This is a genomic window from Pseudonocardia terrae, assembly GCF_021343995.1.
In the GTDB taxonomy this organism is placed as follows: domain Bacteria; phylum Actinomycetota; class Actinomycetes; order Mycobacteriales; family Pseudonocardiaceae; genus Pseudonocardia; species Pseudonocardia terrae.
This window is the reverse complement of record NZ_JAJTTE010000044.1, coordinates 1-57,671: the sequence shown is the minus strand read 5'-3', so window position 1 is coordinate 57,671 and position 57,671 is coordinate 1. Positions and strand designations below refer to the sequence as shown.

At 74.5% G+C, this 57,671-nt stretch carries 50 protein-coding genes and 2 pseudogenes (1 of these 52 running past the window's edge); 17 read left to right on the top strand and 35 right to left on the bottom strand.

Annotated elements, in window-relative coordinates:
- The 8 genes from LWC33_RS25415 to LWC33_RS25380 form a co-directional block, all read right to left on the bottom strand.
- On the bottom strand, positions 1 to 979 hold the 5' portion of the coding sequence (locus LWC33_RS25415) for a glycosyltransferase family 4 protein (protein ID WP_233307184.1). The gene continues 176 nt to the left of window position 1, outside the view; only the first 979 of its 1,155 coding nucleotides appear in the window; its start codon is at positions 977 to 979; its stop codon lies off the left edge, out of view.
- On the bottom strand, positions 976 to 1,857 hold the full coding sequence (locus LWC33_RS25410) for a phosphatidylinositol mannoside acyltransferase (RefSeq protein ID WP_233307182.1): 882 nt from the start codon (positions 1,855 to 1,857) through the stop codon (positions 976 to 978). The genes LWC33_RS25415 and LWC33_RS25410 overlap by 4 nt, the downstream gene beginning before the upstream one ends.
- Entirely contained in the window at positions 1,854 to 2,486 is a 633-nt protein-coding gene (pgsA, locus tag LWC33_RS25405; protein WP_233307181.1) for a phosphatidylinositol phosphate synthase, read from the bottom strand. The genes LWC33_RS25410 and pgsA overlap by 4 nt, the downstream gene beginning before the upstream one ends.
- Before the next feature lie 67 nt (positions 2,487 to 2,553).
- Positions 2,554 to 3,192 (bottom strand): HIT family protein, encoded by a 639-nt coding sequence (locus LWC33_RS25400; RefSeq protein WP_233307178.1) that lies wholly within the window; start codon positions 3,190 to 3,192, stop codon positions 2,554 to 2,556.
- Between the two features lie 60 nt (positions 3,193 to 3,252).
- A complete protein-coding gene (thrS, locus tag LWC33_RS25395) occupies positions 3,253 to 5,307 on the bottom strand; it encodes a threonine--tRNA ligase (protein ID WP_233307176.1) in 2,055 nt (684 codons plus the stop codon).
- A 117-nt stretch (positions 5,308 to 5,424) separates the two neighbouring features.
- A complete protein-coding gene (locus LWC33_RS25390; protein ID WP_233307174.1) occupies positions 5,425 to 6,861 on the bottom strand; it encodes a hypothetical protein in 1,437 nt (478 codons plus the stop codon).
- A 35-nt stretch (positions 6,862 to 6,896) separates the two neighbouring features.
- The gene (locus LWC33_RS25385) at positions 6,897 to 7,337 is read right to left on the bottom strand and encodes a hypothetical protein (RefSeq protein ID WP_232873194.1); all 441 of its coding nucleotides are present in this window, start codon (positions 7,335 to 7,337) and stop codon (positions 6,897 to 6,899) included.
- 180 nt (positions 7,338 to 7,517) lie between these two features.
- Entirely contained in the window at positions 7,518 to 9,140 is a 1,623-nt protein-coding gene (locus LWC33_RS25380; RefSeq protein WP_233307173.1) for a hypothetical protein, read from the bottom strand.
- 163 nt (positions 9,141 to 9,303) lie between these two features.
- Here LWC33_RS25380 and LWC33_RS25375 point away from each other — a divergent pair, with 163 nt between their 5' ends.
- Complete coding sequence (locus LWC33_RS25375) at positions 9,304 to 9,669, top strand: nuclear transport factor 2 family protein (protein ID WP_233307171.1); 366 nt, start codon at positions 9,304 to 9,306, stop codon at positions 9,667 to 9,669.
- Positions 9,670 to 9,691: 22 nt separating this feature from the next.
- Here LWC33_RS25375 and LWC33_RS25370 read toward each other — a convergent pair whose 3' ends face one another.
- Entirely contained in the window at positions 9,692 to 10,024 is a 333-nt protein-coding gene (locus LWC33_RS25370) for an alpha/beta hydrolase family protein (protein ID WP_308191004.1), read from the bottom strand.
- Positions 10,025 to 10,044: 20 nt separating this feature from the next.
- Positions 10,045 to 10,791: pseudogene (locus LWC33_RS36625) on the bottom strand (alpha/beta hydrolase fold domain-containing protein); the annotation flags it as partial.
- Positions 10,792 to 11,265: 474 nt separating this feature from the next.
- Between LWC33_RS36625 and LWC33_RS25365 the strand changes: the two are divergent.
- On the top strand, positions 11,266 to 13,884 hold the full coding sequence (locus LWC33_RS25365) for a transglycosylase domain-containing protein (RefSeq protein WP_233307169.1): 2,619 nt from the start codon (positions 11,266 to 11,268) through the stop codon (positions 13,882 to 13,884).
- 36 nt (positions 13,885 to 13,920) lie between these two features.
- Positions 13,921 to 14,139 carry a hypothetical protein gene (locus LWC33_RS25360; protein ID WP_233307168.1) on the top strand — a complete coding sequence of 73 codons (219 nt, stop codon included), beginning with the start codon at positions 13,921 to 13,923 and terminating at the stop codon, positions 14,137 to 14,139.
- A 54-nt stretch (positions 14,140 to 14,193) separates the two neighbouring features.
- Here LWC33_RS25360 and LWC33_RS25355 read toward each other — a convergent pair whose 3' ends face one another.
- Together LWC33_RS25355 and LWC33_RS35670 are read right to left on the bottom strand one after the other, a co-directional pair.
- On the bottom strand, positions 14,194 to 14,817 hold the full coding sequence (locus LWC33_RS25355) for a nucleoside/nucleotide kinase family protein (protein WP_233307167.1): 624 nt from the start codon (positions 14,815 to 14,817) through the stop codon (positions 14,194 to 14,196).
- Between the two features lie 40 nt (positions 14,818 to 14,857).
- Positions 14,858 to 17,272: a SpoIIE family protein phosphatase gene (locus LWC33_RS35670; RefSeq protein WP_305080892.1), complete on the bottom strand. Its 2,415-nt coding sequence runs from the start codon at positions 17,270 to 17,272 to the stop codon at positions 14,858 to 14,860.
- Between the two features lie 53 nt (positions 17,273 to 17,325).
- Between LWC33_RS35670 and LWC33_RS25335 the strand changes: the two genes are divergently transcribed.
- Genes LWC33_RS25335 through LWC33_RS25325 form a run of 3 tightly spaced genes read left to right on the top strand, consistent with a single transcriptional unit; the run spans position 17,326 to position 19,045 of the window.
- Positions 17,326 to 17,943 (top strand): helix-turn-helix domain-containing protein, encoded by a 618-nt coding sequence (locus LWC33_RS25335; protein WP_233307166.1) that lies wholly within the window; start codon positions 17,326 to 17,328, stop codon positions 17,941 to 17,943.
- The gene (locus tag LWC33_RS25330; RefSeq protein ID WP_233307165.1) at positions 17,940 to 18,305 is read left to right on the top strand and encodes an MmcQ/YjbR family DNA-binding protein; all 366 of its coding nucleotides are present in this window, start codon (positions 17,940 to 17,942) and stop codon (positions 18,303 to 18,305) included. Before LWC33_RS25335 ends, LWC33_RS25330 begins: the two co-directional genes overlap by 4 nt.
- Positions 18,302 to 19,045, top strand: coding sequence for an alpha/beta fold hydrolase (locus tag LWC33_RS25325; RefSeq protein WP_233307163.1), 744 nt, complete (start codon positions 18,302 to 18,304; stop codon positions 19,043 to 19,045). The genes LWC33_RS25330 and LWC33_RS25325 overlap by 4 nt, the downstream gene beginning before the upstream one ends.
- Positions 19,046 to 19,049: 4 nt before the next feature.
- On the opposite strand, the gene LWC33_RS25320 is transcribed toward LWC33_RS25325, so the two are convergent.
- The 3 genes from LWC33_RS25320 to LWC33_RS25310 are packed head-to-tail and all read right to left on the bottom strand — an operon-like array spanning position 19,050 to position 20,994.
- Positions 19,050 to 19,487 carry a TIGR03668 family PPOX class F420-dependent oxidoreductase gene (locus tag LWC33_RS25320; protein ID WP_233307161.1) on the bottom strand — a complete coding sequence of 146 codons (438 nt, stop codon included), beginning with the start codon at positions 19,485 to 19,487 and terminating at the stop codon, positions 19,050 to 19,052.
- Between the two features lie 11 nt (positions 19,488 to 19,498).
- The gene (locus LWC33_RS25315) at positions 19,499 to 20,386 is read right to left on the bottom strand and encodes an SMP-30/gluconolactonase/LRE family protein (protein ID WP_233307159.1); all 888 of its coding nucleotides are present in this window, start codon (positions 20,384 to 20,386) and stop codon (positions 19,499 to 19,501) included.
- Positions 20,387 to 20,433: 47 nt separating this feature from the next.
- The gene (locus LWC33_RS25310; protein WP_233307156.1) at positions 20,434 to 20,994 is read right to left on the bottom strand and encodes a GNAT family N-acetyltransferase; all 561 of its coding nucleotides are present in this window, start codon (positions 20,992 to 20,994) and stop codon (positions 20,434 to 20,436) included.
- A 90-nt stretch (positions 20,995 to 21,084) separates the two neighbouring features.
- On the opposite strand from LWC33_RS25310, the gene LWC33_RS25305 reads away from it, so the two are divergent.
- The 4 genes from LWC33_RS25305 to LWC33_RS25290 all read left to right on the top strand — a co-directional run bounded on the left by LWC33_RS25305 (position 21,085) and on the right by LWC33_RS25290 (position 26,546).
- Complete coding sequence (locus tag LWC33_RS25305) at positions 21,085 to 22,086, top strand: pirin family protein (protein ID WP_233307154.1); 1,002 nt, start codon at positions 21,085 to 21,087, stop codon at positions 22,084 to 22,086.
- Positions 22,083 to 22,391, top strand: a complete 309-nt coding sequence (locus LWC33_RS25300; RefSeq protein WP_233307152.1) for a GNAT family N-acetyltransferase — start codon at positions 22,083 to 22,085, stop codon at positions 22,389 to 22,391. The genes LWC33_RS25305 and LWC33_RS25300 overlap by 4 nt, the downstream gene beginning before the upstream one ends.
- A gap of 189 nt (positions 22,392 to 22,580) precedes the next feature.
- Positions 22,581 to 25,667, top strand: coding sequence for a DEAD/DEAH box helicase (locus LWC33_RS25295; protein ID WP_233307150.1), 3,087 nt, complete (start codon positions 22,581 to 22,583; stop codon positions 25,665 to 25,667).
- 54 nt (positions 25,668 to 25,721) lie between these two features.
- Positions 25,722 to 26,546, top strand: coding sequence for an SWIM zinc finger family protein (locus LWC33_RS25290; RefSeq protein WP_233307148.1), 825 nt, complete (start codon positions 25,722 to 25,724; stop codon positions 26,544 to 26,546).
- Positions 26,547 to 26,612: 66 nt separating this feature from the next.
- Here the strand turns inward: LWC33_RS25290 and uvrA are convergent, their stop codons facing one another.
- The 6 genes from uvrA to LWC33_RS25260 all read right to left on the bottom strand — a co-directional run bounded on the left by uvrA (position 26,613) and on the right by LWC33_RS25260 (position 33,659).
- Positions 26,613 to 29,543: an excinuclease ABC subunit UvrA gene (uvrA, locus tag LWC33_RS25285; protein WP_233307147.1), complete on the bottom strand. Its 2,931-nt coding sequence runs from the start codon at positions 29,541 to 29,543 to the stop codon at positions 26,613 to 26,615.
- Positions 29,544 to 29,942: 399 nt separating this feature from the next.
- A complete protein-coding gene (locus LWC33_RS25280) occupies positions 29,943 to 30,617 on the bottom strand; it encodes an MBL fold metallo-hydrolase (RefSeq protein WP_233307145.1) in 675 nt (224 codons plus the stop codon).
- A 51-nt stretch (positions 30,618 to 30,668) separates the two neighbouring features.
- The gene (locus LWC33_RS25275; RefSeq protein ID WP_233307143.1) at positions 30,669 to 31,025 is read right to left on the bottom strand and encodes a hypothetical protein; all 357 of its coding nucleotides are present in this window, start codon (positions 31,023 to 31,025) and stop codon (positions 30,669 to 30,671) included.
- A gap of 133 nt (positions 31,026 to 31,158) precedes the next feature.
- Positions 31,159 to 31,845 carry a GAP family protein gene (locus LWC33_RS25270; RefSeq protein WP_233307140.1) on the bottom strand — a complete coding sequence of 229 codons (687 nt, stop codon included), beginning with the start codon at positions 31,843 to 31,845 and terminating at the stop codon, positions 31,159 to 31,161.
- A 123-nt stretch (positions 31,846 to 31,968) separates the two neighbouring features.
- Positions 31,969 to 33,291, bottom strand: coding sequence for an AI-2E family transporter (locus LWC33_RS25265; protein ID WP_308191003.1), 1,323 nt, complete (start codon positions 33,289 to 33,291; stop codon positions 31,969 to 31,971).
- 83 nt (positions 33,292 to 33,374) lie between these two features.
- Entirely contained in the window at positions 33,375 to 33,659 is a 285-nt protein-coding gene (locus LWC33_RS25260; RefSeq protein ID WP_233307138.1) for a hypothetical protein, read from the bottom strand.
- Positions 33,660 to 33,895: 236 nt separating this feature from the next.
- Here LWC33_RS25260 and LWC33_RS25255 point away from each other — a divergent pair, with 236 nt between their 5' ends.
- Complete coding sequence (locus LWC33_RS25255) at positions 33,896 to 35,245, top strand: LCP family protein (protein WP_233307137.1); 1,350 nt, start codon at positions 33,896 to 33,898, stop codon at positions 35,243 to 35,245.
- A gap of 14 nt (positions 35,246 to 35,259) precedes the next feature.
- Here LWC33_RS25255 and LWC33_RS25250 read toward each other — a convergent pair whose 3' ends face one another.
- The 5 genes and pseudogenes from LWC33_RS25250 to LWC33_RS36620 form a co-directional block, all read right to left on the bottom strand.
- The gene (locus LWC33_RS25250; protein WP_233307135.1) at positions 35,260 to 35,448 is read right to left on the bottom strand and encodes a hypothetical protein; all 189 of its coding nucleotides are present in this window, start codon (positions 35,446 to 35,448) and stop codon (positions 35,260 to 35,262) included.
- A 97-nt stretch (positions 35,449 to 35,545) separates the two neighbouring features.
- Positions 35,546 to 35,929, bottom strand: a complete 384-nt coding sequence (locus LWC33_RS25245; protein WP_233307133.1) for an enoyl-CoA hydratase/isomerase family protein — start codon at positions 35,927 to 35,929, stop codon at positions 35,546 to 35,548.
- Positions 35,889 to 36,158 carry an enoyl-CoA hydratase/isomerase family protein gene (locus LWC33_RS25240; protein ID WP_233307131.1) on the bottom strand — a complete coding sequence of 90 codons (270 nt, stop codon included), beginning with the start codon at positions 36,156 to 36,158 and terminating at the stop codon, positions 35,889 to 35,891. The genes LWC33_RS25245 and LWC33_RS25240 overlap by 41 nt, the downstream gene beginning before the upstream one ends.
- Positions 36,158 to 36,313 carry a hypothetical protein gene (locus LWC33_RS25235; protein WP_233307129.1) on the bottom strand — a complete coding sequence of 52 codons (156 nt, stop codon included), beginning with the start codon at positions 36,311 to 36,313 and terminating at the stop codon, positions 36,158 to 36,160. Before LWC33_RS25235 ends, LWC33_RS25240 begins: the two co-directional genes overlap by 1 nt.
- A gap of 55 nt (positions 36,314 to 36,368) precedes the next feature.
- Positions 36,369 to 36,599, bottom strand: a pseudogene (locus LWC33_RS36620) (AMP-binding protein); the annotation flags it as partial.
- Positions 36,600 to 36,789: 190 nt separating this feature from the next.
- On the opposite strand from LWC33_RS36620, the gene LWC33_RS25230 reads away from it, so the two are divergent.
- Complete coding sequence (locus tag LWC33_RS25230; protein ID WP_233307127.1) at positions 36,790 to 38,925, top strand: S9 family peptidase; 2,136 nt, start codon at positions 36,790 to 36,792, stop codon at positions 38,923 to 38,925.
- Positions 38,926 to 38,958: 33 nt separating this feature from the next.
- Here the strand turns inward: LWC33_RS25230 and LWC33_RS25225 are convergent, their stop codons facing one another.
- Together LWC33_RS25225 and LWC33_RS25220 are read right to left on the bottom strand one after the other, a co-directional pair.
- Positions 38,959 to 40,149 (bottom strand): MFS transporter, encoded by a 1,191-nt coding sequence (locus LWC33_RS25225; RefSeq protein WP_233307125.1) that lies wholly within the window; start codon positions 40,147 to 40,149, stop codon positions 38,959 to 38,961.
- A gap of 93 nt (positions 40,150 to 40,242) precedes the next feature.
- The gene (locus LWC33_RS25220; protein WP_233307123.1) at positions 40,243 to 41,148 is read right to left on the bottom strand and encodes an MOSC domain-containing protein; all 906 of its coding nucleotides are present in this window, start codon (positions 41,146 to 41,148) and stop codon (positions 40,243 to 40,245) included.
- 102 nt (positions 41,149 to 41,250) lie between these two features.
- On the opposite strand from LWC33_RS25220, the gene LWC33_RS25215 reads away from it, so the two are divergent.
- Both LWC33_RS25215 and LWC33_RS25210 read left to right on the top strand, forming a co-directional pair.
- A complete protein-coding gene (locus LWC33_RS25215; protein WP_233307121.1) occupies positions 41,251 to 41,625 on the top strand; it encodes an FKBP-type peptidyl-prolyl cis-trans isomerase in 375 nt (124 codons plus the stop codon).
- Positions 41,622 to 42,134 carry a metallophosphoesterase family protein gene (locus tag LWC33_RS25210; protein ID WP_233307119.1) on the top strand — a complete coding sequence of 171 codons (513 nt, stop codon included), beginning with the start codon at positions 41,622 to 41,624 and terminating at the stop codon, positions 42,132 to 42,134. The genes LWC33_RS25215 and LWC33_RS25210 overlap by 4 nt, the downstream gene beginning before the upstream one ends.
- 52 nt (positions 42,135 to 42,186) lie before the next feature.
- Here the strand turns inward: LWC33_RS25210 and LWC33_RS25205 are convergent, their stop codons facing one another.
- Together LWC33_RS25205 and LWC33_RS25200 are read right to left on the bottom strand one after the other, a co-directional pair.
- Positions 42,187 to 43,290, bottom strand: coding sequence for a TerC family protein (locus tag LWC33_RS25205; RefSeq protein WP_233307116.1), 1,104 nt, complete (start codon positions 43,288 to 43,290; stop codon positions 42,187 to 42,189).
- 233 nt (positions 43,291 to 43,523) lie between these two features.
- Complete coding sequence (locus LWC33_RS25200) at positions 43,524 to 45,263, bottom strand: metallophosphoesterase (protein WP_233307115.1); 1,740 nt, start codon at positions 45,261 to 45,263, stop codon at positions 43,524 to 43,526.
- A 1,051-nt stretch (positions 45,264 to 46,314) separates the two neighbouring features.
- Between LWC33_RS25200 and LWC33_RS25195 the strand changes: the two genes are divergently transcribed.
- Entirely contained in the window at positions 46,315 to 49,641 is a 3,327-nt protein-coding gene (locus tag LWC33_RS25195; protein ID WP_308191002.1) for an alpha/beta fold hydrolase, read from the top strand.
- Complete coding sequence (locus LWC33_RS25190) at positions 49,638 to 50,588, top strand: ABC transporter permease (RefSeq protein WP_233307113.1); 951 nt, start codon at positions 49,638 to 49,640, stop codon at positions 50,586 to 50,588. The genes LWC33_RS25195 and LWC33_RS25190 overlap by 4 nt, the downstream gene beginning before the upstream one ends.
- On the opposite strand, the gene LWC33_RS25185 is transcribed toward LWC33_RS25190, so the two are convergent.
- The 4 genes from LWC33_RS25185 to uvrB all read right to left on the bottom strand — a co-directional run bounded on the left by LWC33_RS25185 (position 50,589) and on the right by uvrB (position 56,218).
- Positions 50,589 to 51,896 (bottom strand): GAF domain-containing protein, encoded by a 1,308-nt coding sequence (locus LWC33_RS25185; protein ID WP_233307111.1) that lies wholly within the window; start codon positions 51,894 to 51,896, stop codon positions 50,589 to 50,591. It lies immediately after the preceding gene.
- A 118-nt stretch (positions 51,897 to 52,014) separates the two neighbouring features.
- Entirely contained in the window at positions 52,015 to 52,437 is a 423-nt protein-coding gene (locus tag LWC33_RS25180) for an EamA family transporter (protein ID WP_255692799.1), read from the bottom strand.
- Positions 52,438 to 52,694: 257 nt separating this feature from the next.
- Entirely contained in the window at positions 52,695 to 53,933 is a 1,239-nt protein-coding gene (locus LWC33_RS25175) for a glycosyltransferase 87 family protein (protein WP_233307107.1), read from the bottom strand.
- A gap of 74 nt (positions 53,934 to 54,007) precedes the next feature.
- Positions 54,008 to 56,218, bottom strand: coding sequence for an excinuclease ABC subunit UvrB (gene uvrB / locus LWC33_RS25170; protein ID WP_372476690.1), 2,211 nt, complete (start codon positions 56,216 to 56,218; stop codon positions 54,008 to 54,010).
- A gap of 82 nt (positions 56,219 to 56,300) precedes the next feature.
- On the opposite strand from uvrB, the gene LWC33_RS25165 reads away from it, so the two are divergent.
- On the top strand, positions 56,301 to 56,831 hold the full coding sequence (locus LWC33_RS25165; RefSeq protein WP_372476689.1) for a ribonuclease FAU-1 family protein: 531 nt from the start codon (positions 56,301 to 56,303) through the stop codon (positions 56,829 to 56,831).
- A gap of 75 nt (positions 56,832 to 56,906) precedes the next feature.
- Here the strand turns inward: LWC33_RS25165 and LWC33_RS25160 are convergent, their stop codons facing one another.
- A complete protein-coding gene (locus LWC33_RS25160) occupies positions 56,907 to 57,578 on the bottom strand; it encodes a hypothetical protein (RefSeq protein ID WP_233307196.1) in 672 nt (223 codons plus the stop codon).
- Positions 57,579 to 57,671: the final 93 nt, after the last annotated feature.

The following is a 57,671-nucleotide window of genomic DNA, read 5'->3' as shown; positions in this document are numbered from 1 at the left end:
GCCCGCGCAGGGCCGTGGCGAGAGCCGTGGCGTCGCCGGTGGGCACCAGGACCCCGGCCGGGTCGGGCTCGCCCAGCACGCGCCGGAAGGACTCGAGGTCGCTGGCGACGACGGGCGCACCCGCGGCCATGGCCTCGGTGAGCACCATGCCGAAGCTCTCGCCGCCCAGGTTGGGGGCGCAGAAGACATCGACAGAGCGGAGCGCGGCGGCCTTGGTGTCCTCGTCGACGGTCCCGAGGACGTGGAGCCGGTCGGCGACCGGCCCGGCCTCGCGCCGCAGGTCGGCGGGGTCCCCCCGCCCGACGACGAGCAGCCGCGCATCCAGCGACCGCAGCGCCTCGAGCAGCACCGGCATTCCCTTGCGCGGCTCCGTGAACCGCCCCACGAACCCGATCGTCGGGGTCCGACGGCCCGGTCCCGGGAGGTCCCGGCCGGGCAGCGGGGGCCCGGAGGCGAACCGGGCGACGTCGACGCCGTTGGGGATCTCGATCGCGTCGCCGCCCAGGTGCTCCACCTGGACCCGCCGGGCCAGCGAGGACACGGCGATCCGCGCGGTGACCTTCTCCATGAGCGGCCGCAGCACGCCACCGAAGGCCTGCAGGGTGCGGGAGCGCTCGGTGGAGGTGTGGAACGTGGCGACGATCGGGCCCTCGGCGGCGAGCAGGGCCAGCACGGAGATCGAGAACGTGGTGGGTTCGTGCAGGTGGAGCACGTCGAACGCGTTCTTCTCCAGCCAGCGGCGGGCCCGGGCGTAGGTGACCGGGCCGAAGGTCACCCGCGCGACCGAGCCGTTGTAGGGGACGCCCAGCGCCTTGCCGGCGGAGGTGACGAAGTCCGGCACCGGCGTGTCCTCGTCGGCCGGCGCGAGGACCGAGACCGCGTGCCCCAGCGCGCGCAACGCCCGCGCCAGCTCGACGACGTGCGTCTGCACCCCGCCCGGTACGTCGAGCGAGTAGGGGCACACGATGCCGATCCTCACCGGCGGCTCCCCGGGGTCAGCTCCTGGAGCATGTGCCAGTCCTCGAGGTGCGCCGCGATGTGCTCCTCGAAGATGCGGGCCAGCTCCAGGGTGGCCTTCGGCACTGCGGCCCGGTCCGGGACCGGGATCGCCGGTGAGACCGTGGCGCCCCACCCGCCGGGCCGGAAGTAGGTCACCGCCGCGTGCAGCTGGGCCCCGGTGAGGGCGCAGAGCGAGGCCGGGCCCGACGGGAGGCGGATCGTGTCGCCGAAGAACGGCACGTCGATCCCGGTGCCGGCGAGGTCCCGGTCCGCGATCAGGCAGACCAGCCCGCCGGCCCGCAGCCGGCGGGTCAGCGCGAGGTGGGCGCGCCGGCCCTCGTCCTGCGCGACGATCTCGAACCCGAGCGACTCCCGGTACCCCACGAACCGCCGGAAGACGGCCTCCGGCTGCAGCCGCTCGACGACGGTGGTCATCTCGGCGCGGAGCCCGTGCCTGCGCAGCTCCTCCAGCACGTACACGCCGGCGACGTCCCAGTTCCCGGCGTGCGGCAGGGCCAGGACGACCCCGCGGCCCTCCTGCAACGCGGTGAGCGCCGCCTCGAGGCCGGTGGTCGCGTGCCGGGCGTGGATGGTGCCCGGATCGAGCGCGGGCAGCCGGAAGGCCTCCTGCCAGTACCGGGCGTAGCTGCGCAGGGCCGCCCGGACGAGCCCGTCCAGCTCGGGCTCCGACGCCTCCGGCCGCACCCGGCGCAGGTTGCGCCGCAGCCGTTCGACGCCCGCTCCCCCGCGCCGCCGGGCCAGGTCGGCCCCCATGCGGAACCCGGCCTCGGCGACGGAGGCCGGCACGTGCGGCAGCAGCCGCCAGGCCGCGGTGTACCCGAGGTCCGCGAGGGTCACGAGGGAGGCTCCTGCGCCCGGGACTCCAGGGCCTGCGCGCTGCGGTACACCAGCACGATCCGCTGGCCGACCGTCCACACGGAGGCGGCGGCGAGCCCCCACAGCAGCACGTGCAGCGCGTAGGGCACGCCGACGCCCTGCAGGAAGATCCCGACCAGGACGACGATCAGCCGCTCGGCCCGCTCGACCAGACCGCCGTCGGCGCTCAGCCCGGCGCCCTCGGCCCGCGCCTTGACGTACGAGATCAGCTGCGCGGAGACCAGGCAGATCATCGCCGCGATCCCGAGCACCCGCTCGTCGCCCACGCCCAGGCACCACCAGGTCACACCGGCGAACAGCGCGCCGTCGGCGATCCGGTCGCAGGTGGAGTCGAGCACGGCGCCGAAGGGTGTGCCCCTCCCCCGGGCCCGGGCCATGGCCCCGTCGACCAGGTCGAGCAGCACGAACAGGGTGATCACGAAGGGCGCGACGACCAGCTCGCCGCGGGGCAGGAACCACAGGGCGGCCGCGGAGGCGCCGACCGTGCCGACGACCGTGACGACGTCCGGCGTGATCCCCCGCCCGACCAGCGCGCGGCCGATCGGGTCGGTGACCCGGTTGACGTGGACTCGGGCGACGACGTTCAGCATCGGGTGGGGCCGACTCCTGCCGGTCTCGTGCGGCGCCCTGCCGCGGTCGGTGGTGCGGACGACCAGCCTAGTCCCGAGGCTGGTCACTCCCCGTGTCGGGCTCGCGGGCGCCGTCGGTGCCCACCGTGCCGACCGTGTCGACCGCGCCGTCGGCGGGCTCCCAGTCCGGCTCCCAGGCCCCGGCCAGCAACTCGCGGGTCTCGGACAGCAGCTGCGGGATCACCTTCGTCTGCCCGACGACGGCGATGAAGTTCGCATCGCCGCCCCACCGGGGCACGACGTGCTGGTGGAGGTGCTCGGCCAGCGAGCCGCCGGCGACCGTGCCCAGGTTGAGCCCGGTGTTGAAGGCGTGCGGCGCGGCCACCTTCTTCATGGCCCGGATCGCGCGCTGGGTGAACAGCGTGAGCTCGGCGGACTCGGCGGCCGTGAGGTCCTCGAGGTCGGCGACGTGCCGGTACGGCAGCACCATCAGGTGCCCCGGGTTGTACGGGTGCAGGTTGAGCAGCGCGAACACGCTGTGGCCCCGCGCGACCACGAGGCCCTCCGCATCGGGCAGCGACGGGATGCGGCAGAACGGGCACCCGCCCTCGCCGGCCTCCTTGATGTAGGCCAGCCGGTGCGGGGTCCACAGCCTGCGGAACCCGTCCGGGGTGCCGACGCCCTCGATGCCCTCGATCTCGGGGGCTCCCCCTTCGGGCTCGGACACGCCGTCGATCCTAGTCACGCGCCGGCCCCCGCCCCGCGGCGACACCGGCCGACGACACGGTCACAGGGTGAAGGTCTCCGCGGTCGGGCTGACGTTCGAACGGCTCGCGATCCAGCTCGTGATCGCCTCGACCGCCTGCGCCACCGGCACGCCGTTGGTCTGCGAGCCGTCGCGGAAGCGGAAGCTCACCGCACCGGCCTCGACGTCCCGCGCGCCCGCGAGCAGCAGGAACGGCACCTTCTGCAGCGTGTGGGTGCGGATCTTCTTCTGCATCCGGTCGTCGCCGGCGTCGAGCTCGACGCGCACGCCCTTCGCCCGCAGCTGCCCGACGACCTCCTCGACGGCCGGGACCTGCTCGTCCGTGACCGGGATGGCGACGACCTGGGTCGGCGCGAGCCATGCCGGGAAGGCGCCGGCGTAGTGCTCCAGCAGCACGCCGAAGAACCGCTCGATCGAGCCGAACAGGGCGCGGTGGATCATGACCGGGCGCTTGCGCGAGCCGTCCGGCGCCGTGTACTCGAGGTCGAAGCGGTCCGGCAGCATCAGGTCCACCTGGATGGTGGACATCTGCCAGCTGCGGCCGATCGCGTCCTTGGTCTGGACGCTGATCTTCGGGGCGTAGAACGCGGCGCCGCCCGGGTCGTCGACCAGGGTGAGGCCGGTGTCCTCGGCGACCTTGCGGAGCACGTCGGTGGCGCGCTCCCAGTCCTCGTCCGACCCGATGGACTTGTCCGGGTTGCGGGTGGAGAGCTCGAGGTGGAAGTCGTCGAGCCCGTAGTCGCGCAGCAGGCCCAGCACGAAGTCGAGCAGGGAGGCGATCTCGCCCTCCATCTGCTCCTCGGTGCAGTAGATGTGCGCGTCGTCCTGCGTGAAGCCGCGGGCGCGGGTCAGCCCGTGCACCACCCCGGACTTCTCGTACCGGTACACGGTCCCGAACTCGAACAGCCGCAGCGGCAGCTCGCGGTAGCTGCGCCCGCGGGCGTCGAAGATCAGGTTGTGCATGGGGCAGTTCATCGGCTTCAGGTAGTAGTCCTGGCCGGGCTTGCGGACCGTCCCGTCGGCGTTGAGCTCCTCGTCGAGGATCATGCCGGGGTACATGCCCTCCTCGTACCACTCGAGGTGGCCCGAGGTGCGGAACAGCTGCCCCTTGGTGATGTGCGGGGTGTTGACGAACTCGTACCCCGCCTCCTCGTGCCGGCGCCGTGAGTAGTCCTCCAGCTCCTTGCGGATCACGCCGCCCTTGGGGTGGAAGACCGCGAGGCCGGAACCGATCTGGTCCGGGAAGGAGAACAGGTCCAGCTCGGCGCCGAGGCGGCGGTGGTCGCGGCGCTCGGCCTCGGCGACGCGCTCCAGGTGGGCGTCGAGCGCCTCCTGCGACTCCCAGGCGGTGCCGTAGATGCGCTGGAGCTGCGGGTTCTTCTCGCTGCCCCGCCAGTAGGCCGCGGCGGAGCGGGTGAGGGTGAACGCCGGGATGTACTTCGTGGTCGGCAGGTGCGGGCCGCGGCAGAGATCCGACCAGACGGTCTCGCCGGTGTGGGCGTGGACGTTGTCGTAGATGGTCAGCTCGCCGGAGGCGTCGACCTCCATGACCTCGTCGTCCGCCTCGGTGCCGGTGCCCTTGAGGTCGATCAGCTCGAGCTTGTACGGCTCGTCGGCGAGCTCCTTGCGGGCCTGGTCGAGCGAGTCGAAGCGGCGGCGGGAGAAGCGCTGGCCGGACTTGATGATCTTCTTCATCGCCGACTCGAGCTTCTTCAGGTCCTCCGGCGTGAAGGGCTTCTCCACGTCGAAGTCGTAGTAGAAGCCGTCCGTGATCGGCGGGCCGATGCCGAGCTTGGCCTCCGGGTACAGCTGCTGGACGGCCTGGGCGAGGACGTGCGCCGCGGAGTGCCGGATCACGCTGCGGCCCTCGTCGGAGTCCGCGGTGACCGGGACGACCTCGGCGTCGGCCTCGGGGGCCCAGGCCAGGTCGCGCAGCGTCCCCTCGGTGTCCTTCACGACGACGACCGCCTGCGGCCCGCTGGTCGGCAGGCCCCCCTCGCGGACGCGGGCCCCGGCCGTCGTCCCGGCCGGCACCAGGATCGGCGCGGACGCGGGCGGGGCGGGTACAGCGGACACGAGGTGCCTCCAGGAGAGCCGTGCGGATTGTCCCCCCGATGCTAGAGGTCGGGCCCGACAGGTTTCCCGCTGGCACCCGCCGGAGGCCGCACCGCGTCCGAGCCACCGGAGCGCTGCTCAGGAGCGGTGCGGCAGCCCGACGTGCGCGTGCGGCTCCTCGGGCTCGGCCACGACCCGGCGCAGCGGGGGCGGGCTGCCCGGGGTCACGGGGCTGAACCAGTCCACCTCGCTCAGGCCCGGTCGGTCGGCGAGGCCGGCGAGGTCGACACCGGGGGCGGCGGACGGCGTCCCGGACCGCTCCGCGACCGGGCCGGCGGACCGGTCGGTCGAGGCGGGACGGTCGTTCCCGCCGGGGCTCGTCGCGAGGACGCCCGGCTCCGGTGCGGGAGTGCTGCGGTCCGGGCCGGGCCCGGCTCCGTTCGCGGCGGCATCCGACGCGGCGGCGTCCGGGTTCAGGGCGCGGGTGCCGGGCGCCGGAGCGGCATCGGTGCCGCGAACCGCGGCGGAGGTGCCGCCGTGCGGGCCGCTGCTGCCGTTCGAGGCGGCGGCGGCCCGGCCGCGGACCTCCGGGCCGGCCGGGACGAGCCGCGCCAGGTCGACGGCGGTGACGGGAGCGGGGACGCGGCCGTCGGGCGCGCCCGGCCCCCTCCCGGTGGACGGGACCCGGGCGGGGGCCGGCCGCGCACCGACCGGTCCCGACCCGACCGGCCCCGCACCGACGGGGTCCGAGCCGACGGGGCCCGAGCCGTTCGAGCCGTAGCCGACGGGGCCCGAGCCGTTCGGGCCGTAGCCGACGGGACCCGAGCCGTTCGGGCCGTGGACGGTGAGCAGCGCGCCGTGCGGGCCCGGGGCGACGGACACCGGGGCGGCGGGCGCGCCGGCCGAACGGGCGGCCCATGCCGGTACCGGCGGGACCACGGGCCGGCCCGCGGGCGGGCTCGCCGTCGTCCCGGCCGGGGCGGGCCGCGCGGGGGCCGGACCGGCCGCGGCTCCCGGAGCGGCCGTGGCGGTTCCAGGAGCGGCAGGACCGGGAGCAACGGCGGCCGGGAACGGGCCGACCGGGACGGCGTCCGCGGAGACGGCCGCGGGAGACCCCGCCGCCTCGTCCGGCGCAGGGGGGACCTCGGAGACCGCCGCGGCCGGCGCTGCCCGCAGGCGACGCGGCACGAAGGCCGCCGGGTCGATCCGGTCCAGCACCCGCCGGACCTTGCGCAGGTTCCGCTCCGGCGTCACGACCAGCACCGCGAGCACGAGGCCCGGACCCGCCGGGTCCGGCAGCAACCGGATGAGGTGCATCACCGCGGTCCCCTGCTTCACGACGACCTCGGCCGGGGCGCCGCGCACGACCTGGGCCAGCGCCTGCGCGGCGCGGATCACCTCGGCCTGCGCGGCGGCCACGGCCTCGGTGTCGAGCCGCGCGCGGTCCGCCGTCTCGGCGTCGAGCGTGAGACCGCTCTCGACGTCGACGAGGGCGCACGCCAGCACGGAGGGCTGGCGCAGCACCTCCTTCGCCGCGACGCGCAGGACTCCGGGACTGCCGGGGATGCTCACCACACCTGAATTTGTATCGGGACGGTCGCGGACCGCGATCAGCGGTGGGCGTTCGCCTGGAAGTACTGGTTGTCGCCCTGCGGCGAGCGGGCGCCGGCGTTCGGGTGCGACATGTAGAACTCCTGCTCGATGACGCGCAGGTCACGCCGGGCCATGGCGAGGTTCGCCTGCGCCCGGTTGAGGACCAGGTACAGGAAGAGCTTCTCGTCCGGCAGGCCGCGGATCAGGCGGATGAGATGGTACTGGTTGTCCAGCGTGATCAGGATGTCCTCGATCTGCTCGCGCAGGCCGAGCTTCTGGGTGACCTCGATCTTGCTCTTGACGACGTCGCTGTTGCCGGGCGCGGCGACCTCGAGGTCGAACTCGGCGCTGCCGCCGCGCGAGCCGAGCATCATGCCGCTCTCGTAGTCGACCAGGGCGACGGCGAACGCGCCCTTGATGTTGGCGGCCATGTCCAGGGAATGCTCGATGGAGCTCATCGTGTACCTCCGACCGCCGGTCTCGGGGACGGTTTCCGGCGGCCTTCGAAAGGCGGGGACGGGGGGAAGCCGAAGCATATCGCGGAATCGTTGCGCGGGGCATCGGGGGCGCATTTTCCGGAGCGCGACGAAACGGCACCCCGGGCGGCCCGCACGGTTCGAGCGCCCGGCGGCCGGGAATCAGCGCAATCGCCTCCGCAGCCCGTCGGCCAAGCGGCGCAGTGCGGGCAGGTCCGTGGCCCAGCGGCGCTCGTGCTCGGCGTCCTCGGGCTCGTGCGGAGGCGGGATCGCGGTGTTCCCGCGGCGGCGGGGCAGGGGGCCGGACGGCGGCGCCGCGCTGTCGTCGGCCGGGCGCGGCCCGGTGCCGCGCGGCGCCCCGTCCTCGGTCCGCTCCGGCGCGCCGTGCCGGTGTTCCGCCGTCGTGCGCGCCGCGGCCACCGGGTTCTCGCGAGCGACCGCCGCGGGGTCTTCGGGACCGGGCGTCACGCCCCTTCCGAGGGGAGGCTCGGCGGGCGAGCCGTTCCGGAGGGCCTCGGTGATCTCGGTGGCGTCGCCGGCCTCGTCGGCCTCGCCGGCATCGGTGGTGCCGGCGGCCGCCGTGACGTCGGAGCCCTCGGTCGACTCGGTGAGGTCCGTCGCTCCGGGCTCTCGTGTGGCCCGGTCGTCGGACGCGGGCCTCGGTCGCGGGACCCGGCGGCGGGGCGCGGGACCCGCCGGGGCCGCCGAGAGGCGCTGGGTCGGCGGTCGCGGGTCGCGGTCGGCCCGGCCGGTCCGCGCCCCCGCCCGATCGACGTCCGGAGCGTGTTCGTCGTGCGGGGTGGGACCGCGCGGCGGATCGGGCGGCAGCGGCGGCCGGGCCCGGTGCGCGGCGGCGAAGAACTCCGCGGCGAGGAACGGTGACCTACTCCTGACCAGCGGTTCTTCCCGCTCGTCGGTCGCTTCGCGGGGCTCGGGAGCCGAGATGGGGGCCGGCGGGAACGCCTCGTCCCGGGTGCGCGCGTGGCCGGGGTCGCCCGTCGGCGCGGCGACGGCAGGGTGGTCCGTCCGCGTCGGCTCGTCGCCGCCCCGGGCCCGCGGTGCGGTCAGGACGGCGGCCGACGGGAGCGCGGCCGGGGACGCCGGCGCTGCGGCCGGCGCACCGGATGCGGCCGGCGGGGTCCGGGGCGCGGGGCGCGGAACGGCCGCGGCCGGGTGCGGGCCGGCCGGGGGCACCGAGGGCAGGAACGACGCGGAGGGCCGGGAGGACGGGAAGGACGCGGCGGGTCGTGCCGCGGCGAGGAACCCACCCGTGGAGGCCGGGCCCGACGCCGTTCCCGGCAACGCCGACGGCACCGCGGTGCGGCCCGCGGACGACGGGGAGGACCCGGTGGACCCGGTGGACCCGGTGGACCCGGTGGACCTGGTGGACCCGGTGGACCCGGCGCGGCCCTGCGCCCGGCCGGTCACGCGCCGGGCACGGCTGCCGGTGGCGCTCTCCACCTCGCGGAGCGCGGAGGCCAGGTTGGCGCGCGCCCGGACGAGGCGGAGGTACAGCACCCCCGCCGAGTCGTCCGCGAGCGGGCACGGTGCCAGCACCTGGACGACACGGCTGCCGGTCACCACCACGGTCCGCACCGCGCCGCCCCGGGGGCCTCCGACGCCCGTCGCGCTGTCGAAAGCGTCGACGATCTCCTCGGCGGAAAGGCCGGAATCGGCGTTGCCCGAGAATGCGAGAATCATCCGGGTATCGCGCTCCAGAACGGAGACGTACGACACCCCGGGCAGTTTCCCCAGGGTGTCGATGACGTTGTCCGGAACGGGCACGCGATACCCTCTCACACGGTGAGGGAACCATTGCTCGGCCACCTTCTCGGCCCATTCCGGCACAGCCGACGGAACAGAGTCCCTGCGCCGAACGGCGCACAGCGGACGGAGCCGTCCGCCGGTCGCCTGGCGTCCCGACCGTCCGGAGTGGTCGGATGGGGTCGTGAGCGCAGCAGCCTTCCGGGCCGCCGTCGAACGCGGCGACGCCGACGCGGCCACCGACCTGTTCACCGCCGACGCGGTGTTCCACTCCCCGATCGTCCACCGGCCCTACGAGGGCCGGGAGGCGCTGCGGGCGATCCTGCGGGCCGTCGTGCAGGTGTTCGAGGACTTCCGCTACACCGACGAGTTCGCCGGCGAGGGCGGGCACGTGCTGGTCTTCCGGACCCGGGTGGGCGACCGGGACCTCGAGGGCGTCGACATCCTGCGCGAGGGACCCGACGGTCTCGCCGAGCTGACCGTCATGGTCCGGCCCTACTCCGCCGCCACCCTGCTGCGCGAGCGGATGGCGGCGCTCCTCACCCCCTGACCGCCACCCGAAACGATCCGCTCTACCTCGCCGTCGCCGTCGCCCTCGTGTGGACCGCGGTGAGGAAGCGGTGCACGGCCCGCACCGTGTAGGCGGTGCGGGCGGTGGGCAGCCCGTCGAACCCGTGCTGGGCGTGCGGCAGCTCGGCGTAGCAGACGGGCTCGCGCGACACCGCCCGCAGCCGCGCGACCAGCCGCCGCGACTGCCCGACGCCGGCCACGGTGTCCGTGTCGCCGTGCACGACGAGGAAGGGCGGCGCGTCGGCCCCCGCCCGGTGCACCGGCGAGGCGGCGCGGAGGTCGCCTCGTCGGCGGCGTAGCTCGTCCCGATGACCTTGCCCTCGAGCAGGTTCCACAGGCCCTGGTCGTCGAGGGTGAAGTCGTGCACCCCGTAGAACGGCACGGCCGCCTGGACGGACGTGTCGGCCTCCTCGAACCCCGGCTGGAAGGCCGGGTCGTTCGGCGTCAGGGCGGTGAGCGCGGCCAGGTGCCCGCCCGCGGAGCCGCCGGTCACCGCGACGAACCCCGGATCACCTCCGAACCCGGCGATGTGCTCGCGGATCCAGCCCAGCGCCCGCTTGACGTCGACGACCATCGCCGGCCACCGGGCGGCGGGGGCGAGCCGGTAGTCGACCGTGACGCACACCCAGCCGCGGGCCGCGAGGTGCGCCATCAGCGGCACCGCCTCCTTGGTGCGCGAGCCCAGCGTCCAGGCCCCGCCGTGCACCTGCAGCAGCACGGGGGCGGGGCCGCCGTCGCGGAGCAGGTGCAGGTCGCGGCGCGCCCAGACGTCGAGCCGGTGCTCGGGCTCCGGGCCGTAGGCGACGTCCTGCGCCACGACGTACCGGGGCGCGCCCTGCCGCCACTCGCGCACGCGTCGCGCGGGTCCGGGGATCGGGCGGTCCAGGCCGCGCACCCCGAGCGGGGCGAGCGCCTGCTGCAGGACGACGGCGGAGCGGCGCGCGTCGGTCCGCAGCCCCGCCGACGCGACGGCCGCGGCCGCGTTCGTGCCGACGGTCGCCAGCGCCGACGCCACGGACCGGGCGTCGCGCGGGCGGCGCACCAGTTCCGCCACCCCGCCGGCCGCCAGCGCCGCGTGCGCCAGCGCGTCCGCGACCGGCATCTCCGACGCCGGGGTGCAGACCGCCATCTGGGCCACCGACGTCGGCCAGCGCCGCAGCACCGGCCGGCGCGCACCCGCCGCCGCCAGAACGCCCAGGATCCCCGCCACCGTGCCGGTACGCCCCATCCGAGCTCCCTCACTCGTGATCGCCGTCGATCCCCCCGATCCTCGCGCGTGGCGGCCCGGGGTTCTCCCCCGCCTCCTCGCTCACATCCGTCCGGCCCAGTCCGACGGCGAGATCGTCACGCACCGTTGCGACGGCGCCCCGCGACACGCGCCCGTGATGCCGTCGTTCGGGTGAGTTCGATCTCCGCCCGCACCGTGCCCCCGGGGTGCTCCGTTGACCACCCAGACGGTCGCGCGGGGCCCGAACGGTCTCGGCGTGTGCTCCGCACGGCCGAGACCGGCCCGGCCGCCGTCCCGTGCGGCATCGGGCCGGAACGGACGGCGGACGACGGGGGAGGACGAGCGACAGTGCCCGGAGGAGGTCACGGACCGGCGCCGCGCGCGAGCCGACAGGGCCCGCCGCAGCACCCGCGTCCCCGCACCGCCCCGCCGGCCCGCCCCCTGCCCCCGCCCGCGCGTCCGGACCTCCCGGGCCGCCCGGGCCCCGTCCCGGCTCCCCCGGGGTCGGGCCGCCCGCTGCCGCCCCCGCCGCGGCGCCCGGGCGGGGACCCGCCGTCGAACCCGCCCCCGCGGTCGATCCCCTCCCGCGGAGACGGGCGGCCCGCCCGTTCGCGCAGCACCGGCACCGCCGCGCGCAGCGGGACCGGCACGACGGGCACGACCCGGACCACCGGGCAGACCCGCCGCGCCGCGGTCCCCCGCGCCCACAGCCGCCGCTCGCGCACCGGCGTCGGCTGGTGGCAGACCCCGGACCCGAAGAAGGCGACCGGCACCGCCACCGGACTGACCCCCGCGCCCGAGGCCACCGGCCCGCAGGGCCCGCTCGACCTGCTGCGCCGCCGTCTGGGCGGGTCGGCGCACCGCCGCCCGCTCACCCCGGCGGAGCGCACCGCCCGTCGGCGACGGCGCGTCAAGTGGGGCCTCCTCGGCGGGGCCGCCGCCCTCGTCCTGCTGCCGCTGCTGTTCCTCGGGATCGGCTGGCTCGCGTTCTCCGTCCCGACCGCCGACGACGCCGTCAACAACCAGGTCGCGACCATCTCCTACGCCGACGGCGCCGACCTCACCCGGCTCGTCCCCGAGCAGGGCAACCGGACCAAGGTCACGGTCGACCAGATCCCGGTGCACGTCCGCGAGGCCGTGCTGTCCGCGGAGGACCGCAGCTTCTACTCCAACCCGGGCTTCGACTTCACCGGCATCCTGCGCGCGGTGTGGAACCAGATGCGGGGCGGCGTCGGCGGCGGGTCGACGATCACCCAGCAGTACGTGAAGAACGCCCTGGTCGGCGACCAGGTCTCCTTGTGGCGCAAGTACAAGGAGCTGATCGTGTCGCTGAAGGTCAACCAGGAGAAGTCGAAGGACGAGATCCTCACCGACTACCTGAACACGATCTACTTCGGCCGCGGTGCCTACGGCGTCCAGTCGGCGAGCCAGGCCTACTTCGGCAAGGACGTCGGGCAGCTGACCGTGTCGGAGGGCGCGCTGCTGGCCGGGGTGATCCAGTCGCCGTCGCGCTGGGACCCCGCGATCGACCCGGGCAAGGCCGTGCAGCGCTGGGACTTCGTGATGGACGGCATGGTGGGCCAGGGCTGGCTCTCCCCCGCTGACCGCGCCGCCGCCACCTTCCCCGCCACCCAGCAGCGCAAGGCCGCCCCGGGCAGCGGTTCCTTCTCGGACAGCCGGGGACACGTCGTCAATGCGGTGAAGGCGGAGCTGGACTCGCTGGGCATCACCGACCAGGAGATGGCCCAGGACGGCCTGCGCATCACCACCACGATCGATCCGGAGCAGCAGCGGCGGGCGGTCGACGCCGCGCAGAAGACCCTCGACGGGCAGCCGGGCAACCTGCGCTCGGCCGTCGTCGCGATCGACCCCAAGACCGGCGGGGTCAGCGCGTACTACGGCGGCGACAACGGCGTGGGTCTCGACTATGCGCGGGTGAGCAAGCAGCCCGGCTCCACGTTCAAGCCGTTCGTGGTGCTCGCCGCCCTGAACCACGACCCGCCGATCGGCCTCGGCACCGTGTTCGACGGCAGCGAGGAGACCGGCCTGCGCAACGCCGAGGGCGCCGACTGCCCCCGCTGCGACATCAAACAGGCGATGACGCTCTCCAACAACGTCATCTTCACGAAGCTGGCGGCCGAGGTCGGCCCCGAGAACGTCGCCGCGGCCGCCCGCGCGGCGGGGATCACCTCTCCGCTGGACAGCCCCGACGCCCGGCTGGCGCTCGGGAACAAGGAGGTCACGCCGCTGGAGCTGGCCTCGGCCTACGCCACGATCGCCGACGGCGGCGTCTGGCACGCCCCGCACTTCATCTCGAAGGTGGTGACCGCGGACGACCGGGTGCTCTACGAGGCGCCGGGCTCCCAGGGCGAGCGGCGGTTCAGCGAGCAGGTCGCGCGCAACACCGTCGAGGCCATGCTCGGCGTGGCCCCGACCGACGGGCTCGGCATCGGCCGGCCGGTCGCGGGCAAGACCGGCACGGTGCAGTCCCGGTTCGAGGGCCAGAACAACGACGCCTGGTTCTCCGGCTTCACCCCGGACCTGGCCACGGCGGTGTGGATCGGCACCGACATGAACTCGCCGATCCGCACGGCGTCGGGCACCCCGGTCGAGGGCAAGACCCTGCCCGGCGAGATGTGGCAGACCTTCATGAAGCAGGCCGTCCAGAACGAGCCGCAGCAGGACGGGTTCGGCACCTACAAGCCGATCGGCGAGCCCGCCTCGGACCTGCCGCCCAACGCGACGCCCTCCCCGACGCCCACGCCCAGCGCGCCGCCGAGCGCGCCGTCGGAGGTCCCGCCACCCCCGCCCGCGGCGTCGGCGGTCCCGACGACGGAGCCGCACCCGGGGAGCAGCTCCCTGCCGGACCGGGACGAGCCGCTGTCCGGCGAGGAGACCCCGACGACGGCCCCCGGCTCCCCGCCGACGGCCCAGCGGCAGGACTGCACGCTCACGCCCTGCGGCTGAGTGCCTCCGCGTGTCGGCGCGACTACCGTGGGAGGGGTGAGCAGCCCGCGGCGGTTCGCGGTCGACGCCTGGCCGTCGGACCGCACCCTGGTGCTCTACGTGCCGGAGATCGAGGCCGCCACCGCGGTCCGCGACCTGCGCGACGCCGAGGCGGCCGCCCGCGACCTGATCGCCGTGCTCACGGGGCTCGACCCGGCCGGCATCGAGTGCGAGGTCCGGCTGTCGCGGCGCGCCCGGGTCACCCCCTGGCGCTGAGCGCGCGCCGATCCCCGCGCCGAACACCGCGCCGGGCCGCGTCGAGCGACGCGGTCACGGGCCGAGGGTCTCCAGCACCGCGCTGGGCACCACCACGTGCGCCCGGTCCCGGGTCGCGACCACCCGTTCGGCGTTGGGCCCGTCCACCCGTCGTACCCACTCCTCCGCCACCTCGGGCGCCTTGCCGAACCGGACGTGCCGGTCCACGAGCCGGCGCAGCCGCAGGTCCTCGCGCAGGTCGCAGAACCACACCTCGCTGAGCTCGGCGGCGACCGCGGGCCACGGCGCGTCCGGCAGCAGCAGGTAGTTGCCCTCGGTCACCACCAGCCGGGCCTCCGGCGGCACCGCGATCGCCCCGGCCAGCGGCTGCTCCAGGTCCCGCTCGAACATCGGCGCGTACACCGGGCCGGGCTCCCCCGCACGCAGCCGGCGCAACAGCGCGAGGTAGCCGGCGGCGTCGAACGTGTCCGGGGCGCCCTTGCGGTCCCGCCGCCCGAGCCGGTCGAGCGCGACGTCCGCCAGGTGGAAACCGTCCATCGGCACGTGCACCGCGCCCGGGACGGCGGCGGCCAGGTGCGCCGCGAGCGTGGTCTTGCCCGAGCCGGGCGCACCGGCGATGCCCAGCAGGGCCCGTCCGTCCGCGGCGAGGGCCGTCGCGCGGGCGACCGGGTCGATCATGCCGGGAGCCTACGCGGACGCCGCGGACCGTCCGGGCCCGTCAGACCCGGTACCGCAGGGCCAGCACGACGATGTCGTCGCCGGTGTCGGCGGTCGTCCCGGACACCAGGTGGTCGCAGAGGGCCTCCAGATCCAGGTGCGCCCCGGCCTCGGCGAGGGCGAGCAGCTCGCGGGCGCCGCGGTCGTCGACGTCGTCGCGCCGCTCGGCGAGCCCGTCGGTGTAGAGCACGAGCGTGGCGCCCGGGACCAGCTCGATCTCCTGGTCGTGCCGCAAGCGGTCCGGATCCACCCCGAGCACGACGTCGACGGCCCCGGTGGCGTAGCGGGCGGTCCCGTCCGCCCCGAGGACCAGCGGGAGCGGATGCCCCGCGTTGGACCAGCGGAAGAACCGCTGCGCGCCGCGGAGCAGGACGCGGCCGTGCAGGAGCGTGGTGAAGCGGGTGACGTCGAGCCGGGAGGCGACCCGGTCGAGCCGGCGCAGCACGTCGGACGGGGCGCCGTCGCTGTCGAAGGCCAGCGCGCGCAGCATGCTGCGCAGCTGTCCCATGGTCGCGGCGGCGGCCAGGTCGTGGCCGGCGACGTCGCCGACCGCGAGGGCGAGGTCCCCGAAGGGCAACCGGAACACGTCGTACCAGTCGCCGCCGACCTCCAGCTCCGCCGCCGCCGGGCGGTAGCGGGCGGCGACCTCGATCCCGCGGATGCCGATCTCGGGCATGGCCGGCGGTTCGGTGAGCATCGACTCCTGCAGCGCGAGCGACACCTCGCGGGTCTGCTGGAACCGCCGCCCGTGCTCGACGGCGGCCGACGCCCGCGCGGCCAGCTCGGTGACCAGCGCCAGGTCGTCGGGGGTGTAGGGCACCCGTTCGCCGCAGCTCGCGAACAACAGGCCCGCGACGACCCGGCCCCCGGAGATCACCGGGGCGACCAGCCGGGAGTTCATCCGCACCTCGCGCGCCCAGGCGAACATCTCCGGCGTGCCGGCCCAGTGCTCGACGCCGAGCGGGTCGAGCTCGAGCTCCGGCCGGCCGGTCCGCACGCTGCGGGCCAGCGGGTGGTCGGCGCCGAACACGAAGCGTGCCGCGCCGTCGGGACCGATGTCGCCGGGCACCGGGGGCAGGCCCGGCGCGGCCCGGGTGACCGAGCGACGACCGTGCACCGGGTGTCCGGTGCCGAGCGGCCGGGCCTCGTCGACCAGGTAGACCCGGCAGAGATCGGCGAACTCCGGCACGACCGCGTCGGCCAGGGCGAGCAGCTCGGTCTCCGGGTCGAGCGCCCTGTTGACCGCGAGGGTCGCCCCGGCCAGGACGTCGAGCCGGTGCCGGGACCGGAACTCGTCGTCGATGTCGGTCTCGGTGCCGACCCACTCGACGAGCCGGTCGTCCTCGCGGACCGCGACGGCCCGCGACCGGAACCACCGGTATCCGGCCCCGGCCGTGCGCAGCCGGTGGACGTGCTCGAAGCTCGCGTCCCCGCCCGCCCGCGCCCGGGCGACCGCCGCCTCCCACGCCGCGCGCTTGCGCAGCCGGTCCTCGGGGTGGATGGCGTCGAGGAACCCCCAGCCGGCGTACTCCTGCGGGGCCTGCCCGGTGACGACGCGGTAGCTCGGCGAGTCCTCGCGCGCGCTGCCGTCGGGCTCGCGGATCCACACCGCCGCGGAGGTGGCGTCGACGAGGCTGCGGTAGCGGCGCAGCAGCGACTCGCGGGCCCCGGCCAGCTCGGCGAGCTCGCGCCGGGTGTGCTCGGTCTCGGTGATGTCCACGACGACCAGCCCGGCACCGAGCACGCTGCCGTCGCGGTCGTGCACCGGGTAGGAGTTGAGCACCCACGTCTGCTCCGGTCCGCGCCCGTGCCAGAGCCGCCCGGTGAGCGGTGCCTCGGTGAGCGGCCGGTCCTCCTCGAGCACCCGGCGCAGCAGCCCGGCGATCCGGGCTCCCGTCTCGCCGTGGACCTCCTCGAGGGTGCGGCCGACGCGGTCGTCGGCCGTGCCGCCGTCGAGCGAGGTGACCGCGGCGTTCACCCGCCGGTACCGCAGGTCCTGGTCGAAGTAGGCGAGCCCGACCGGGGCGTTCTGCCAGAGCGCGTCGAGCAGCGAGAAGGCCTCGACGCCGGCCCGCGCGTCCGTGGCGTCCTGCAGCACCCCGACCACGGCGACCTCACCCGAGCCGGGCGCGGCGTGGACGTAGAGGAGGCGGCCCGTGGGCACGACGGCGGGCAACGGGTCGCTGACCCGCCCGGAGCGGGCGCGGGCGAGCATGTCCCGGGCCGCGGCCAGGTCGACCGGCGGCCGGACGCGCTCGACGCCGCTGCGGCCGATCACCGCGTCCGCCGACCAGCCCGTCAGCCGCGCGGCCTCCGCGCTCCACAGGAGCACACCGCCGGTGGCGTCGAGCGCGAACAGGCCCACCGGCAGGTCGGCGACGACCTCCGCCGCGAGCTGTGCCTGCGGGCCGTGCATCCGCGCATTATGGGGGTTGACGCCGATCGGGCGAAACGGGCCACACTCGGGCGGTGGAGCCGGGCGAGTACGTGACCGTGACGCCACATCCCGCCCTGCGCCACCAGCACGGGGTGCAGGTGGACCTCACGCCGCTCGGGGTGTTCGTGCTGCTCCGCCGGCCCACGGCCGAGCTCACCGGCGCCGTCCCCGCCCTCGACGAGCTCGGCGACCCCGGTCTCGCGGCGCTGCCCGGCCGGCTCGCCGACGCCCCGGACTGGCCGCGGCGGTTCGCCCGTGTCGAGGCGTTCCTCGCCGGCCGGCTGCTCGCCGACCGGGTCAGGACGCCCGACCCCGAGGTCGCGTGGGCCTGGCAGACCCTCGTGCGCCGGGCCGGGGCGGTCGGGATCGCCGAGCTGGCCGTCGAGACGGGCTGGAGCCGCCGGCACCTGCTCGACCGGTTCCGCGCGCAGGTCGGGCCGGCCCCGAAGGCCGCGGCCCGGGTGCTGCGCTTCGAACGCGCGGCCGGGCTGGTCGTCGGTGGCCGCATCCACATGACACTGCGCTACGACGACCCGCGCGCCGCGCTCGACTTCCTCAGCGGCACCCTCGGGCTCACCCCCGGCCCCGTGATGACCGACCCGGAGGGCGACGTCTGGTGCTTCGGGACCTACCGCCCGGTGGTGCCGTGACCGCCGGCCCGACCGCGCTCGACCGGCTGCGTGCGCTGTGCCTGACGCTGCCCGAGGTCACCGAGAGGGTCAGCCACGGCGAGCCCACCTGGTGCGTGCGCAAGACCTTCGTGACGTTCGCCGACCACCACCACGACGACCGGCTCGCCTTCTGGTGCGCCGCGCCGCCCGGGGTGCAGGAGGAGCTCGTCGCGGCGGACCCGGAGCGCTTCTTCCGGCCGCCCTACGTCGGTACCCGTGGCTGGGTGGGCGTGCGGCTCGACGTCGAGGTCGACTGGGAGGAGATCGCCGAGCTCGTCGCGGACGCCTACCGCACCGTGGCCCCGCGGAGGCTGATCTCGCTCCTAGACTCCCGGGCGTGAACCGGGTCGAGATCGACGGCGCCGCCTACGAGTACGAGGACGTCCCCGGGACCGGCGCACCGCTGCTGTTCCTGCACGAGGGGTTGGGATCGGTCGGGCTCTGGCGCGGCTTCCACCGGCGGATCGCCGAGGCCACGGGCCGGCGGGCGGTCGCCTACTCCCGGCTCGGCCACGGCTTCTCGGACCTGCCGTCCGCCAAGCACACGATCCGCTTCGCGCACGAGGAGGCCACGACCGTCGTGCCGGCCCTGGTCGAGGCCCTCGACCTCGGCGAACCGGTCCTCGTCGGGCACAGCGACGGCGGCTCGATCGCGCTGCTCGCCGCCGCGGCCCTGCCCGTGTCGGGCCTGGTGGTGCTGGCCCCGCACGTGCTCGTCGAGGAGATCGGGCTGCGGGCGATCGAGGAGGCCAAGCGCGCCTTCGACTCCGGCGACCTGGCCCGGCGGATGGCCCGGCACCACCGCGACGCCGAGGTATGCTTCCGCAACTGGAACGACGTCTGGCTCGACCCGGCCTTCCGGGACTGGGACCTGCGGCCCGAGCTCGCCGGGATCACCTGCCCCGTCCTGGGGATCCAGGGCGACGCCGACCCCTACGGCACCGCCGTGCACGTCGAGGCCGTCCGCGACGCCGCGCAGGCGGACATCGACCTGCTGCTCCTCCACAGCGGCCACGCCCCGCACCTCGAACGCCCCGGCCTCGTCGACGCCACCGTCGCGGGCTGGCTGGCCGGCCTGTGACCGGTCAGCGCGCCGCCCAGCCGGTGATCGCCGTCGGGGTCAGGACCAGCAGCGGCCCCCGCGGGCGGGCGTCCCGGTAGGGCGGGTACTTCGCCTGCAGGGCGTCGAGCGCCCGCTCGCGCAGCCCGCCCGGATCGTCGGCGCCGGCCTCGTGGACGGCCGCGGTGCCGTCGACCCGGACCCACCACAGCCGCGCCCAGTCGTCGGCGTACTCGTCGACGACGACGGCGGCGCGCGGGTCCCGGGCGACGTCGGCGAGCCGCGCCAGCCGCGGCCCCCGTTTCGGCTTCACCTCGTCGACCGCGGAGCAGACCAGGCCGTCGACCAGCGCGTAGGTGATCGGGACGAGCCGAGGCGTGCCGTCGGCGCGCAGCGTGGCGAGCCGGGCGACGGGGTGCGCCGCGAGCCGCTCCCGGCACGCGCGCTCGTCGAGGGACGGCACGACCCCGTCCGTCAGTGCGCGAGCGGGACGTCGACCCGCGTCGACAGCAGCACCGCGTCCCGGGTGTCCCGGCGCTCGTGCTCGAGGAAGCTCGGGGCGGCGGCCAGGAAGAGGGTGCGGCCCTCCGCGCCGCCCAGCGCCACCGCGTAGGTCTGCAGGTCGCCGACGGTGACCTCGTCGAGGATCTCCCCGCCCTCGCGGACCCGGATCGCACGGTGGTGGTCCGCGTCGGCGACCCAGATCGCGCCCTCGGCGTCGGGATCGGCGATCCCGTCCGGCACCACGGCCAGCCCCGGCAGCATCTCGCCCACGTTCCGGGTGGTGGGCAGCTCGCCGAACCGCGCCCAGTCGCGCCGGCCGCCGAGCGAGCCGTCCGGGCGGATGTCGTAGGCGGACATCCGGTTCCCGAAGCTCTCCGCGACGACCAGGGTGTCGCCCCGGATCACGGTGCCGTTCGGGAAGTAGACCTCCTCGGCCACGACCTCGGCGGACCCGTCCGGGTCGACCCTCATGACCAGCCCGGGCTCCAGGTCGGCCCCCGCCATGAGGTCGAAGCCGAAGCACCCGACCCAACACCGTCCCTGCCGGTCGACCGCCATGTCGTTGAGCACCCCGCGGGAGAGCCCGCTCAGGTCGGCGTGCGTGACCAGGGTGCCGTCCTGCTCGCGGCGCAGGATCTTCCGGTCCCGCATCGACGCGATCAGCAGCCTGCCGTCGGGCAGCAGCCCGGTCCCCGACGGCTGGGCCGGCACGGTCGCCTCGACCCGCAGGTCACTGCCGTCGGCCTCGGCGCTGAGCACCCGGTGTGTGTAGAAGTCGCTCACCCAGACCCGGCCCCCGAGCCAGCGCGGGCCCTCCAGGAACGACAGCTTCTCCAGCACGACGGTCGGCTCGGCCACGCGACCCCCTCCGGTCCGGCCCCCGCTCCGGCGCGGGGGCGACCGGGTCAGTCTGGTCCGGGGCGGGCGGCGGGTCGAGACCGTCCGACGATCACGCGCCCCCCGGTGAGCGAGCGCTGCCAGAGCGCAGTGTCGAGGACGCGGCCGTGCTTGCGCCCGACCCCGCGCAGCACCCCGACCTCGTGGAACCCGGCCCGCCGGTGCAGCGCGACCGAGGCCGGGTTGCCCTCCGGATCCGCGATCACCGCGACGACCTGCTCGAACCCGGCTGCGCGGCACTCGTCGAGCAGGCGGCCCAGCAGCGCCCCGCCCAGGCCCCGCCCGGCCGCGGCCTCGGCGAGGTACACGGTGTTCTCCACGGTCCGGCGGTAGGCGGGCTTGGCGCCCCGCCAGGGCGAGGCGTAGGCGAACCCGGCGACCCGCCCGTCGATCTCGGCGACGAGGAAGGGCAGTGCGCCCGCGGTGAGCGCGGCGAGCTTGGCCTGCCAGGTGTCCAGGTCGGGGACGTCCTCGTCGAAGGTCGTGACCGTGCGCTCGACGTAGGGGGCGTAGACCGCCGCGACGGCGGGCAGGTCGTCGAGGGTCGCGGGCCGGACGGGACGTTCCACGGGACCATGATGGAACACCACGGGTCCCGCCATGGTTGAGCCCGATACTTGCGAGCTCAACAAGATGCCCGCCGATCCGGGAGGTTCCCGATGCCCGCCGTCACCGTCGCCGACGTCACCGCGCTGCCGCGCGTCCCCGAGCCCGGTCCCACCGACCTCGACCGCGGCGTGCGCTCGGTCACCACCGCACCCCGCGGGTACGAGGGCGAGGGTTTCCCCGTCCGCCGCGCGTTCCAGGGGGTCGACCTGCGCGACCTCGACCCCTTCCTGCACATGGACCAGATGGGCGAGGTGGAGTACGCGCCGGGTGAGCCCAAGGGCACGTCGTGGCACCCGCACCGCGGCTTCGAGACCGTCACCTACATCATCGACGGCGAGTTCGAGCACCAGGACAGCCACGGTGGCGGCGGGAACATCACCAACGGCGACACCCAGTGGATGACGGCCGGCGGCGGGCTGCTGCACATCGAGCGGCCGCCGGAGGCGCTGGTCGCGAGCGGCGGGCTGTTCCACGGCCTGCAGCTGTGGGTGAACCTGCCGCAGGCCGACAAGTGGCTGGAGCCGAAGTACCAGGACCTGCGCGCCCGCGAGGCCGCGCTGCTCACCACGCCCGACGGCGGCGCCCTGATCCGGGTGATCGCCGGCGAGCTGGCCGGGCACGAGGGCCCCGGGTCGACCTACACGCCGATGGCGATGATGCACGCGACCGTCTCCCCCGGCGCGAGGATGCGGCTGCCGTGGCGGCGGGACTTCAACGCCCTGGTCTACGTGCTGTCCGGCGCCGGCACCGTCGGCAAGGACGACCGGCCGGTCCGGGAGGGTCAGCTGGCGCTGTTCGGGCCGGGCGACCTGATCACGGTGGCCGGGAACCGCGGGCAGGACTCGCGCACCCCGGCGCTCGACGTCGTGCTGCTCGGCGGGCGGCCGATCCGCGAGCCCATCGCGTGGGGCGGCCCGTTCGTGATGAACACCCGCGACGAGGTGCTGCAGGCCTTCGAGGACTACCAGAAGGGGAAGCTCGGCGTGATCCCCGCCTCGTACGTGCCGCACGGGAGCCTCGGCGGGTCCGCTCTGGGAGGATCGCAGGCATGACCGAACCCATGATCCTCGACGTCGCCGAGTGGTCGCGCTTCGAGATCCACGTCGACGGGAGGCTGGCCGGCTTCGCGCAGTACAAGGTCGAGCCCGGCACGATCAGGTTCGTCCACACCGAGGTCGACTCGATGTACGAGGGCCAGGGCCTGGGCGGCAAGCTCGCCCGGTTCGCGCTGGACGCCGCCCGGACGCGTGGCCTGGCGGTGTACCCGGACTGCCCGTTCATCCGGGGCTGGATCGAGAAGCACCCGGACTACGTCGACCTCGTCCCGGTCGAGGCCCGACCGCTGTACTCAATGTAGACCGCGCTCGCGCCGGGCCCCGAGCTTCCGCGAGTCGGGGCCGCGGCTTCCGCGAGTCGGCATTTTCGGGCTACCGAGTTGCACATCGTCGTCGCCCGGGATGTGTCGTTCGGTGTCCTGACACCGCCGATCTACGGGTGACCGCGCCGGGAGTGCGGAACTGTCGGAGGTGGCTCGTAGCCTGACCCCGTGCTCGTCGTCCACGGTCTCTGGTCCCCGGCCCGGGGTGTCGTGCTCTGGGCGGAGGACGGCGAGCGCCCCGCGACCACCTCGCGCCGCTCGCTGCGCACTGCCCGGCCGCACCCGTTCGCGGTGCCGGCGTCGCAGCTCGCCGGGATCCACCCGGGCAAGCAGACCTCGCTGACCTTGCTGCTCCCCTCTCGCGCGAGCGGACCGGTGGAGTCGCCCGAGCTGGTGCGCCGTCGGGCGCCCGGGCGGCGGTCGGCCGAGGTGTCGCTGACCCCGTGGACGGTGCCGGCGGTCGTCGTCGAGCCGGGCGAGCTGGCCGACCCGGCCGACGACGTGCGCTACGGCGCCTCCGTCGCCCACCTGCGGGCGCTCGCGGCGTTCGCCGACGACCTGGCTGCCCGCGGGCGCGTCCTGCCCACGCTGCGGCCCGGGCCCGAGGCGCGGTGGCGGCCCGTCGTGCAGGGTCTCGACGCGGTGGCCCGCCGGTCGCTGGTCGACGCGCTGCCCCCGGTGGCCCGCGCCGAGCAGCGGCGCTCCGGCGACACCGCCGGCCACTCCCCGGAGCTGCTGATCGACGCCGCGCTGGACTCGCTGGTCGACGCGGCGGTCCGCGAACGCCTCGCCCTTGCAGACACCCCGGTCGCCCTCGTGCCGCCGCGCCGCGGCCGCGCACCGAAGGCGCTGCCCGCCACCGAGGCCTGGCTCACCGCCCTCGACGGCCCGGACCCGCGGTTCGAGGCCACCGAACGGGAGCTCGCCACGCTGGCCGACGCACTGGCCCCGTGGGACGCGGTCACCACCGAGGAGACCGGGCCGGCCCGCGCCACCTTCCGGTTGTCCGAGATCGGCACGCTGCACGACCCCGCCGACCCCGGGGACGACCCGTTGGACCAGACCGGCGACGGCACGCGCTGGGTCCTCGAGTTTCAGCTGCAGTCGACCGAGGACCCCAGCCTGGTACTGCCGGCCGACGACGTGTGGGCGGGGCGCGCCGACCGGCTCATCACCTCCGCGCAGGAGCTGCTGCTGGCCGAGCTGGGCCGGGCCGCGCTCGTCTACCCGCCGCTCGCCGGCGCGCTGCGCCGGGCCCGGCCGGAGGAGCTCGACCTCGAGCTCGACGAGGCCCACCGCTTCCTCACCGAGGACGCCGCGCGCCTGCTCGCGGCCGGCTTCGGCGTGCAGCTCCCGGCAGGGTGGAACGGGCGGCGCCCGCTCGGGCTGCGGCTGTCGGTGTCCTCGCCCGCGGCGCCGGGCGTCGTCACCCGCGGCGGCCTGGGTCGGGAGGAGCTCGCCCGGTTCCGGTGGACCCTCGCCGCCGGCGACGAGGAGCTCGACGAGGAGGAGATCGCCGCGCTGGTCGCGGCCAAGGCCAAGCTCGTGCGGATCCGCGGGCAGTGGGTGAGCGTCGACGCCGACGCGCTGGCCCGCGGCCTGGATTTCCTGCGCCGGCAGAACGGGCGGCGTGGTACCGGCACGGTGGCCGACGCGCTCGGCCTCGCCCAGGGCGCGGTGGACACGCCCCTGCCGATCACCTCGGTGGCGGCCGAGGGCTGGATCGGGGACCTGCTCGGCGGCACGGCCGACCGCACACTCGAACCGCTCGACCCGCCGGCCGGCTTCCGGGCCGAGCTGCGGCCGTACCAGAAGCGGGGGCTGTCCTGGCTGGCGTTCCTCGCGTCGCTCGGCCTCGGCGCCTGCCTGGCGGACGACATGGGCCTCGGCAAGACGATCCAGCTCCTGGCCCTGGAGGCGCGCGAGCGAGAGGCGGAGGGGGAGCGTACGGACCCGACCCTCGACGCAGCTCCCGGCCCCACCCTGATCCTCTGCCCCATGTCGCTGGTCGGCACCTGGCAGCGGGAGGCCGCGCGGTTCGCCCCGGACCTGCGCGTCCACGCCCACCACGGCCCCGGCCGCCCGCGCGGAGAGGCCCTGCGCGCGCGACTGGCCGACACGGACATCGTGGTCACGACCTACGGCACCGCGTCCCGGGACATCGAGGAGCTGGAGGCGCTGCCCTGGCACCGCCTGGTGCTCGACGAGGCGCAGGCGATCAAGAACAGCAATGCAGCCCCGTCCAAGGCCGCTCGCCGGATCGTCGCCGGACACCGCATCGCGCTCACCGGCACGCCGATGGAGAACCGGCTGGCCGAGCTGTCGTCGATCATGGACTTCCTCAACCCCGGCATGCTCGGCACCCCGGAACGCTTCCGGCAGCGGTTCGCGGTGCCGATCGAGCGGCACGGCAGCCCGGAGGCCGCGGAGACGCTGCGCCGCATCACCCGGCCGTACCTGCTGCGCCGGCTGAAGACCGACCCCACGGTGATCGACGACCTGCCCGAGAAGATCGAGATCACGCAGGAGTACCACCTCACGCGCGAGCAGGCCTCGCTCTACCGCACGATCGTCGACGACATGATGGAGAAGATCGAGGACTCGGTCGGCATCCAGCGCCGCGGCAACGTCCTGGCCGCCATGGCCAAGCTCAAGCAGGTCTGCAACCACCCCGCCCAGCTGCTGCACGACGGCTCCCCGATCGGCAAGCGCTCCGGCAAGGTCGCGCGCCTGGAGGAGCTGCTCGCCGAGATCCTCGCCGAGGGCGACAAGGTGCTGCTGTTCTCGCAGTTCACCGAGTTCGCCTCGATGCTGGTGCCGCACCTGTCCGCCCGCTTCGACCAGGAGGTGCTGTACCTGCACGGCGGCACCCCGAAGAAGCAGCGGGACGCGATGGTGGAGCGCTTCCAGTCCGGCGACGGCCCGTCGATCTTCCTGCTCTCGCTCAAGGCCGGCGGCACGGGTCTCACGCTGACCGCGGCCAACCACGTCGTGCACCTGGACCGCTGGTGGAACCCGGCCGTCGAGGAGCAGGCGACGGACCGGGCGTTCCGGATCGGCCAGGGGCGCACGGTCCAGGTGCGCAAGTTCGTCTGCCCCGGCACCGTCGAGGAGCGGATCGACGCGCTGATCGAGTCGAAGAAGGCGTTGTCGGACATGGTGATCAGCGACGGCGAGGGGTGGCTCACCGAGCTCGGCACCAGCGAGCTGCGGTCCGTCTTCGCCCTGGGCGCGGAGGCGGTCGCCGATGACTGAGAAGCCGACGACCGGGACGACCGACGACGAGACGACCGACGAGGGGGGCCACCGATGAGTGACCAGCCCTTCTGGGCGCAGGAGGACCATCCGAAGCGCCCGCTGCGCGTGGAGAACGGGATCCAGATCCACTCCACCCGCGGCACCGTCGCGCGCACGTGGTGGTCCAAGCGGTTCCTCGTCGTGCTCGAGGCGCTCGGCGTCGGCGGGCGGCTGCATCGCGGCCGCAGCTACGCCCGCTCCGGGCAGATCGTGTCCTGCGTGGTCGACGCGGGTTCGGTGGTCGCGCTCGTGCAGGGCACCCGGCCGACCCCGTACAAGGTCCGCATCGGCATCCCGGCGTGGGGCAAGCAGGACTGGTCGCGCGCGGAGCAGGCCCTGGCCGACGACGCGTGGTACGCCGCCACCCTGCTGGCCGGCGGGATGCCCACGGAGATCGAGGACCTGTTCGCCGGGCTCGGCCTCGCGCTTTTCCCCACCTCGCAGCGCGACCTGTCGATGGACTGCACGTGTCCGGACCCCACGGTGCCGTGCAAGCACCTCGCGGCCGTGTTCTATCTGCTCGCGGAACGGTTCGACGCGGACCCGTTCGAGGTCCTGGCCCTGCGCGGGCGGGACCGGGAGACCCTGCTGGCCAACCTGCGCCGCCGCCGCGGCAGCACTGCGGCACCCGAGGCCGCGGTCGAGGACGATTCGCGTCCCCTCGGCGAGCTGCTCGACGACTTCTACGCGGCCGGCGCGCTCGACCTCACCCGGTTCGCACCGGCCGAGCCGGAGCCGGGCGCGCTGCTCGAGCAGGTGCCGGAGCTGCCGATCGAGGTCCGCCGGCACAAGGTCCGCGACCTGCTCCGGCCGGCCTACGACCAGCTGCCGAAGTGAGCAGCACTATGGAGCCATAGTGCACGAAACACCTGCTCAGAAGTGCGTCATGGCTCCACGGTCACGTCAGCTCGCCGCGACGGCCTTCTTCCGCCGGGGGCGCCGGGCCGGGGCCGCCGGGGTGACGAGGTCCTTGAGGAACAGGCCGGTGTAGCTGCCCTCGGTGGCCGCGATCTCCTCGGGCGTGCCCTGCGCGACGACCGTGCCGCCGCCGGAGCCGCCCTCGGGCCCCATGTCGATCACCCAATCCGACGTCTTGATCACGTCGAGGTTGTGCTCGATGACGACGACCGTGTTGCCCTTGTCGACCAGCCCGTTGATCACCTGCAGCAGCTTGCGGATGTCCTCGAAGTGCAGGCCCGTGGTCGGCTCGTCGAGGATGTAGATCGTGCGGCCGTTGGACCGCTTCTGCAGCTCGCTGGCCAGCTTCACGCGCTGCGCCTCGCCACCCGAGAGCGTGGGCGCCGGCTGTCCGAGCCGGACGTAGCCGAGCCCGACATCGACCAGCGTGGTCAGGTACCGGCTGATCGAGGTGATCGGCGCGAAGAACTCCGCGGCCTCCTCGATCGGCATGTCCAGCACGTCGGCCACGGTCTTGCCCTTGTAGTGCACCTCGAGGGTCTCCCGGTTGTACCGGGCGCCCTTGCAGACCTCGCACGGGACGTACACGTCGGGCAGGAAGTTCATCTCGATCTTGATGGTGCCGTCGCCGGAGCACGCCTCGCAGCGGCCGCCCTTGACGTTGAACGAGAACCGCCCGGCCTGGTAGCCGCGCACCTTCGCCTCGGTGGTCGACGCGAACAGCGTGCGGATCTTGTCCCACACCCCGGTGTACGTGGCCGGGTTGGACCGCGGCGTGCGCCCGATCGGCGACTGGTCGACCCGCACGAGCTTGTCCAGCTGCTCCATCCCGGTGATCCGGGTGTGCCGGCCCGGCACCTGGCGGGCGCCGTTGAGCTTGTTCGCCAGCACCGTGGCCAGGATGTCGTTGATCAGCGTGGACTTGCCGGAGCCCGACACGCCCGTGATCGAGACCAGCCCGCCCAACGGGATGTCGACGTCGAGCCCCCGCAGGTTGTGCTCACGCGCGCCGACGATCGTGAGCCTGCGCTCCGGGTCGAGCGTGCGGCGCACGTCCGGCACCGGGATGCTCCGCCGGCCCGACAGGTACGCGCCGGTCAGCGAGGTGTCGTGCGCCTCCAGCGCGGCCACCGGGCCGGAGTGCACGACCTCGCCGCCGTGCTCACCCGCGCCCGGGCCGATGTCGACGGCCCAGTCCGCGGCCCGGATGGTGTCCTCGTCGTGCTCCACGACGATCAGCGTGTTGCCCAGCTCCTTGAGCCGGGTCAGCGTGTCGATCAGCCGACGGTTGTCCCGCTGGTGCAGGCCGATGGACGGCTCGTCGAGCACGTAGAGCACCCCGACCAGGCCGGAGCCGATCTGGGTGGCCAGCCGGATCCGCTGCGCCTCGCCGCCGGAGAGCGTGCCCGCGGCCCGGTCGAGCGACAGGTAGTCCAGCCCGACGTCGAGCAGGAAGCCGAGCCGGGCCTGGATCTCCTTGAGCACCCGACCGGCGATCATGGCCTGGCGCTGGTCGAGGACCATCCCGTCGAGGAACTCGGCGCACTCGCTGACCGACATCGCCGAGACCTCGGCGATCGAGCGGTCGCCCTGCTCACGGTGCGCGAGCGTGACCGCCAGGACCTCGGGCTTGAGCCGCGCCCCCTTGCACGCCGGGCACGGCACGTCGCGCATGTAGCCCTCGTACCGCTCCCGCTGCGACTCGGACTCGGTCTGGTCCAGCCGACGCTCGAGGAACGGGATCACGCCCTCGAAGTTCGCGTAGTAGGCGCGCTCGCGGCCGTACCGGTTCCGGTACCGGACGTGCACCTGGTCCTCGCTGCCGTGCAGCACCGCCTTCTGGGCCTCCGCGGGCAGCTTGCGCCACGGCGTGTCCATCCGGAACCCGACGGCCTTGGACAGCCCGGCGAGCAGCCGGCCGAAGTACTCGGCGGTGTGCCCGTTGTTCCACGGCGCGACGGCCCCGTCGGCCAGGCTGAGCTCGGGGTCCGGGATGACGAGCTCCGGGTCGACCTCCTTCTTGATGCCGATGCCCGAGCACTCCGGGCAGGCGCCGTAGGGCGAGTTGAAGGAGAACGTGCGGGGCTCGAGGTCGTCGAGCGTGAGCGGGTGTCCGTTGGGGCAGGCCATCCGCTCGGAGAAGCGGCGCTCGCGGTGGGGGTGCTCGTCGTCGAGGTCGACGAACTCCAGCACGACGAGCCCGTCGGCCAGGCGCAGCGCGGTCTCCACCGAGTCGGTGAGCCGCTGCTTGGCGCTCGGCTTGACCGACAGCCGGTCGACGACCACGGAGATGTCGTGCTTCTCCTGCTTCTTCAGCTTCGGCGGGTTGCTCAGCTGGTGCACCGTGCCGTCGACCAGGACGCGGGAGTAGCCCTGGCCCTGCAGGGTGGTGAAGAGGTCGACGAACTCGCCCTTGCGGGTGCGGACGACGGGTGCCAGCACCTGGAAGCGGCTGCCCTCCTCCATCGCCAGCACCTGGTCGACGATCTGCTGCGGGGTCTGCTTCTCGATGACCTCGCCGCAGATCGGGCAGTGCGGCACCCCGGCCCGGGCGTAGAGCAGACGCAGGTAGTCGTAGACCTCGGTGATCGTGCCGACCGTGGAGCGCGGGTTGCGGTTCGTGGACTTCTGGTCGATCGACACCGCGGGCGAGAGGCCCTCGATGAAGTCGACGTCGGGCTTGTCCATCTGGCCGAGGAACTGCCGCGCGTAGGCCGACAGCGACTCGACGTACCGGCGCTGGCCCTCGGCGAAGATCGTGTCGAACGCGAGGCTCGACTTGCCGGAGCCGGACAGGCCGGTGAAGACGACGAGGCTGTCCCGGGGCAGGTCGAGATCGACCCCGCGCAGGTTGTGCTCGCGAGCGCCGCGCACGACCAGCCGGGGAGCGTCGTGCGGGGTGCGGACCTGGGCCACGAGGGCGCCTCCTTACGGGTCACCGGGGATCGGCGGGCCCGGTCCGCGGCAGACCGGGGACCCGCGATCGATGCTAGGCCGGGGGTCCGACGGAAACCGTGCCCACCGTCCGACCCGAGGGCTCCCGGTCGGCGGGTGCGCACCGGCGAGCGCCGGACGACCAGGGGTCACCGGACTGCCCGCTCGTGGCGCGGCGCCGCCGGAGCCCCGTTCGGCCACCCGCCTCAACGCCGCCGGCCGCCCGGTGCTTCCCGGCGACGCCCGCCGGACCAGGTGACCACTGTCGCACACATGTTCGACGGCGACACGCCTACCCCTGTTCCCCATGCGTCGGGAGCGCCGTCCCGGCCACGAACCGGTGGTCGGCCGGCCCCCTCACGAGGCGGCCCGGGCGGTCGGTCACCAGCCCCGCTCGCGCCACTCCTTCACCGACGGGCGCTCCCTGCCCAGCGTGGTGTCGTCGCCGTGGCCGGGGTAGATCCAGGTGTCGTCGGGCAGCTCGCCGAACACCCGCGACTCCAGGTCGTCCATGAGCGAGGCGAAGTCCTCGGGTGACCAGGTCTTGCCCGGTCCGCCCGGGAACAGGGAGTCCCCGGTGAACAGGTGCGGGCGGTCCGGGCCGCGGTAGAGCAGGGCGATCGAGCCCGGCGTGTGCCCGCGCAGGTGGATGACCTCGAGGGAGATCTCGCCGAACTCCACGCCGTCGCCGTGGGAGACGAGCACGTCCATCGGGATCGGCAGCTCGGGCGCGTCGAGCGGGTGCGCGATCTGCCGGGTCTGGAACATCCCCGCCACCGCGCCCAGCGCCTGCCAGTGGTCCTGGTGGCGGTGGGTGGTGACGAGGTGCCGCAGCTCGGGCCTGCCGTCCTCCGCCCCGACGAGGTCGGCGATGCGCTCCGGCTCGGCGGCCGCGTCGATGAGCAGCGCCTCGTTGGTGGCGGTGCAGGTCAGCAGGTAGGCGTTGTTGTCCATCGGGCCGACGGACACCTTGCTGATCGTGAGCGGGGCCAGGCTCCGCCGGATCGCCGCGCCGCCGGGGTCGGTGTGCCCGCTGTACTCGTCCAGGACGTCCACGCGCGGCAGCCTAGTGCCGCCGGCACCCCCGCGTCCCGGTGCGGAGGGCCGTCAGCCCCCCGACGGGAAGATCCGCGGGAAGGTGTCCACGGCGTGCTGCACGACCAGGTACCCGTAGACCACGAGCGCGATGAACAGCAGGCTCGCCAGCGAGGTCAGCACGTAGGCCACGATCCGCAGCACGGTGACGGCCCGCCCGTCGCCCGCGGTGGGCAGGCGCTGGCCGCCCGGCGGGGTGTGCGCGGGCGCGGGCCGCGCCGCCGGTGCCCAACCGGCGCGGGCCGCCTGCTCCCCCACGGTCGCCGGCGGGGTGCCACCCGAGGCGGATCGCTGGTACGGGACCGGGGGCTTCTGCCCGACGGCCCGGAAGCCGCCGCTCCCGCTCGTCGACGCCCTGTGCGTGCTCACCCGTCGAACCCCCTGCCCGCGTCCCCGGTCCTGCCGGGCCAGTCTGGACGGTGGAACCACGGTTGGTCACCCCGGCGGTGGTCGTCCACCCGTTCGTGGTACTCCGCCCACCACCGACCGCCCCGCCGGGTGCTCAGGACGCGCGGGTGGTCAGGTGCAGGATGCCCGAGACGAGCAGGTAGCCGCCGAGCCCGCCGAAGAACAGCACCGTGATCGGCCGGCGGTGGACCCGGATCCAGGCGACGAGCCGCTCGAGCACCTCCCGTGCGAGCTGCGGGCGGCGCGCCGCGAGCACGAGCGCCACGATCACCGTGCTGAACCAGATGGCGTTGTAGACGGCCACCTGCACGAGCCCGTCGACCGCGCCCGCGGCCGCGGCCACGATCGCGTTGAGCGCGGCCAGGTAGGTCAGGCCGGGCAGGTGGGTGAGGACGCCCGCCCCGGCGGACCCGCGCACCGTCAGCCCCTGCAACCGCCGCTGCATCCACGTCGGCTCCGAGGGCGGCGGCCGCTCGGTCCCCCGGCTCAGCGGCCAGGGCGAGGGCCACCGGGCCCAGGCCGAGATCGCGTAGGCGAGCGCCGCCACCCCGAGGACGATGTCGACGACCGGCCTGCTGGTCGTCGTCGCGGTCCGGGCGTTGAGGCCCTGCAGCAGCACGACGACCAGCACTCCGACGGCGAGGGTGAACACCAGGCCGCCCACCAGGTACGCGGTCAGCAGCCGCCGCGGCTCCCGGCTCGCCAGGATGGCGAACAGGGCCGCGAGCGCGGTGGGCCGGATGATCGCGGAGATCGCCAGCAGCAGCGCCTCGGTACTCACTGCGCGGTGCTCACTGCCCGGTGCTCACTGCGCGGTGCTCACGACTCGGTACTCACGACCCGGTGCTCCCGAGCGCCTGCTCACGGGCACCCGATCAGCCGCGGACGCGGGCGGCGCCGCGGCTCACGGGGTGACCTTCGAGTCGCCGCGGGTCGGCGGCTCGGGCGGGTCGACGGGTCCGGGCACGGCCGCGGCGTCGCCGTCGGTCCCGCTCGCGACGCCGGCCGGCTGCGGGTGCCGGTGGGCCTTCCGGGCGTCCCTGCCCTCCTTCCGCGCGGCCTTCCGCTCGGCCTTGTGCGCGGCCTTGTGCGCGGCCTTGGCGGCCTCGTCGGCGGCCGCCTCCTCCGCCTCCTTCGGCGTCGACCGCAGCCAGGCGTCCGCCCACCGCGCCTGCGGGTCGATGTCCACGAGCAGGGCCTTGACCAGCAGCGTCAGCGGGATCGCGAGGATCGCGCCGAGCGCGCCGAGCAGCCAGGCCCAGAAGAACAGCGCCACGAAGGTGACCGTGATCGACAGGCCCACGGCGTCGCCGATGAACCGTGGCTGGATGAGCGACTGGATCACGAAGTTCAGCGCGCAGTAGACGACCACGACCACGATGGCGAGCTGCGGGCCTCCGACGAGGAGGCCGAGCAGGGCGGGCGGGATCACGCCGATGACGAACCCGATGTTGGGGACGTAGTTGGTGACGAAGGCCAGCAGGCCCCAGGTGACGGGGAGCGGGACCTTCAACAGTGCGAGCGCGATCGTGTCGAGCACGGCGACGACGAACCCGAAGACCGTCGTGACCAGCAGGTACTGCCGGGTCCCCCAGGCGAAGTGTCCCAGCGCGCCGGTGATCTGCGGCCGGTCGGTGGCGATCGACGCCAGGCGGTGCCCGACGCCTCCCGCCTCGACGGTCAGGAAGAGCAGCAGCGCGAGCAGGAACACGAGGTTCGTCGCGAGCCCGGCGACGCTGTCGAGGAGCGAACCCAGGAGCCCCGCGAGCTTGCCGATGTCGAGCGAGCTCGCCGCCTGCTTCAGCTGGTCGGGCCCCACGCCGGCCTTCTTGAGGGCGGAGGTCAACGACGAGACCAGCCCGTCGGCCTGCGACGCGTACTTCGGGATCTCGGTCGCGAGCCGCGCGATCGAGGCGATGATCCCGAGGGCGAGCACGATCAGCACCGCGTAGACCAGGACGACGAGCACCAGCGTCGTCGCCCAGGCCGGCCACCCCTTGCGCTTCAGCCGGCTCTGCACGGGTGCGACCGCGATCACGATGATCAGGGCCATGAACGCCGGCGCGATCAGCCAGGCGATCGCCTTGATCCCCGCCACCACCACGACGACCGCCGCTGCACCGAGCAGCACGACGAGCGCGCGAGGCAGGCCCCGGTCGCGCGGCCGCGCCCCGTTCCCCGGCAGGTCGTCCGGGGCGGGGGTGGGGGGTGGCACCGGAGTCGTCACGCGCCGACGCTAGGTCCGGTCAGGAGGACCGGGCCTCACCCGCCGCGGGCGAACGGGTGCCTCCCCCCGGGTACACCCGCTGGTCAGGGCACCGGCACCGCTCCCCGGCGCGGGGGCTCCGCCGCGCGCCAGGCCCCCGCGCCGGCCCCGGCGGCCGCCCGTGCCTGCGCCCACTTGAGCTTGGCGAGGTCCGCGGGCGGCAGCTCCGCCCGCTGCGTCCAGCTGCGGGCCGCCTTGATGGCGGCCGCCCCGGCCAGCAACGAGCCACCCAGCCCGGCGAGGGCGCCCACGGCCAGCAGGACCACGGCCCCGATCAGCAGCCCGTGGTCCAGGTCCTCCCACGACGGGTCCGTCCGACGATCACTCATCCCGGTCTCCTTCCTCCTGCGGTTCCGGCGGCAGCGTCGCGCCGCCGGCGCCGTCGTCGCCTCACCCGGCCGGAGTGACCGCGGACGTTGGGCCGGACGGGTGGACGTGATCACTCGGCGTGCACGGGCCCGCGGCCGAGGCCGTACGCTCGGGAAACGGCCCCGGTGGCCGTGTCTCTCCTCTGGACGGTCGCAGCGTCGGGGCCTGCCGTGGGCCCTGTGCGTGAGAGGAACGGATGGAGAAGCCGCCCCGGTCCGGCACGCTGCGCCGCATCCTCGCCGGCGCCGCGCGGACCGGCGTCGCCCTGCTCGCCCTCGCGGTCCTCGCCGGCACCGGCTACGTCTGGGCCGTGTCCCGGACCTTCGCCGCGGATCTCACCACGAGCTCGGTCCTGGCCACCCGCGCGGGAGCCCCGGCGGGGTCGACGGCGGCGCCGCGCCGCAGCTACACGGCGCTGCTCGTCGGCCTGGACAGCCGCACCGACGCACAGGGCGAACCCCTCCCGCCCGACCTGCTGGCCCAGATCCACGCCGGGGACGACGGGGGCGAGCTGCACACCGACACGATCATGCTCGTGCGCGTCCCGGCGGACCCGCACTCCCCCGTCGTCACCGTCTCGTTCCCGCGCGACTCCTACGTCCCGCTGGCCGACGGCAGCGGCCGCCACAAGATCAACTCGGCGTACGGCCGCGCTTACCGCGCCGAGCAGGAACGCCTCGAGGCCCAGGGGGTCACCGGCGCCGAGCTGGACCGGCGCAGCCGGGAGGCAGGGCGCGCGAACCTCGTCGCGACCGTCGAGGCCGTCTCCGGCACCACGGTCGACCACTACGCGGAGGTCAACCTCGCCGGGTTCGTCGAGCTCACGGCCACGCTGGGCGGGGTGAACGTCTGCCTGAACCAGCCCGTCGACGACCGGGCCTACTCCGGGGTGGACCTGCCCGCCGGGCCGCAGACGGTGAGCGGGGCCGCGGCGCTGGCGTTCGTCCGGCAGCGGCACGGGCTCGACGGGGGCGACCTCGACCGGATCGCCCGGCAGCAGGCCTTCCTGGCCGGGATGGCCCATCAGGTGTTGGCCGCGGGGACCCTCGCGGACCCCGCGACGGTGTCCGGCCTGCTCGCGGTGGTGACGCGGCACGTCGTCGTCGACTCGGGGTGGGACCTGCGGCAGCTCGTCGGGCAGCTGGGCGAGCTCGCGGGCGGCGACGTCGTGTTCCGGACCGTCCCCTCGATCCGCCCGGACCTCTGGACCCCCGTCGACGGCGTGGCCGTCGAGGTCGACGACGACCAGGTCCGGGACTTCGTGCACACGGTGCTGTTCAGCGACGCCCGCGCCGACGGCACCGCGCCGGAGACAACCGTTCCGGACGCGTCGCGCGTCCGGGCGAACGGGCCGACGCCGACCGCCACCCCGACGGCGCCACCCTCGGCGACGAGCACCACACCGAACACCACACCGAGCATCACGGCCGGCACCACGGCCGCCCCCACGTCCGGCAACGCGCCGACCTCCACGGTCACGGTGCCCGAGGACCAGTGGCAGCACCGCCCGGTGATCGACGCCGCCGCCGTGCCCTGCGTGAACTGAGAGCGCCGGCCGGGTCAGCCCGCCGCGTCCCGCTCGATGCGCGCCGCGCGGTCCCGGATCCGCTCCGGTGGCCAGGTCGCGACCTCGCGCAGCTGCTCGACCAGGGCGATCTCGACCGCTGCGTGCACGGCCGCCGGCAACACGCCCGGGTCCACCGACCGCGCCGCGGCCAGCGCCCGGGCCGAGAGGTACACGTTGATCATCCGATCACCTCCGTTGGTGCAGATGCATGCCCAACGCGTGCCCCGGGAAACGGAGACGGGCCGCGGGGCGAGCGGTCCTCCCGGTGGGGCGAGCGGGTCAGCGTTCCAGGAAGGCCGCCACCCGCTCCCGGTGCTCGGCGGTGCCGAAGAGCAGAGCCGTCGCCTCGACCGCCTCGGCGAAGCCCGCTTCGGTCCCGCGGTTGACGAACGCCTTGCCCACCTCCACGGCGAGCGGCGGCAGCGCCGCCATCTCCTCGGCCAGGTCCAGGGCGGCGGCGAGCAGCGCCGCGTCCGGCAGGACCTCCTGCACCAGCCCCGCCCGGACCGCGGTGGCCGCGTCGATCACCCGCCCGGACAGCGCGAGCAGCCGGGTCCAGTGCCGGCCCATCACCTCCGGCCCGCGCACGACGCCCCAGCCCGGCGTCAGCCCGACGGTGGGCTCACGGAAGGCGAAGGTGCCGGCGGACCCGCGCGGTGTCACCGGCGATCTCCCGGAAGCTCACGATGTCCCCGCCCGCCGAGAAGGCCCGCCCCGCCCCGGTCAGCACGGCGGCCCGGATCTCGGGGTCGGCCCCCAGCTGCGCGGTGAGCGCGATCAGCTCCCGGAAGAACAGCGGGTCCATCGCGTTCAGCTTCTCCGGCCGGGCGATCGTCACCAGCGCGACGCCGGGCCGCGGGGACGTGACCTCGAACCGCTCGAACCGTTCCATCACGCCTCCCGGTCCCAAGTGTCGGCGGTGACGCCGTCGGCGCGCAGCGTGTACTTCTCGGTCCGCCGGCTCGGGGTGACCGGCAGCGCATCGAGGAACCGCACGTACCGGGGCAGCGCGAACTCCGTGAGCCGCCCGGTGCAGTGCGCGACCACGCCGGGGCCGTCGAGCCGGGCACCGGACGAGCACCACGGCGACCAGGGACGCCTCGGTGCTGCCGTAGATCTCCGTGAGCGCCACACCGAAGCGCCGCTCGAACGCCTCCGTGACCTCCGGTGGGCAGGGGGCGCCGAAGCCGACGCGCACGGGGTTGTCGGGGTCGTCGGGCCGGGGTGGCCGGTTCTGCAGCAGGGTGAGCATCGCGCCCTGGAAGTTGAAGGCGGTGATGCCGTGGCTGCGGCAGGTGTCCCAGAACCCGCTCGCGGAGAACCGCCGGTCCATGACGAGGGCAGGAACTCGGCGTCGCACACGACCGTGCGGGCCCGCGAGTGCGCGAGCAGGTGTTCCAGGAGGTGGCCGCGGGTGGCGGTGTTGAGGCTCCGTGCCGTCACGTCCTCCGACGCTACCCACCGGTCGTTTGGCAGGGAAGGCCGTCCGGTCCCGCGCGACCCGGTCCGGCAGACTGCCTCCCGTGAGCCAGCCGATCACGCAGACCCGGTCGACCGCCGAGTCCTTCCCCCGCCTGCACGCCCGCACCCGCCGGTTCACCCTCGGGGCTCCCCGCGGCGTCACCGTCTCCCCCGACGGCGGCCGGGTCGTGTTCCTGCGCAGCCGCAGCGGCACGGATCCGGTGACCTGCCTGTGGAGCCTCGAGGTGGAGACCGGTGAGGAGCGGCTGATCGCGGATCCCCGCGAGCTCGACACCACGGACGTCGAGGACCTGCCGGCCGAGGAGCGGGCGCGGCGCGAGCGGGCCCGCGAGCAGGCCGGCGGCGTGGTCGGCTACGCGACGGACCGGGCCGTGACCCGCGCGGTGTTCCCCTTGTCCGGCAAGCTCTACCTCGTCGAGTTCGCCGGCGGGCTCACCCCGCGGCTGATCGAGACCGACGGTGCGGTGATCGACCCCCGCCTCGACCCGACGGGCGCCCGGATCGCCTTCGTGTCCGGAGGCGCGCTGCACGTGCACCTGATCGCCGCGCGCCTGACCGAGACGCTCCTCGAACCCGAGGCCGACGACGTCACCTACGGCCTGGCCGACTTCGTGGCCGCCGAGGAGATCGACCGGATGCGCGGGTTCTGGTGGTCCCCCGAGGGCGACGCCCTCGTCGTCGCCCGGGTCGACGAGTCCGCGGTCCCGGTGTGGCACATCGCGGACCCGGCCAACCCCGACCGCGTCCCGACCCCGGTCCGCTATCCGGCCGCCGGCACCACCAACCCGGCCGTGAGCCTCGACGTCGTGGGGCTCGACGGCCGCCGCACGCCGATCGGATGGGACGCCGGGCGCGACGAGTACGTGGTCGACGTCGTGTGGGACGACCGCGGCCTGTTCGTCGTCGTGCAACCGCGCGACCAGAAGGCGCTGCGGATGCTCCGGGTCGACCCGGCGACGGGCGCGACCACCCTCGTCGACGAGGAGACCGACCCGGTGTGGGTCGACGCCACGCCCGGCCTGCGAGTGCACGCCGCCTCCGGCGCGCTGGTGAAGCTCGCCCACCGCGACGGGGCCCACCGCGTGCTGGTCGACGGCGAGCCCGTCACCCCACCGGAGATCCAGGTCCGCAGCCTGCTCGACGTCGACGGCGACACCCTGCTGGTCAGCGGCTCCACCACGCCCGCCTCGGTGCGGCTGTGGACGTGGAGCCCGGCCGACGGTCTGGTGCCCGCCTCGCCCGAGGAGGGCGTGCACTCCGGTCGCCTCGCCGCGGGAACCCTCGTGCGGACCTCGACCGATCTCGCGTCGCCGGCCACGACCACGGTCCGGGCCGCGGGCATCGAGCGGGAGATCGCCTCGTACGCCGCCGAACCGGGCCTCGACCTGCGGATCTCGCTGCACCGGGCCGGGGAGCGGCGGCTGCAGACGGCGGTGCTGATGCCGTCCTGGTGGGAGCCCGGCATCCCGCTGCCCGTGCTGATGGACCCGTACGGCGGGCCGCACGGCCAGCGCGTCTACGCCGCCCGCAACCCGCACCTGACCAGCCAGTGGTTCGCCGAGCAGGGCTTCGCGGTGGTCGTCGTCGACGGACGCGGGATGCCCGGCCGCGGCCCGGAGTTCGAGCGGGCCGTGCACCTCGACCTCGCCGGGCCCGTGCTCGACGACCAGGTCGACGCCCTGCGGGCGCTCGCCGTCGAGAACCCGGACCTCGACCTCACCCGGGTCGGCATCCGCGGCTGGTCCTTCGGCGGGTTCCTCGCCGCGCTCGCGGTGCTGCGCCGGCCCGACGTCTTCCACGCCGCCGTGGCGGGGGCGCCGGTCACCGACTGGGAGCTCTACGACACCCACTACACCGAGCGCTACCTCGGGCGGCCGGACCGGGAGCCGGCCGCCTACGAGCGTTCCTCGCTGCTCACCGACGCCGCCACCCCGGCGTCCGGGGACCGGCCGCACCGGCCGCTGATGATCATCCACGGGCTCGCCGACGACAACGTCGTGGCCGCCCACACCCTGCGGCTGTCCTCGGCGCTCCTCGCCGCGGGCCGCCCGCACCAGGTGCTGCCGCTCTCCGGCGTCACGCACATGACACCGCAGGAGGTCGTCGCCGAGAACCTGCTGCTCCTGCAGGTGCGGTTCCTGCGCGACGCCCTGGGGGTGCCCGCGCCCCCGGTGTGACGCGGTGTCGCGCGGTCGGGTCTCGGTCGCGGTTCAGTCGTGCGAGATGTGGTGGGGCGTGCCGTCGTCGGCGCCGGCCCCGTCGCCGCGGGTGTCCGGGGCGTCGGGATCCGGGGCGCCCACGCCCGACGCGTGCCGCCGCTCGTCGCGCAGGTCCCAGATCGCCACGCCCAGCGCGATCAGGGTGGTCAGCACGGCCACGCCCAGCGCGCCCGCGATGCCCGCCTGGTACGAGCGGCCCGCGGCGGCCAGCACGCCGTAGAACACCCCGGCGACGACGGCGGTGCCGACCGCCGCCCCCACCCGCTGGCCGGTCTGCAGGGCGCCCCCGGCCGAGCCCGCCATCCGGACCGGCACGTTGCGCAGGGTCATGGTGATGTTCGGCGCGATCACGAAGCCGCCGCCGATCCCGCCGACGAGCAGGGCGGGCGCGGCCACGATCCCGGCGATCCCGCCCGGGACCAGCGCCAGGGCCACACCGATCGGGAAGAGCCACCACAGCCGCGCGAGGCCCCCCGACTCGGCCTGCACCAGCGGCAGCAGCAGCGCGAGCACCGCGCCGCCGAGCAGCCCGGCCCCGGCCCAGTCGATGTGCGGCCGGTCGCCCGTGCGCGCCTTCGGCAGCAGCCGCGCCGCCAGGACCACGGCCAGCACACCGATCGGGACGTTGACGTAGAAGATCCACCGCCAGCCGTCGGGCTCCCCGAAGGCGGCGAGCAGCAGCCCGCCTACGATCGGCCCCGCCGCGGTCGAGATGCCCACGACGGCGCCGAAGAACCCGAACGCCCGGCCCCGCTCGGCACCGTGGAACAGGCTCTGGATCAACCCGGAGTTCTGCGGGGCCAGCGACCCCGCCGCGGAGCCCTGCAGCAGCCGGGCGACCACGAGCAGCTCGATCGTGGGCGCCGCACCGCACAGGGCGCTGAACGCGACGAACGCGCTGAGCGCGATGAGGAACATCCTGCGGCGGCCGAAGGCGTCGCCGAGCCGGCCCGCCGGGACCAGCGCAAGCCCGAAGGTCAGCGCGTACCCCGAGACCACCCACAGCACGCCCGCCGGATCCGTGCCGAGTCCCCGCTGGATCGAGGGCAGCGCCACGGAGACGATGCTGACGTCGAGCAGAGTCATGAACCCTGCGGCGAGCGTGACGGACAGGGCCCGCCAGCGCCGCGGATCCGGGGTGTACTCCTCCTCGGTCCCCCTCCGGGCCGGAGCGGAGGTCATGACGCGGAGCGGGAGGGGTGGGGGCCTTCGGGCACGACGCCGGACGTTACCGCCGGCCCCCGGGACCCGCCTCCCGAACGACCGTCCGGCCGCTCAGACGGGCCCGAGCACGTCCCCGACCCGGACCGTGCCCGCCGTGACGACGTCGGCGTAGGCGCCCGCGCACGCCCAGGTCCCCATGCCGGGGATGCTGCGCCGGTTGAGCTTCGCGATCGTGCGCAGCGTGTCCCGGTCCTCGGCCAGGCCCTCCTGGGCCAGCGTCGTCATCACGCAGCGCATGGTCGGCATGGTGACCGTGATCCGCGCGTCGCCGGCGGCGAGGGTCTCGCCGATCCAGCCGTCCTCGACGAATCCGGGGCCCTGGGCGGTGTCCAACAACAGGTTCGGGCGGTAGCGGCGGGCGTCGAACACCGACCCGGGGGCGGCCTCGGCCAGCGCCGCGAGCGTCGAGCCGGTGATCAGGTGCAGCACGCCGAGATCGAGGAAGGAGTCGCCCGGCGTCAGCGCGGCGGCCCCGATCCGGCTGACCGGCTCGCCCTCCTCGCTGTGCTCGACCGTGGTGTCGTCGATGAACGCCTGCGGCGCGAGCCCGTCGATCTGCGGCCACTGCTCCTCGAACTCGGCCCCGGCGGCCGGGTCGGCCGACAGCAGGACCGCGCGGCCGAGCAGGTCGGAGAGGGCGGCGTCGAGCCCCGGCTCGTCGCTGCGCAGCGTGCGCCCGTCGGGGAAGGTGACGGCGACGGGCGGCGGGGCGGCGTCGGGCTCCGGCTCGGCGAGGAACGCGGCGTGACAGCCGAGGAGCGCGCCCCACTTCCGGGGGTACTTGGCGCTGGCCACCGTGCCGTCCTCGGCGTCGACCACGGCGTAGGCCCGGTCGCCGAGGGCCCCGCCGGGCAGCAGGGCGAGCGCGTCGACCCGCTCCCCTTGCATCGACTTGACGGGGAACCGGTGGAGGGCGGTGATCGTCGCCCGGGTCGTCGTCGGCACTGCTGCGGTCATGATCCCTTCGTAGCGGGCGGGCGGGGCCCCGCGCCACCTTCGGACGGCGGGGTTCTGGCAGGGTGGCGCCCGACCGACGCGAGACCCAGGAGGAACCCGACTATGGCACCGCAGAAGCCCGACGTCGACCCGATCGACGGCCCGGCCCCGACCGGCCTCGAGATCACCGACATCACCGTGGGCGAGGGCGAGGAGGCGAAGGCCGGCCACCGGGTGGCCGTGCACTACGTCGGCGTCGCGCACTCGACCGGCGAGGAGTTCGACGCCTCCTACAACCGCGGCCAGCCGCTGCAGTTCGGCCTCGGCGCCGGCCAGGTCATCCAGGGCTGGGACCAGGGTGTGCAGGGCATGCGGGTCGGCGGGCGCCGCCGGCTGGTCATCCCGCCGCACCTGGGCTACGGCGACCGCGGGGCCGGCGGCGTCATCAAGGGCGGCGAGACGCTGATCTTCGTGGTGGACCTGCTCGCGGTGCAGTGAGGCTGCTGATCGTCTCCGACACCCACGTCCCGGTGCGGGCGAAGGACCTGCCCGCGCCGCTGTGGCAGGCGGTGGAGTCGCTCGGCGCGGACGACCTCGTCGTCCACGCCGGCGACTGGATGGACCCCGGTCTGCTCGACGCGCTGGAGGCGCGGGCGCCCCGGGTCGTCGGGGTGTGGGGCAACAACGACGGCCCCGAGCTGCGCGAACGCCTCCCCGAGGTGGCGCGGTTCGAGGCCGGTGGGCTGCGGTTCGCCGTGACCCACGAGACGGGTGCGGCGCAGGGCCGGGAGCGGCGGATGGCGGCCCGCTTCCCCGACGTCGACGTGCTCGTGTTCGGGCACAGCCACATCCCGTGGGACACGACGGCGAGCACGGGCCTGCGGCTGCTGAACCCCGGCTCCCCCACCGACCGCCGTCGCCAGCCCACGCACACGTGGATGACGGCGACGGTGCAGGAGGGCGAGCTGCGCTGGGTGGACCTGGTCCACCTGGAGAACCTGCGCTGAGGCAGCTGTGCGCGGTGGGTGGTGCAGGAGCACCACCCACAACGCACGACGGTCAGGAGGAATGCTCCCGGTCGTAGCGGGCCATCTCGTCGTCGATCTCCCGGTCGTGCCGGTCCATCGCCTCGGCCTCCTCGCGGGTGTGCGCCACCGGCACCGTGACCGCCGAGCCGTGGGCCTCGGCGAGCTCGGGCCGGCGGCGCACCGCGACCAGGCTGGCCACCGTCGTGATCGCCAGGACACCCACGATGACCAGCAGCGACACCGCGATGCTGACCTCCGGCACCGGGATCGGCTCCCCGTTGTTCAGGAAGGGCAGCTCGTTCTCGTGCAGGGCGTGCAGCACCAGCTTCACGCCGATGAAGGCCAGGATCACCGCCAGCCCGTAGGACAGGTAGATCAGCTTCCGGAGCAGCCCGCCGAGCAGGAAGTACAGCTGGCGCAGGCCCATCAGGGCGAAGGCGTTGGCCGTGAAGACCAGGAACGGCTCCTGGGTGAGGCCGAAGATCGCCGGGATCGAGTCGAGGGCGAACAGCAGGTCCGTGAGCCCGATCGCGATCATCACGATCAGCATCGGGGTGACCCAGCGCTTGCCGTCGAGCTTCACGGTCGTCCGGGAGCCGTGGAAGTTCTCGGTCACCGGCAGCACGCGGCGCACCAGCGCGACGACGCGCGGCTCCTTCCACTCCTCCTCCCCACCACCCATGCCCTGCCGGACCATGTTCACGGCGGTGTAGACGAGGAAGGCGGCGAAGAGATAGAACACCCAGCTCAGGGCGTTGATCGCGGCGGCGCCGACGGCGATGAACAGGCCGCGCATCACGAGCGCGATCACGATGCCGACCAGCAGCACCCGGTGCTGGTGGATCGCCGGCACGGCGAAGCTCGACATGATGATCACGAAGACGAACAGGTTGTCCACCGAGAGCGAGTACTCGGTGATGTAGCCGGCGAAGAACTCCCCGGCGTACTGGCCGCCCGCGAAGTACCAGATGCCGAGGCCGAACAGCACGGCGAGCACGACGTAGAACAGCACCCAGCGAGTGGCTTCCCTGATCGTCACGGCGTGCGGTTTGTGGTCGACCAGGAACAGGTCGGCCAGGATGATGGCCACCAGGCCGCCGATGGTGGCGAACCAGAGCCAGACGGGCACGTTCACGCGGTGAGCCTCCAGGGGTCTCGGGCAGCACGGGACTGCCCCGAGGTCTCTCCCCTCCGCTCAGCTGCGGATCGATGGCGCCGGGTTCGGGACCCGCATGATTGTCGTTTCCGGGCTGCGGGCCCTTCTCCGTGCTGACGACGCCACCGTGACCGGGATACTCCCCTGCGGTGCCCCTCCAGTCTGCCCGCCCCGCTCCGCCACTCGCCAGCCGGGGTGACCGATTACACCGGTCAGAGGGACCGAACAGGGGACGGAACGGGAGAACCGGCGGGCACGGACAACCCGGACGGGGTACGCGTCCAGTCGGCCGGCGCTGCCGGGATGGCGGGTCCGGGCGTGGCGGGCGCGGCGGGGACGGCGGGGACGGCGGGGACCGGCCGGGCCAGGTCGATGCGGTCGATCTCCTCGCCGTCCGCGGTGATCGCGTGCACCCGCATCGTCGCGATCCGCCCGGGCGCCTCGGGCTGCACCTCCACCCGCAGGTACGCGTACCCCGCGTAGCGCGCCCGTGACCAGGCGACCGTCTCGGACTCGCCGCCGTCCTTGCGCGTCACCCGGCTGCGGATCTCCCGATCCTCGCCGGTCCGGCCGCGGTACCGGTCGCCCCCGCCGTCGAGCCAGCCGTTGCTCTTCCGGCCGCCGGAGCCGACGCAGAGGTATGTCGTGCCGTCCGTGGCGGGGCGGACGGTCGAGCGGTCGGGGGCCTCCCGGGTGGGCTTGCCGTCGCGGATCGGGTCGGTGCGCTCGTACTGGTGGTTGTGCCCCTGCACGGCCAGGTCGACCGAGAACCGGTCGAACAGCGGCGTGAGGGCCGAGCGGACGCCGCCGTCGGAGGCGTGCGAGTCGCTCGTGGAGTAGGCGCAGTGGTGGAAGAACACCACGACGAACGTGATGTCCGGGTCCGCGCGGAAGGTCGCGAGCGTGTCGGTCAGCCAGCCGACCTGGGCGCCGTGGCTGTAGCCGGTGTTCGCGCGGATCTCGGTGGAGAGCTCGTTGGCGTCGACACTCACCACCCCGACGCAACCGTGGGTGAACGCGTAGACCGACGGACAGCCCGACGGCCCGGTGCGCGGCAGGTCCAGCCGCGCGGCGTGGCCGCCGTAGCCGTGGCGGGAGTCGCCGTCGTCGTAGACGGCCTCCATGTCGTGGTTGCCCGTCGCGAACATCCACGGTGTGCTCGCCGCGCTCCTCTCGATCGCCGCGAAGTACCGGGTCCAGAGCCCCGGGTCGAACGCGTCGCCCCGCTCCCCCTTGCCGTCGCGGTCGGCGTAGCAGATGTCGCCGGCCAGCAGGTGGAAGGCGGGGGCGTCCTTCGCGACGAGTGCGGTCAGGGCGTTCGGGGGCGCCGAGGAGCCGTTCCCGTCGCCGCCTCTGCTGTCGTCGGAGGCGACGCCCTGGTCGGCGAAGGCGGTGAACGTGAACGGCGTGCGGTCGCCCTTCGCCGGGGCGGTGCGGAAGGTGGCGTCGGGCGTGGTCGAGCCGTCGGCGAGGCGGAACCGGTAGTGGTAGGTCGTGCCGGCCGTCAGCCCCTCGGCGCGCGCGTGGGCGAACAGCTGCTGCCCGCCCCGGACGTCCTCGCCCCGGGGCATCTGACTGACCAGCTCGCGCAGCTCCACGGGCACCGTCGCGCCGTACCGGGCGTCGAGACCGAGATCGAGCAGGACGTCCCCGGCGGGCTTGCGGGTCAGCTCCCCGGCGATCGCCATCGAGGTGCGCGGGTCGTCGCCGAAAGCGAGGTGCCGCCCGACGAGCCCGGTCTCCGCCGCCCGCGCCACCCCGGTCCATGGCCCGTTGGCGAGGGCGAGCCCCGCGAGGGCGCCGATCCCGCCCCGCAGCGCCGCCCGGCGGGTGATCGGCCGGCGCCGCAGCTCGGCGCGGATCCACTCGTGCTGGTCCGCGATGGTCATGTCGCGGGCCAGCCGGCGCGGGATGCCGAGATCGGGTGTCTCACCCTCCGGGTTCACGGGCACGCCCCGACTCTCGCCCGATGATCCCTCCGGGTGCTCGCAGCCGCCCGGCGCGTCGGGAAAGGCCGACGACCGGGTGACCGCCGGAAGGGGTACGAGGCGAGTCGAGATGCGCGGCAGGGCTCGTCGACGCAGCTGTGGTGCAGCAGCCGCTGCGGGGCGGTGGGTGCACCACAACTCGCCTATGGACCAGTGCTGTCCGGGTCAGTCGCACTTCTGCTGCCGGTGGCCCTGGGGAACGTACGACTCCACGATCGTCGGTCGTGGAAGGAAAGCCGCGGTGAGCGTCGGTCGTGGAAGGAAAGCCGCGGTGAGCGTCGGTCGTGGAAGGAAAGCCGCGGTGAGTGCGGCTTCCGCTCCACAGTCGGAGATCACCTGCTGTTGGGGTGCCGCGCCGTGGGGGCCGTTGCACCCCCACTTCCCCGCTGAACGCGCCACCCCACCCGACCACACCGACCATGATCATTAATAATGGAGCGTGGAGGTCGCTGAGCGACCGTCCTGCTCCAGAGCCGACGATCATGGCCAAGGAACCCGCTGACGATCGCCTGGCGGTCGTGGCAGGAGCTGCTGCAGAGCGGCTCCTGCACCGCAACTCCCATGACCCTGACCACCTGACACCCCGTTACCACCCGGACCAGCGGGCCATGATCGCCAGTCATGGAGCGCGAAGGTTGCTGAACGACCGCATCGCTCCATCACCGACGATCACGGGACGAGCGCAGCCCACGATTGTGGTGCAGGAGCTGCTAGGGGGCGGCTGATGCACCGCAGCTCCCACGGCCCCGGCCCACCAGCGCCACTCGACCATGATCACAGGTCGTGGAGCGTGGAGGTCGCTCTGCGACCCTCCTGCTCCAGGGCCGACGATCTCGGAGCCCGCGCTGCCGGTGGGGCCGTGTGGCTCGTCACCCCCGCCGCCGAGCCCGCGACCATGGCCGCCGTCCTGCTGCGGTAGCTGAACTGGGCAGATCGGGCGAGGCGGACACTCCCGACTGAGAACGTCCTGAGGTGCTGCGCGCGGTGGGGCGCTCGCCGCGGATACGGTTCGCGGGTGTCCCGCCTGTTCTGCGCCGTCGGCGCGCGTGCCGTCGTGCGCAGGGCCGTGCGCGACGAGCGCAGACCCGAGCACCCCCGCAAAGGCTCGGTCCGCGGAGCGCGGCGCCTCCGCCGCGCCTCCGCCCTCGGCACCGCGATGATCGCCACGGTGGCGCTGCTGTCCCTCGCACCGGGCACCGCTGCCGCGGCCACGATCACCAGCTCCGCGCCGACGCCCGCGCCCACCTCCGCCGACATCCGCACCAGCGACCAGCGCATCGACGTCCGCGGCGGACCGGGCGTCCCGGGCACCGTCTCGCTGGACACCACGCTCTACCTGCCGGCGACCACGCCGGCGCCCGCCGTGCTCGTCGCGCACGGGTTCGGCGGGAGCAAGCAGTCCGTCGACACGGACGCCCGGCAGCTCGCCGACCGCGGGTACGTCGTGCTCACCTGGTCGGCGCGCGGGTTCGGGGCCAGCGGCGGGCAGATCGCGCTCGACTCCCCGGACTACGAGGTCGCCGACGCCGAGCAGCTCGTCGACTGGCTCGCCCAGCGCCCCGAGGTGCAGCAGGACGGCCCCGGCGACCCGCGGGTCGGCGTCACCGGCGGCTCCTACGGCGGCGCCCTGTCGCTGCTGCTCGCCGGGTACGACCGGCGGATCGACGCCCTCGCCCCCGTGATCACCTGGAACGACCTGTCCCAGGCGCTGTTCCCCAACGCCGGCGGCCCCACCGACCTGCCCGAGGACACCCCGGCCCGCGGCACCTTCGGCGGCGACGGCGTGTTCAAGCGCGGCTGGGCCGGGGTGTTCTTCTCCTCCGGCTCGAGCAGCATCGGTACCGGCACCGGCGCCACGAACGGCGACGCCGGCTCGGCCGCCGGCACGAACAACACGAACGGCACCGGCAACACGAACGGCACCGGCAACACGAACGGCACCGGCAACACGAACGGCACCGACGCCTCCGGCGGCGCGTCGGCCCGCTCGACCGGCTCGACCGGCGGCAGCGGCACCGGCGCCTCCGACAGCAGCACCGACGCCGGCTCATCGCCGTCCGGCGGCGCCCCCGCCTCCGGCAACGCCTCGACCTCCGGCGACGGCACCAACCCCGGCACCGGTGACCCCTCCACCACCGACAGCAGCTCCGGCGACAGCAGCGACTCCAGCTCCAGCAACACCGGCTCCGGCTCGAGCGACAGCACCTCGGGCGGCACCGGCGACCTCGCCTCCACCCTGGGCGCCCGCACCGGCGGCGGCCTGCCCGCCTCGGCCGTCCCGCCGAACGCCCCACCGGTGACCTGCGGCCGTTTCACCGCCGAGGTCTGCGCCGCCTACACCGACGCCGCCACCACCGGTCGCCTCTCCCCCGCCACCGAGGCGCTGCTGCACCGCTCCTCACCCGTGTCGGTCACCGACCGGATCACCGCGCCGACGCTGATCGTGCAGGGCGAGCAGGACACCCTGTTCGGCCTCGACCAGGCCGACGCCAACGCGCGCCAGATTGCCGCGCACGGCACGCCGGTGAAGCTCGCCTGGTACGCGGGCGGCCACGACGGCGGCGCTCCCGGCCAGGCCGTCCGCGACCAGATCGGCGAGTGGTTCGACTTCCACCTGCGCGGCACCGGCCCGGACCCCGGCACCTCCTTCTCCTACGAGGTGGAGAGCGGCATCCGCGCCGGCCGCACCACCACGACGAGCCGGACCGTCGTCGCCGATGCCTACCCCGGCCTGGCCGACGCCGCCCCCGTCACGACGCAGGCGCTCCCGCTGCAAGGCGGGCCGCAGGTCGTCGCCAACCCGGCCGGCGGGAACCCGGCGGCGATCACCTCGCTGCCCGGCCTCGGCGGCGCGCTCGGCTCGCTCGGCAGCCGGCTCTCGGCGTTCACCGCCGATCTCCCCGGCCAGTCCGCGCTGTTCACCGGACCCGCGCTGACCGCGCAGACGGACGTCGCGGGCGCGACGCGCGTCGACGTCACCGTCTCCCGGACGCCGGGTCAGCCCGCCGCCGACGAGGCGGTGCTGTTCGCCAAGACCTACGAGGTCGGGAAGGACGGGTTGCGCCAGCTGCTCGGCAACGCCGTGGCGCCGGTCCGCGTCGCCGTCCCCGCCGACGGCAGTCCCGCCCGGGTGTCGATCACGCTGCCCGGCGTCGTCGCGCCGATCGAGGCCGGCAACCGCCTCGTCGTCTCGATCAGCACGACCGACCAGGGCTTCGCCTCGCCCGCCCAGCCGGCGGTGTGGCGGATCGGCCTGGCCCAGGGCGCCGCGCTCGACGTGCCGGTGGTGCCCGGCCGGGCCGTCACGACCAGCACGGTGCCGGTGTGGCCGCTGGTCGGGATCGCCGTCGTCCTGCTGCTGTCGCTGGTCGCCTGGCTGGTCGCGAGGGCGCTGCGCCGTCGCCGGGAGGTCCCGTCGGCCGGGGCCGCGGACGCGCCGCCGCTGGAGATCAGCGGTCTCGCGAAGACCTACAAGGGCGGGTTCAGCGCGGTGAAGGAGGTGTCGTTCACCGTGCGGCCCGGCATGGTCCTGGGGCTGCTCGGTCCGAACGGCGCCGGCAAGACGACCGTGCTGCGCATGCTCATGGGCCTGATCGCGCCGACCGCGGGGACGATCCGGGCGTTCGGCGAGCCGGTCGGCCCCGGCGCCCCGGTCCTGGCCCGGATCGGCGCGTTCGTCGAGGGCCCCGGCTTCCTGCCGCACCTCTCCGGCGCCGACAACCTACGGCTCTACTGGGCCGCGACCGGGCGCCCCACCGCCGAGGCGCACCTCGAGGAGGCGCTCGAGATCGCGGGGCTCGGCGAGTCCGTGCACCGCCGCGTCGGCACCTACTCGCAGGGCATGCGGCAGCGGCTCGCGATCGCCCAGGCCATGCTGGGCCTTCCGGAGCTGCTCGTGCTCGACGAACCGACCAACGGGCTCGATCCGCCCCAGATCCACGCGATGCGGGAGCTGCTGCGCCGCTACGCCGAGGGCGGGCGGACCGTGCTCGTCTCCAGCCACCTGCTGGCGGAGGTCGAGCAGACGTGCACGCACGTCGTCGTCATGCACCACGGCCGGGTCGTCGCCGACGGCACGGTCGACGACATCATCGCGGGCGGCGGGGCGGCCAGCTTCGGCGTCGACGCCCCGGATCGCGCGGTCGAGGTCCTCGCGGCGCTCGACGGCGTCCGCGACGTCGCCGCGGACGGCCGCCTGGTGCACGCGGAGCTCGACGGCACCCCGCGCGCCTCGGCGGTCGAGGCCCTGGTCGCGGCCGGGATCTCGGTGGAGTCCGCCGGCCCGCGCCGCCGCCTGGAGGACGCGTTCCTGCAGCTCGTCGGAGAGGACACGGCGCCATGACGAAGCAGCCGAACGAGCACGAGTCGCGAGGCGACTGGCTGCACCGGGACGCGCGGTACGCCGACCCGTCGACGCGGAAGGGCCACGTCGGCCTGCTGGCCGCCGACGGCTCGCCCTCGTCGTCGTACCGGGCGGACCGGACCCTGCCGCTGCGCGTCGAGCTGGTCCGCCAGCTCCGGCGGCGTCGCACACAGGTGACGTTCGCGCTGGTCGCGCTGCTGCCGGTGATCCTCTGGATCGCCTTCTCGCTCACGAGCGACAGCGGCCCCGGCACCTCGGTCAACCTCGTCGACCTGGCGAAGGGCGGCGGCACGAACTTCGCCGTGTTCGCCCTGTTCGCGACGGCCGGTTTCCTGCTGGTCGTGGTGGTGGCGTTGTTCTTCGGCGACACCGTGGCGTCGGAGGCGTCCTGGTCCTCGCTGCGCTATCTGCTGGCCGCGCCCGTTCCTCGCGCACGGCTGCTGCGGCAGAAGGCGATCGTGGCCGGGCTGCTGTCCTTCACGGCGCTGCTGCTGCTGCCGGTGGTGGCGCTGGTCGTCGGCACGCTCGCCTACGGCACCGGCGACCTGGTCAGCCCCACGGGCGAGTCCCTGGGCTACTGGTCCGCGGCCGGGCGCGCGCTGCTCGGCGGCGTGTACGTGGCCGTCAACCTGCTGTGGGTCGCGGGGCTGGCGCTGCTGCTGTCGGTGAGCACGGATGCCCCGCTGGGTGCCGTCGGCGGCGCCGTGATGACGTCGATCGTCTCGCAGATCCTCGACCAGATCACCGCGCTCGAGGACCTGCGGGACTACCTGCCCACGCACTACGCCAACGCCTGGTCCGACCTGCTCGCCAGCCGGATCGACTGGGGGGACATGACCCGCGGCGCGTTCGGGAGCATCACCTGGGCCATGGTGCTGTTCGCCCTCGCGGCCTGGCGCTTCCACCGCAAGGACGTCACCAGCTGATCAGCCGCCGGCCGCCAGCAGCGCCCGGATGCCCGGGGCGGTCGAGCCGGCGAGGACCGTCCCGGCGAGGGGCGGGACGTGCACCGCGACCTCGTCGGCGATCCGGTAGGGCCGGGCGAGCAGCAGCCCGCCGAGCCCGCGCCGGAGCCTGCTCATCTCGGCGCGGACCGTGACCAGGTGGTCGCGGTCGCCGTAGAGGGCCGCGGACAGCGCGCCCGCGTCGAGGCCCGTGGCCCCGGCCCGGGCGAGCAGCACCAGCAGCTCGGCGTGCCGGGTGGAGAGCGGGTGGACCCACCGCGCGGAGCCGTCGACGACGGCGCGCGGCCGCCCCGCCGCCAGGTCCAGGGTCAGGGTCAGCCGGCCCGACGCCGTCGCACCGGCATCCGCCGACCGCAGCAGCCACCCGCCGGGCACCGGCTCGGGCAGGCACAGCCCCACCCCGTGCACGGCCAGCGGTCGGTCGGCGCGCGGCGCGGCGACCCGTTCGATGCTCGGCATCCCGGTGACGGCGGCGACCCAACCGTGGTCGTCGACGACCAGCCCGGCGCCGGGCACCGCGGACAGCAACGGGGCCGCGACGCCGCGCAGCGCGTCCAGCCGGACCTCGTGCTGACGCCACAGGCTCGCCTCGGCCAGCTTCACCGCGGTCCCGACCAGGGCGACGGTCGTCGGGTGGATCGTCTCGGCCGGCCCGCTGACGTCGACCACCCCGAGCAGCTCGCCGGTCCGCGGGTCGTGCACGGGGCAGGCGGTGCAGGTCCAGACGTGGTGCGACCGCACGAAGTGCTCGGCAGCGAAGAGCTGTACGGGCGCGCCCTCGGCCAGCGCCGTGCCGATCGCGTTGGTGCCGACGGACGCCTCCGACCAGTCGGCCCCCTCGGTGAAGCCCAGCGCGTCGGCCCGGTGCCGGACCCGGTTCGCGCCCTCGCGCCACAGCAGGATCCCGTCGGCGTCGGTCACGACCATGACGTGCCGGGCGTCCTCGGCGACCGAGGTCAGTGCCGCGCGCAGCTCCGGCAGCACCCGCTGCAGCGGGGAGCCGGACCGCCGCCGCTCGACCTCGTCGGCCGCGAGCGGACCGACGGGCTCGCCGTGCTCGGGGTCGACCCCCTGGGCGCGCACGCGCTGCCAGGACCGGGCGACCAGGGACCGGATCTCGGACGACGGGCTCGCGCCGCTCAGGACGGCGTCGTGCAGGTGGGCGAGAACCTTCGCGTGTCGCCCCACGTCCGTGCCCGGACGGACCGCGCACACGGCGCGCCCGCCCGATGCCCCCTCCGGACCCAGGTTGATCTCCGCCCGCGCCACGTCACCTCCGCCCCGCCCCGGTACGGCTCCGGTGTGCGGCCGCGGTGCGACGCGTCACGGCGACGGGACGTGTCTCCACCATAGCCCGACGACGTCGGGCGGCGGGCCGTCCGAGAGGTCAGGCCCGGTCGCCGACGAGCGGTTCCTCCTCGGTGCCGACCACCTCGTCCGGCGTGGACCGGGCGGGGCGCGGCGTGCCCAGGAGCACCCCACCGACGATGACGACGGCGGCGACCAGCTCGGTCACGCTCGGCCGCTCCCCGAGCACCGCGGCCGCGAGCGCGATCCCCGCGACCGGCACCAGCAGCGAGTACGGCGCGACGACCCCGGCCGGGTACCGCCGCATCAGCCAGGTCCAGATCCCGGAGCCCACGACCGTCGCCATCAGCGACAGGTAGACCACGGCCGCGAGCCCGGGCAGGCCCTCGACCGTGAAGGCCGCGCCGAGCGCCGACCAGCCCGCGCCCGGTCCCTCGGTCAGCATCGACGCGGCGAACAGCGGGATCGGCGGGATCACACACATCCACACGGTGAGGTGCATCGGCGTGGGCGGCGCGGCGAGCCGGGGTCGGCGTCGCGCTGCTCCCCCGCTGGTCGACCGACGACCGCGGCGGCCGGCGGTTCCTGCGCCGCCCGCTCGCCGGGCTGCGCGTGGCCCGGCTGGTGGAGGTCGTGATGCGGGAGAGCGTGGCCGAGCGCCCGGCCGTGCGGACCGTGGTCGAGGCGCTGCACGCCACCATCGCCGAGACCACGGGCGGGAGCCGCGGTTCCTGAGGGCGCTCGCTCCTCGACGGCGTCCTACGACCCGTCGGCCGGCTCGCGCGGGCCGGCCTCCGGTGGCCGGCGCGCGTAGTACCGCCAGGCGACGACCAGCAGGGCGATCGCGACGATCACGTACGTGGCCCCGACGAGCTGCTGCCCGGCGTTCCATCCCAGCTCGACCTGGTTGTTGCCCGGCAGCCAGCGGAAGGGCGCCAGGTAGAACGCGACCAGGAGGACGAGCTCGACCGCGATCCAGCCGGGCCGCCGGGTCCGGACGGCGTGCGCCCCCACGGCGAGGACGGCCGGTGCGACCCAGACCCAGTGGTGCGACCAGGAGGTCGGCGAGACCAGCAGCATGAACGCGGCCATGGCGGACATCGCGATCGCCGGGTCGGCCCGCCGCACGGTCGGGACCAGCAGGACGAGGAGGACCAGCGAGACGACGACCCAGATGCCGGTCAGCAGCGGGCCGTCGATCCCCCACCGCGCCACGACCGCCTGGACGGTCTCGTTGGTGTAGAACACCGAGCCGCTGACGCCGGCCGCAGGACCGCCGAACCAGTAGGTCGCCGACGCGTGGGCGTCGACCAGGAAGCCCAGCGCGGTCGCCGCGGCGGCGGTGACGACCGTGACCACGGCCGCCCGCACGTCCCGCCGGAGCAGGAAGAACAGCACGAACGCCGCCGGGGTCAGCTTGATCGCCGCGGCCAGGCCGACGAGCAGGCCGCGGGGCCAGGGGGTGCGCGGGGCCAGGCAGTCGATCGCCACCAGCGCCATCAGGATGATGTTGACCTGGCCGAACTCGAAGGTCTGCAGCACCGGCTCGATCCAGAGCAGCGCCGGCAGCGCGAGGAACGCGACCGACACCGCTCCGCCCCGGCCGCCCGCGGGCCAGGCCCGCCGCGTCGCGAGGTACAGCGTGACCGCCAGCGAGGTCAGCGAGAGCACGAAGAGCAGCACCCACGCCGGCGTCCACGGCAGCAGCGCCAGCGGGGTGAGCACCATCGCCGCGAAGACCGGGTAGATGAACGGCAGCGCCAGCCCGGAGATCGTGGGCGGGAGCGGGCCGTACATGTCGCCCCCGTGCAGCCAGGTGTCGACGCCGAGCCGGTAGACCTCGAGGTCGATGTGGTAGCCGTGCGTGTGCAGCAGCAGGGCGGTGACCGAGATCGCCAGCAGCGGCAGGCTGATCACCAGCGAGCGCGGCGACGCGACCCGGAGGCGGACCCGCCGGACCATCTCGGCGGCGCCCGGGCGGGTGCTGGAGAGGGTCACGCGGTCCTCCGGCTCGTGCGTCGAAACGGCGCCCACCGTAGCAACGCGCCCGGCCACGGCAGTACGCGCCGGGGTCAGCTGATCCCGGCCGCGTCCATCCCCCGCAGCTCCTTCTTCAGGTCCTGGATCTCGTCCCGCAGCCGGGCGGCCAGCTCGAACTGCAGGTCGCGGGCCGCCGCGAGCATCTGGTCGTTCATCTGCTGGATGAGGTCGGCCAGCTCCGCGCGCGGCATCGCCGTGGTGTCGCGGCCCGCCACGATCCCCGAGCTGCCCCCGGACGCGCGGCCCGGCTCGCCCGCGGCCCGCTTGCCGCGGGAGGCGTTGCGGCCCGAGCCGCCCACCGGCACCTCGGAGTCCTCCGCCTCCCGGTACACCTGGTCGAGGATGTCGGCGATCTTCTTCCGCAGCGGCTGCGGGTCGATCCCCTTCTCGGTGTTGTAGGCGATCTGCTTGGCCCGGCGGCGCTCGGTCTCGTCGATGGCGTGCTGCATGGACTCGGTGACCGTGTCCGCGTACATGTGCACCTGGCCGGACACGTTGCGCGCCGCGCGGCCGATGGTCTGGATCAGCGAGGTGCCGGAGCGGAGGAAGCCCTCCTTGTCCGCGTCGAGGATCGCGACCAGCGACACCTCGGGCAGGTCCAGCCCCTCGCGGAGCAGGTTGATGCCGACCAGCACGTCGTACTCCCCGAGCCGGAGCTGGCGCAGCAGCTCGACCCGGCGCAGGGTGTCGACCTCCGAGTGCAGGTACCGCACCCGGATGCCCAGCTCGAGCAGGTAGTCGGTGAGGTCCTCGGCCATCTTCTTGGTCAGCGTGGTGACCAGGACCCGCTCGTCCCGCTCGGCGCGCTCGCGGATCTCGCCCACCAGGTCGTCGATCTGGCCCTTCGTCGGCTTCACGACGATCTCGGGGTCGACCAGGCCCGTCGGACGGATGACCTGCTCCACGAACTCACCGCCGGTGCGCGAGAGCTCGTAGGGGCCGGGGGTGGCCGACAGGTACACCGTCTGCCCGATGCGGTCGGCGAACTCCTCCCAGGTCAACGGCCGGTTGTCGACCGCCGACGGGAGCCGGAAGCCGAACTCCACCAGGTTGCGCTTGCGGGACATGTCGCCCTCGTACATGCCGCCGATCTGCGGCACCGTCACGTGCGACTCGTCGATGACCAGCAGGAAGTCGTCCGGGAAGTAGTCGATCAGCGTGGCCGGCGCGGTGCCCGCGCCGCGGCCGTCGATGTGCCGCGAGTAGTTCTCGATGCCGGAGCAGAACCCGACCTGCCGGATCATCTCCAGGTCGTACTGGGTGCGCATGCGCAGCCGCTGGGCCTCGAGCAGCTTGCCCTGGTTCTCCAGCTCGGCCAGCCGCTCCTCCAGCTCCTTCTCGATGTCCCGGACCGCGCGCTCCATCCGCTCCGGCCCCGCGACGTAGTGCGTGGCCGGGAAGATCCGCACGGTGTCGACCTGGCGGATGATGTCCCCGGTCAACGGGTGCAGGTAGTACAGCGCCTCGATCTCGTCGCCGAAGAACTCGATCCGGATCGCGAGCTCCTCGTACGCCGGGATGATCTCCACGGTGTCGCCGCGCACGCGGAAGGTGCCGCGGGCGAAGCTCAGGTCGTTGCGCGTGTACTGCACGTCGACCAGCAGGCGCAGGAACGCGTCCCGGTCGATCTCGCCCCCCACGTCGAGCTTCACGGAGCGGTCGAGGTACGACTGCGGTGTGCCGAGGCCGTAGATGCAGGACACCGACGCGACGACCACGACGTCCCTGCGCGACAACAGGTTCTGCGTGGCGGAGTGCCGCAGACGCTCCACGTCGTCGTTGATCGAGGAGTCCTTCTCGATGTACGTGTCCGTCTGCGCGATGTACGCCTCGGGCTGGTAGTAGTCGTAGTACGAGACGAAGTACTCGACCGCGTTGTTGGGGAGCATCTCGCGCAGCTCGTTGGCCAGCTGCGCCGCGAGCGTCTTGTTCGGGGCCATCACCAGCGTGGGTCGCTGCACCCGCTCGATCAGCCACGCGGTGGTGGCCGACTTGCCCGTACCGGTGGCGCCGAGCAGCACCACGTCCTGCTCGCCGCGCTTGAGGCGCTTCTCCAGCTCCTCGATCGCCGCGGGCTGGTCCCCCGCCGGCTCGTACTCGCTGACGACCTCGAAGTGCCCACCGGTGCGCTCGATCTCGCCCACGGGGCGGTACTCCGAGTGCGCGAGCGGGAGCTCCGCCTCGCCGCCCTCGCGTGCGCTGCTGTCACGAGCGCTGCCGGGAACCTCTGTCGCGAATGCCACGAACCCAGGGTACGAGCGACCCCCGACAGTTTCCCGCCGCCGAACCCCCCGCGCGGACCGTTCGTCGGGCAGGATCGGCCGCGTGCACCCGCCGAAGATCCAGACCTTCGACGTGACCGCCGGCGTCAACCTCGACACCAAGGGCGTCCGGCGCGAGGTGACGGAGTACCGCCGCACCCCGTTCGGGCTCTACATGAGCAGGCCGGTGGTGGGCCGGGCGTCCGCCTACTGGATCGAGTCGTGGCTGCTGCCCGACCTCGGGCTCGTCGTGACCGACTGGCAGTGGAACCCGGGGCACGAGCGCGAGCAGGACTTCTACCTCGACGTCGCCCGCATCGAGCCGGGCGAGAGCGCGTGGCGGACCACCGACCTCTACCTCGACCTGGTGGTCAAGCGCGGCCGGTGGACCGAGGTGCTCGACGTCGACGAGTTCGTCGAGGCCGTGGCCGGCGGCCTGATCGACACGACCACGGCGGAGTGGGCGCTGCACCGGTGCCACGAGACCGTGGCCGCGCTCGCGGCGCACGGCCACGACCTCGATGCCTGGCTCGCCGAGCAGGGCATCGTCCTGACCTGGCAGGGGCCGGGCGAGGAGGTCCGACCCGCGGGCTGACCGCCCCCGACGGCCCGGGCGCCGGTCAGGCGATCGGCCAGGGCCGACCCGCCCGGCGCGCCACGGGCGCGGCGCTCACGCGATCAGCGCGGCCAGGAGGCTCTGCTGCCCCGCCGTGGTGGACGTCGGAGTGGTGGTCCCCGTGGTGGTGGTCCCCGTGGTGGTGGTGGACGTGCTGGTCGGGGACGCGCTGGCCGTGGCCGTCGAGGTCGGGTCCGGGGTGCCCTCCTCGGTCGGAGTGGGCTTCGTGGTCGGCCTCGTCTTCGTGGTCGTCGGCGCGGGCGTGGTGGTCGTGGTGGTGACCGGGGGCGGCGGGTCGACGGGCGCCGGGGCCGGCGCGACCGGCTTCGGCTCCGTGGTCGTGGTGCGGGCGCGCGGGGCGGTGGTCCGCTTCTTCGTCGTGGTCGGGTCCGGCTCCGCGGCCACGACGGGCGGGGCGACGGCCGGCGGCGGGGCGACGGTGGTCGTGATCGGCGGCGTGGTGGTGGGCACCTGCGCCACGGGCGCGACGACGACGGGGGACGGCTCGGCGGCGGCCGTCCCGATCGCGGTGACCCCGCCGAGAGCGCCGACGGTGAGCACCGCGGCCGCGGCGGCGCCGCTCGCGCGGTTGGCCGCACCGGCCCGCCGGATGACGTCGTCGACGGCGGGCAGCGAGACGCCCGCGGCCAGCTCGTCGTCCAGCCGGCGGAGCTCGTCCGCGCCGCGGCCCTCGGGGCGGGTGCCGTACTGCACCGGGTTGGTCACCGGGCCTCCTCGTCCGTGCCCTCGGTCGTGCTCGGTCTCTCGGTCGTGCTCGGTCTCTCGGTCGTGCTCGGTCTCTCGGTCGTGCTCGGTCTC

Coding starts and splice junctions, on each gene's coding strand:
- LWC33_RS25260 (WP_233307138.1), bottom strand. CDS start 33,659: ATGAGTGATCGTCGGACGGACCCGTCGTGGGAGGACCTGGACCACGGG.
- LWC33_RS25240 (WP_233307131.1), bottom strand. CDS start 36,158: ATGGAACGGTTCGAGCGGTTCGAGGTCACGTCCCCGCGGCCCGGCGTC.
- LWC33_RS25180 (WP_255692799.1), bottom strand. CDS start 52,437: ATGCACCTCACCGTGTGGATGTGTGTGATCCCGCCGATCCCGCTGTTC.
- LWC33_RS35670 (WP_305080892.1), bottom strand. CDS start 17,272: ATGCACGGCCCGCAGGCACAGCTCGCGGCGGAGGTCGTCGCCGACCTG.
- LWC33_RS25305 (WP_233307154.1), top strand. CDS start 21,085: ATGCCCGCCGTCACCGTCGCCGACGTCACCGCGCTGCCGCGCGTCCCC.
- LWC33_RS25355 (WP_233307167.1), bottom strand. CDS start 14,817: ATGATCGACCCGGTCGCCCGCGCGACGGCCCTCGCCGCGGACGGACGG.
- LWC33_RS25215 (WP_233307121.1), top strand. CDS start 41,251: ATGGCACCGCAGAAGCCCGACGTCGACCCGATCGACGGCCCGGCCCCG.
- LWC33_RS25220 (WP_233307123.1), bottom strand. CDS start 41,148: ATGACCGCAGCAGTGCCGACGACGACCCGGGCGACGATCACCGCCCTC.
- LWC33_RS25225 (WP_233307125.1), bottom strand. CDS start 40,149: ATGACCTCCGCTCCGGCCCGGAGGGGGACCGAGGAGGAGTACACCCCG.
- pgsA (WP_233307181.1), bottom strand. CDS start 2,486: ATGCTGAACGTCGTCGCCCGAGTCCACGTCAACCGGGTCACCGACCCG.
- LWC33_RS25385 (WP_232873194.1), bottom strand. CDS start 7,337: ATGAGCTCCATCGAGCATTCCCTGGACATGGCCGCCAACATCAAGGGC.
- LWC33_RS25300 (WP_233307152.1), top strand. CDS start 22,083: ATGACCGAACCCATGATCCTCGACGTCGCCGAGTGGTCGCGCTTCGAG.
- LWC33_RS25190 (WP_233307113.1), top strand. CDS start 49,638: ATGACGAAGCAGCCGAACGAGCACGAGTCGCGAGGCGACTGGCTGCAC.
- LWC33_RS25255 (WP_233307137.1), top strand. CDS start 33,896: ATGGAGAAGCCGCCCCGGTCCGGCACGCTGCGCCGCATCCTCGCCGGC.
- LWC33_RS25290 (WP_233307148.1), top strand. CDS start 25,722: ATGAGTGACCAGCCCTTCTGGGCGCAGGAGGACCATCCGAAGCGCCCG.
- LWC33_RS25250 (WP_233307135.1), bottom strand. CDS start 35,448: ATGATCAACGTGTACCTCTCGGCCCGGGCGCTGGCCGCGGCGCGGTCG.